Source organism: Pseudanabaenaceae cyanobacterium SKYG29, from assembly GCA_025055675.1.
In the GTDB taxonomy this organism is placed as follows: Bacteria; Cyanobacteriota; Cyanobacteriia; order Pseudanabaenales; family Pseudanabaenaceae; genus M5B4.
Map to the genome: position 1 here is coordinate 1 of JANWWT010000008.1, position 56,665 is coordinate 56,665.

Annotated in this window: 60 protein-coding genes, 2 tRNA genes and 1 riboswitch (1 of these 63 cut by a window edge); of the genes, 24 read left to right on the top strand and 38 right to left on the bottom strand. The window is 47.7% G+C overall.

The genetic code is table 11. The features are described from left to right. Positions 1-218 precede the first annotated feature (218 nt). Positions 219-656: a chemotaxis protein CheW gene (locus NZM01_11935; protein ID MCS6960743.1), complete on the bottom strand. Its 438-nt coding sequence runs from the start codon at positions 654-656 to the stop codon at positions 219-221. A 75-nt stretch (positions 657-731) separates the two neighbouring features. On the opposite strand from NZM01_11935, the gene NZM01_11940 reads away from it, so the two are divergent. Together NZM01_11940 and NZM01_11945 are read left to right on the top strand one after the other, a co-directional pair. Then, complete coding sequence (locus NZM01_11940; GenBank protein ID MCS6960744.1) at positions 732-2,063, top strand: YvcK family protein; 1,332 nt, start codon at positions 732-734, stop codon at positions 2,061-2,063. Between the two features lie 24 nt (positions 2,064-2,087). Beyond that, complete coding sequence (locus NZM01_11945; GenBank protein ID MCS6960745.1) at positions 2,088-2,525, top strand: ATP-binding protein; 438 nt, start codon at positions 2,088-2,090, stop codon at positions 2,523-2,525. Here NZM01_11945 and NZM01_11950 read toward each other — a convergent pair. From NZM01_11950 to rimP, 3 genes are read right to left on the bottom strand one after another with little or no spacing between them, the layout of a single operon-like run. Then, a complete protein-coding gene (locus NZM01_11950) occupies positions 2,455-2,763 on the bottom strand; it encodes a YlxR family protein (GenBank protein ID MCS6960746.1) in 309 nt (102 codons plus the stop codon). The genes NZM01_11945 and NZM01_11950 overlap by 71 nt on opposite strands. Continuing rightward, on the bottom strand, positions 2,763-3,890 hold the full coding sequence (gene nusA / locus NZM01_11955; GenBank protein MCS6960747.1) for a transcription termination factor NusA: 1,128 nt from the start codon (positions 3,888-3,890) through the stop codon (positions 2,763-2,765). Before nusA ends, NZM01_11950 begins: the two co-directional genes overlap by 1 nt. A 19-nt stretch (positions 3,891-3,909) precedes the next feature. Then, a complete protein-coding gene (rimP, locus tag NZM01_11960; GenBank protein MCS6960748.1) occupies positions 3,910-4,362 on the bottom strand; it encodes a ribosome maturation factor RimP in 453 nt (150 codons plus the stop codon). A 234-nt stretch (positions 4,363-4,596) separates the two neighbouring features. On the opposite strand from rimP, the gene NZM01_11965 reads away from it, so the two are divergent. Then, positions 4,597-6,108 carry a phospholipase D-like domain-containing protein gene (locus NZM01_11965; GenBank protein ID MCS6960749.1) on the top strand — a complete coding sequence of 504 codons (1,512 nt, stop codon included), beginning with the start codon at positions 4,597-4,599 and terminating at the stop codon, positions 6,106-6,108. Here the strand turns inward: NZM01_11965 and NZM01_11970 are convergent, their stop codons facing one another. After that, a complete protein-coding gene (locus tag NZM01_11970; GenBank protein ID MCS6960750.1) occupies positions 6,109-7,257 on the bottom strand; it encodes a lipid-A-disaccharide synthase in 1,149 nt (382 codons plus the stop codon). A 53-nt stretch (positions 7,258-7,310) separates the two neighbouring features. On the opposite strand from NZM01_11970, the gene NZM01_11975 reads away from it, so the two are divergent. The 3 genes from NZM01_11975 (at position 7,311) to nadB (ending at position 10,156) form a co-directional block, all read left to right on the top strand. Beyond that, a complete protein-coding gene (locus tag NZM01_11975; GenBank protein MCS6960751.1) occupies positions 7,311-8,150 on the top strand; it encodes a BtpA/SgcQ family protein in 840 nt (279 codons plus the stop codon). A gap of 65 nt (positions 8,151-8,215) precedes the next feature. Continuing rightward, positions 8,216-8,590 (top strand): photosystem II complex extrinsic protein PsbU, encoded by a 375-nt coding sequence (psbU, locus tag NZM01_11980; protein MCS6960752.1) that lies wholly within the window; start codon positions 8,216-8,218, stop codon positions 8,588-8,590. After that, positions 8,591-10,156 (top strand): L-aspartate oxidase, encoded by a 1,566-nt coding sequence (nadB, locus tag NZM01_11985; GenBank protein ID MCS6960753.1) that lies wholly within the window; start codon positions 8,591-8,593, stop codon positions 10,154-10,156. Here the strand turns inward: nadB and pyrE are convergent. Then, complete coding sequence (gene pyrE / locus NZM01_11990) at positions 10,122-10,679, bottom strand: orotate phosphoribosyltransferase (protein MCS6960754.1); 558 nt, start codon at positions 10,677-10,679, stop codon at positions 10,122-10,124. The genes nadB and pyrE overlap by 35 nt on opposite strands. Before the next feature lie 73 nt (positions 10,680-10,752). On the opposite strand from pyrE, the gene NZM01_11995 reads away from it, so the two are divergent. From NZM01_11995 to NZM01_12010, 4 genes are read left to right on the top strand one after another with little or no spacing between them, the layout of a single operon-like run. Beyond that, positions 10,753-11,256, top strand: coding sequence for a hypothetical protein (locus NZM01_11995; GenBank protein ID MCS6960755.1), 504 nt, complete (start codon positions 10,753-10,755; stop codon positions 11,254-11,256). Beyond that, entirely contained in the window at positions 11,257-11,829 is a 573-nt protein-coding gene (gene coaE, locus NZM01_12000; GenBank protein ID MCS6960756.1) for a dephospho-CoA kinase, read from the top strand. It begins immediately after the preceding gene. Between the two features lie 54 nt (positions 11,830-11,883). Then, a complete protein-coding gene (locus tag NZM01_12005) occupies positions 11,884-13,491 on the top strand; it encodes a DUF1957 domain-containing protein (GenBank protein ID MCS6960757.1) in 1,608 nt (535 codons plus the stop codon). Next, on the top strand, positions 13,492-14,379 hold the full coding sequence (locus tag NZM01_12010) for a glycosyltransferase (protein MCS6960758.1): 888 nt from the start codon (positions 13,492-13,494) through the stop codon (positions 14,377-14,379). 34 nt (positions 14,380-14,413) lie between these two features. Here NZM01_12010 and NZM01_12015 read toward each other — a convergent pair whose 3' ends face one another. From NZM01_12015 to NZM01_12055, 9 genes are all read right to left on the bottom strand, one after another. Further along, positions 14,414-15,481, bottom strand: a complete 1,068-nt coding sequence (locus NZM01_12015; GenBank protein MCS6960759.1) for a hypothetical protein — start codon at positions 15,479-15,481, stop codon at positions 14,414-14,416. Continuing rightward, the gene (locus tag NZM01_12020) at positions 15,478-17,877 is read right to left on the bottom strand and encodes a hypothetical protein (GenBank protein MCS6960760.1); all 2,400 of its coding nucleotides are present in this window, start codon (positions 17,875-17,877) and stop codon (positions 15,478-15,480) included. The genes NZM01_12015 and NZM01_12020 overlap by 4 nt, the downstream gene beginning before the upstream one ends. 86 nt (positions 17,878-17,963) lie before the next feature. Further along, positions 17,964-18,734 (bottom strand): hypothetical protein, encoded by a 771-nt coding sequence (locus NZM01_12025; GenBank protein ID MCS6960761.1) that lies wholly within the window; start codon positions 18,732-18,734, stop codon positions 17,964-17,966. 3 nt (positions 18,735-18,737) lie between these two features. Next, positions 18,738-19,106: a DUF4087 domain-containing protein gene (locus NZM01_12030; GenBank protein ID MCS6960762.1), complete on the bottom strand. Its 369-nt coding sequence runs from the start codon at positions 19,104-19,106 to the stop codon at positions 18,738-18,740. Continuing rightward, the gene (gene tal / locus NZM01_12035) at positions 19,103-20,227 is read right to left on the bottom strand and encodes a transaldolase (protein MCS6960763.1); all 1,125 of its coding nucleotides are present in this window, start codon (positions 20,225-20,227) and stop codon (positions 19,103-19,105) included. Before tal ends, NZM01_12030 begins: the two co-directional genes overlap by 4 nt. A 70-nt stretch (positions 20,228-20,297) precedes the next feature. After that, positions 20,298-21,479: a nitrite/sulfite reductase gene (locus NZM01_12040; GenBank protein ID MCS6960764.1), complete on the bottom strand. Its 1,182-nt coding sequence runs from the start codon at positions 21,477-21,479 to the stop codon at positions 20,298-20,300. Further along, complete coding sequence (gene cobW, locus NZM01_12045) at positions 21,476-22,516, bottom strand: cobalamin biosynthesis protein CobW (protein MCS6960765.1); 1,041 nt, start codon at positions 22,514-22,516, stop codon at positions 21,476-21,478. The genes NZM01_12040 and cobW overlap by 4 nt, the downstream gene beginning before the upstream one ends. A gap of 14 nt (positions 22,517-22,530) precedes the next feature. After that, entirely contained in the window at positions 22,531-23,145 is a 615-nt protein-coding gene (locus NZM01_12050; GenBank protein ID MCS6960766.1) for a HupE/UreJ family protein, read from the bottom strand. 14 nt (positions 23,146-23,159) lie between these two features. Further along, positions 23,160-23,316, bottom strand: a riboswitch (cobalamin riboswitch). A gap of 4 nt (positions 23,317-23,320) precedes the next feature. Continuing rightward, positions 23,321-24,097, bottom strand: a complete 777-nt coding sequence (locus tag NZM01_12055; protein MCS6960767.1) for a DUF2993 domain-containing protein — start codon at positions 24,095-24,097, stop codon at positions 23,321-23,323. Between the two features lie 106 nt (positions 24,098-24,203). Between NZM01_12055 and NZM01_12060 the strand changes: the two genes are divergently transcribed. Continuing rightward, a complete protein-coding gene (locus NZM01_12060) occupies positions 24,204-24,857 on the top strand; it encodes a DUF1997 domain-containing protein (protein ID MCS6960768.1) in 654 nt (217 codons plus the stop codon). Here the strand turns inward: NZM01_12060 and NZM01_12065 are convergent. From NZM01_12065 to NZM01_12075, 3 genes are read right to left on the bottom strand one after another with little or no spacing between them, the layout of a single operon-like run. Continuing rightward, on the bottom strand, positions 24,811-26,403 hold the full coding sequence (locus tag NZM01_12065; GenBank protein ID MCS6960769.1) for a serine/threonine-protein kinase: 1,593 nt from the start codon (positions 26,401-26,403) through the stop codon (positions 24,811-24,813). The two genes, NZM01_12060 and NZM01_12065, sit on opposite strands and share 47 nt — an antisense overlap. Positions 26,404-26,450: 47 nt before the next feature. After that, positions 26,451-27,188 carry a Ycf66 family protein gene (locus NZM01_12070; GenBank protein MCS6960770.1) on the bottom strand — a complete coding sequence of 246 codons (738 nt, stop codon included), beginning with the start codon at positions 27,186-27,188 and terminating at the stop codon, positions 26,451-26,453. A gap of 30 nt (positions 27,189-27,218) precedes the next feature. Continuing rightward, positions 27,219-27,341, bottom strand: coding sequence for a photosystem II reaction center X protein (locus tag NZM01_12075; protein ID MCS6960771.1), 123 nt, complete (start codon positions 27,339-27,341; stop codon positions 27,219-27,221). A gap of 115 nt (positions 27,342-27,456) precedes the next feature. On the opposite strand from NZM01_12075, the gene NZM01_12080 reads away from it, so the two are divergent. After that, a complete protein-coding gene (locus NZM01_12080; GenBank protein MCS6960772.1) occupies positions 27,457-28,917 on the top strand; it encodes a serine/threonine protein kinase in 1,461 nt (486 codons plus the stop codon). Between the two features lie 571 nt (positions 28,918-29,488). On the opposite strand, the gene NZM01_12085 is transcribed toward NZM01_12080, so the two are convergent. The 3 genes from NZM01_12085 to NZM01_12095 form a co-directional block, all read right to left on the bottom strand. Next, a tRNA-Pro gene (locus NZM01_12085) sits at positions 29,489-29,562 on the bottom strand. A 19-nt stretch (positions 29,563-29,581) separates the two neighbouring features. Continuing rightward, complete coding sequence (gene csaB / locus NZM01_12090; GenBank protein ID MCS6960773.1) at positions 29,582-30,604, bottom strand: polysaccharide pyruvyl transferase CsaB; 1,023 nt, start codon at positions 30,602-30,604, stop codon at positions 29,582-29,584. Beyond that, positions 30,597-31,052, bottom strand: a complete 456-nt coding sequence (locus NZM01_12095; protein ID MCS6960774.1) for a CRR6 family NdhI maturation factor — start codon at positions 31,050-31,052, stop codon at positions 30,597-30,599. The genes csaB and NZM01_12095 overlap by 8 nt, the downstream gene beginning before the upstream one ends. Positions 31,053-31,172: 120 nt before the next feature. Here NZM01_12095 and gap point away from each other — a divergent pair, with 120 nt between their 5' ends. Then, a complete protein-coding gene (gene gap, locus NZM01_12100) occupies positions 31,173-32,198 on the top strand; it encodes a type I glyceraldehyde-3-phosphate dehydrogenase (GenBank protein MCS6960775.1) in 1,026 nt (341 codons plus the stop codon). Here the strand turns inward: gap and NZM01_12105 are convergent, their stop codons facing one another. Then, positions 32,199-32,609 carry a DUF4168 domain-containing protein gene (locus tag NZM01_12105; GenBank protein ID MCS6960776.1) on the bottom strand — a complete coding sequence of 137 codons (411 nt, stop codon included), beginning with the start codon at positions 32,607-32,609 and terminating at the stop codon, positions 32,199-32,201. It abuts the gene before it with no gap. A gap of 96 nt (positions 32,610-32,705) precedes the next feature. On the opposite strand from NZM01_12105, the gene NZM01_12110 reads away from it, so the two are divergent. Together NZM01_12110 and NZM01_12115 are read left to right on the top strand one after the other, a co-directional pair. Then, positions 32,706-33,398: a PIN domain-containing protein gene (locus NZM01_12110; GenBank protein ID MCS6960777.1), complete on the top strand. Its 693-nt coding sequence runs from the start codon at positions 32,706-32,708 to the stop codon at positions 33,396-33,398. Beyond that, the gene (locus NZM01_12115) at positions 33,395-35,050 is read left to right on the top strand and encodes a GAF domain-containing protein (protein MCS6960778.1); all 1,656 of its coding nucleotides are present in this window, start codon (positions 33,395-33,397) and stop codon (positions 35,048-35,050) included. The genes NZM01_12110 and NZM01_12115 overlap by 4 nt, the downstream gene beginning before the upstream one ends. On the opposite strand, the gene NZM01_12120 is transcribed toward NZM01_12115, so the two are convergent. From NZM01_12120 to NZM01_12140, 5 genes are all read right to left on the bottom strand, one after another. Continuing rightward, positions 35,044-36,483 (bottom strand): phosphoglucomutase/phosphomannomutase family protein, encoded by a 1,440-nt coding sequence (locus NZM01_12120; GenBank protein MCS6960779.1) that lies wholly within the window; start codon positions 36,481-36,483, stop codon positions 35,044-35,046. The two genes, NZM01_12115 and NZM01_12120, sit on opposite strands and share 7 nt — an antisense overlap. Positions 36,484-37,026: 543 nt before the next feature. Further along, a complete protein-coding gene (locus NZM01_12125) occupies positions 37,027-37,449 on the bottom strand; it encodes a hypothetical protein (GenBank protein ID MCS6960780.1) in 423 nt (140 codons plus the stop codon). Positions 37,450-37,494: 45 nt separating this feature from the next. Beyond that, complete coding sequence (locus NZM01_12130; GenBank protein MCS6960781.1) at positions 37,495-37,884, bottom strand: hypothetical protein; 390 nt, start codon at positions 37,882-37,884, stop codon at positions 37,495-37,497. Between the two features lie 833 nt (positions 37,885-38,717). After that, on the bottom strand, positions 38,718-39,833 hold the full coding sequence (gene dnaJ / locus NZM01_12135) for a molecular chaperone DnaJ (protein ID MCS6960782.1): 1,116 nt from the start codon (positions 39,831-39,833) through the stop codon (positions 38,718-38,720). 66 nt (positions 39,834-39,899) lie between these two features. Further along, positions 39,900-40,199: a (2Fe-2S)-binding protein gene (locus tag NZM01_12140; GenBank protein ID MCS6960783.1), complete on the bottom strand. Its 300-nt coding sequence runs from the start codon at positions 40,197-40,199 to the stop codon at positions 39,900-39,902. An 80-nt stretch (positions 40,200-40,279) separates the two neighbouring features. On the opposite strand from NZM01_12140, the gene NZM01_12145 reads away from it, so the two are divergent. The 4 genes from NZM01_12145 to NZM01_12160 all read left to right on the top strand — a co-directional run bounded on the left by NZM01_12145 (position 40,280) and on the right by NZM01_12160 (position 44,049). After that, positions 40,280-42,463: a glycosyltransferase gene (locus tag NZM01_12145; protein ID MCS6960784.1), complete on the top strand. Its 2,184-nt coding sequence runs from the start codon at positions 40,280-40,282 to the stop codon at positions 42,461-42,463. Positions 42,464-42,588: 125 nt separating this feature from the next. Continuing rightward, positions 42,589-42,870 carry an RNA-binding protein gene (locus tag NZM01_12150; protein MCS6960785.1) on the top strand — a complete coding sequence of 94 codons (282 nt, stop codon included), beginning with the start codon at positions 42,589-42,591 and terminating at the stop codon, positions 42,868-42,870. A gap of 125 nt (positions 42,871-42,995) precedes the next feature. After that, entirely contained in the window at positions 42,996-43,265 is a 270-nt protein-coding gene (gene grxC / locus NZM01_12155) for a glutaredoxin 3 (GenBank protein ID MCS6960786.1), read from the top strand. Then, positions 43,249-44,049 (top strand): photosystem II S4 domain protein, encoded by an 801-nt coding sequence (locus tag NZM01_12160; protein MCS6960787.1) that lies wholly within the window; start codon positions 43,249-43,251, stop codon positions 44,047-44,049. The genes grxC and NZM01_12160 overlap by 17 nt, the downstream gene beginning before the upstream one ends. Here NZM01_12160 and NZM01_12165 read toward each other — a convergent pair. Beyond that, entirely contained in the window at positions 44,046-44,465 is a 420-nt protein-coding gene (locus NZM01_12165; protein ID MCS6960788.1) for an MAPEG family protein, read from the bottom strand. The genes NZM01_12160 and NZM01_12165 overlap by 4 nt on opposite strands. A gap of 135 nt (positions 44,466-44,600) precedes the next feature. Between NZM01_12165 and NZM01_12170 the strand changes: the two genes are divergently transcribed. Next, on the top strand, positions 44,601-46,205 hold the full coding sequence (locus NZM01_12170; GenBank protein ID MCS6960789.1) for a DNA polymerase III subunit gamma/tau: 1,605 nt from the start codon (positions 44,601-44,603) through the stop codon (positions 46,203-46,205). 55 nt (positions 46,206-46,260) lie between these two features. Here NZM01_12170 and psaJ read toward each other — a convergent pair whose 3' ends face one another. The 3 genes from psaJ to NZM01_12185 form a co-directional block, all read right to left on the bottom strand. Then, positions 46,261-46,386 (bottom strand): photosystem I reaction center subunit IX, encoded by a 126-nt coding sequence (gene psaJ, locus NZM01_12175; GenBank protein MCS6960790.1) that lies wholly within the window; start codon positions 46,384-46,386, stop codon positions 46,261-46,263. A 25-nt stretch (positions 46,387-46,411) separates the two neighbouring features. Beyond that, a complete protein-coding gene (locus NZM01_12180) occupies positions 46,412-46,972 on the bottom strand; it encodes a Photosystem I reaction center subunit III (GenBank protein ID MCS6960791.1) in 561 nt (186 codons plus the stop codon). 69 nt (positions 46,973-47,041) lie between these two features. After that, positions 47,042-47,818, bottom strand: coding sequence for a HEAT repeat domain-containing protein (locus NZM01_12185; GenBank protein MCS6960792.1), 777 nt, complete (start codon positions 47,816-47,818; stop codon positions 47,042-47,044). Positions 47,819-48,180: 362 nt separating this feature from the next. Here NZM01_12185 and NZM01_12190 point away from each other — a divergent pair, with 362 nt between their 5' ends. Further along, positions 48,181-48,327 (top strand): hypothetical protein, encoded by a 147-nt coding sequence (locus NZM01_12190; protein MCS6960793.1) that lies wholly within the window; start codon positions 48,181-48,183, stop codon positions 48,325-48,327. A gap of 479 nt (positions 48,328-48,806) precedes the next feature. Here NZM01_12190 and NZM01_12195 read toward each other — a convergent pair whose 3' ends face one another. From NZM01_12195 to NZM01_12210, 4 genes are all read right to left on the bottom strand, one after another. Then, positions 48,807-49,022: a FeoC-like transcriptional regulator gene (locus NZM01_12195; protein ID MCS6960794.1), complete on the bottom strand. Its 216-nt coding sequence runs from the start codon at positions 49,020-49,022 to the stop codon at positions 48,807-48,809. Continuing rightward, positions 49,015-51,273 carry a Fe(2+) transporter permease subunit FeoB gene (feoB, locus tag NZM01_12200; GenBank protein ID MCS6960795.1) on the bottom strand — a complete coding sequence of 753 codons (2,259 nt, stop codon included), beginning with the start codon at positions 51,271-51,273 and terminating at the stop codon, positions 49,015-49,017. Before feoB ends, NZM01_12195 begins: the two co-directional genes overlap by 8 nt. Then, positions 51,270-52,262, bottom strand: coding sequence for a ferrous iron transport protein A (locus NZM01_12205; GenBank protein MCS6960796.1), 993 nt, complete (start codon positions 52,260-52,262; stop codon positions 51,270-51,272). Before NZM01_12205 ends, feoB begins: the two co-directional genes overlap by 4 nt. Positions 52,263-52,386: 124 nt before the next feature. Further along, positions 52,387-52,896: a hypothetical protein gene (locus NZM01_12210; GenBank protein ID MCS6960797.1), complete on the bottom strand. Its 510-nt coding sequence runs from the start codon at positions 52,894-52,896 to the stop codon at positions 52,387-52,389. 458 nt (positions 52,897-53,354) lie between these two features. Between NZM01_12210 and NZM01_12215 the strand changes: the two genes are divergently transcribed. From NZM01_12215 to NZM01_12225, 3 genes are all read left to right on the top strand, one after another. Then, on the top strand, positions 53,355-53,516 hold the full coding sequence (locus NZM01_12215) for a hypothetical protein (GenBank protein MCS6960798.1): 162 nt from the start codon (positions 53,355-53,357) through the stop codon (positions 53,514-53,516). Between the two features lie 59 nt (positions 53,517-53,575). Then, on the top strand, positions 53,576-54,010 hold the full coding sequence (locus tag NZM01_12220; protein ID MCS6960799.1) for a tetratricopeptide repeat protein: 435 nt from the start codon (positions 53,576-53,578) through the stop codon (positions 54,008-54,010). A gap of 81 nt (positions 54,011-54,091) precedes the next feature. Next, entirely contained in the window at positions 54,092-54,535 is a 444-nt protein-coding gene (locus NZM01_12225; protein ID MCS6960800.1) for a DUF29 domain-containing protein, read from the top strand. A gap of 120 nt (positions 54,536-54,655) precedes the next feature. Here the strand turns inward: NZM01_12225 and NZM01_12230 are convergent. From NZM01_12230 to NZM01_12240, 3 genes are all read right to left on the bottom strand, one after another. After that, positions 54,656-54,727: transfer RNA gene (locus tag NZM01_12230), tRNA-Lys, on the bottom strand. 31 nt (positions 54,728-54,758) lie between these two features. Next, on the bottom strand, positions 54,759-55,634 hold the full coding sequence (era, locus tag NZM01_12235; protein MCS6960801.1) for a GTPase Era: 876 nt from the start codon (positions 55,632-55,634) through the stop codon (positions 54,759-54,761). Further along, a protein-coding gene (locus tag NZM01_12240) for a response regulator (GenBank protein MCS6960802.1) crosses the window boundary here: on the bottom strand, positions 55,631-56,665 show its 3' portion. Its footprint extends 771 nt past the window's final position; the window shows 1,035 of its 1,806 coding nt (coding positions 772-1,806); its start codon lies off the right edge, out of view; the stop codon is at positions 55,631-55,633. The genes era and NZM01_12240 overlap by 4 nt, the downstream gene beginning before the upstream one ends.

A 56,665-nucleotide genomic window follows, 5' to 3' on the forward strand; every position in this document is an offset into this window, starting at 1 on the left:
TTCTCGGTGGAGGTGATCCACTGGCAGAACTGCTCCCACAGCGAAAGACGCTCTTGGCTTCTTACTGCAGTGGTCATGTGTTTACCTTTAATTGCTAATGACTAAATGTATTTTGCAAAAAAAAATTTTTGCTCCTTTAGCGTAGCAAAATGTAAAGATTTGTCAAGGTAGATAGCGGGGGAGAATTGTTAAATCTTTATTAAGGATCAAGGCAGAGGTCAAACCAACTCCAGGAGACGGTTTTCGTCTAGGAGGAAGACAGGGACTGGTTTATCAGTCTGCAGGGGCAGTTGTACCACGTGACTAGCAATGTTGAGGGTATCCCGTTCGCGGTACTCAGGGGGCACAGGGTGGAATTGGTTGGCGGGAACATCTCGCATGAGGGGAAGACTGCCAACAGTTAGACCGTACCAACCCTTGGGAGATGCTAAAACGATTAGATAGGACTTGCCCTGGGGCGATACTTGGCCTAAAACCTTTTGGTAGAGATCAATAACAGTCACTTCCTGACCATCGAATACGCATAGACCTAGGTATTCCTGCTTCCCTTTGACAATTTCAGGTCGCGGAATTACTTTCTTGACTGACTGGAGGTTAAGAGAGAGCCATAGATTCCCAACAGGAAAAATCAGTATCTTAAGATTGGCTAGGGGCATGGGCGGGAGTTGATTAGCCTGGTCTGATTCTACCAGACTCAGACTGTAGTAGTATTAACACCGATCGTTTTGGATATGACCTTGGGCAAGCAAACTACGCGGAGATCGACGGGAATAAAGCGAAGGGTAGCGCGATTCTTCAAGTGGCTACGACCTGGTATTCTGGTGAAGCGATGGTTTTTGGTCAGTCTGCTGGGGATACTGCTGATCATTTTGGGTTTAGCAATTTCCGCTCGCCTTACCCCTATTCGAGTTCTACTAGCTGTTGCTAATAGAGTAGTAGAGACGCTGGTACAAATTTTACCGCGGCAGGTGAGTGGACCCCTGGCAATCACTTTGGGCTTAGTGCTGCTGTGGCTGGGACAACGGCGAGTGTTCATGGGACTGTTACAAGCTCTTATGCCCAGTCGCAATCCTAGAGAAGCGATCGTGGAAAAAGTTATCGCCCACTACACCCTCAATCGCGGGCCCAAATTGGTGGCGATCGGCGGGGGGACAGGTCTCTCGACGTTGTTACGGGGGTTAAAAAAATACAGTGCCAATATCACAGCGATCGTGACAGTGGCAGATGACGGGGGGTCATCGGGACGGTTGCGGCGGGAACAGGGGATGTTGCCACCAGGGGATATTCGCAACTGTCTGACGGCTTTGGCGGACGAAGAGAAACTACTGACGGAGTTGTTCCAGTACCGGTTTAGTACGGGGGAAGGATTAGCAGGGCACAGTTTTGGTAATTTGTTTCTAACGGCTATGACCCACATCACGGGGGATTTAGAACGGGCAATTAGGGCAAGTTCTGAAGTTTTGTCAGTGCGGGGGCGAGTCTTGCCAGCCACAGTCGAAGATATGGTGCTCTATGCCCACCTGGAGGATGGACGCTATGTGGAGGGCGAATCCCAAATTACGGCAGCTAGGGGTAAAATCCTGCGCATTGGCTGTAAACCCGATCGTCCCCGCGCCGTTCCCCAGACGGTAGCGGATATTTTTGCAGCGGATTTGATTATTTTGGGCCCAGGGAGCCTCTATACAAGTGTGATACCCAATCTCCTGGTGCCTGAAATTGCCGAAGCCATAGTCAGTTGTCAAGTCCCCCGCATCTACGTTTGCAACATTATGACCCAACCAGGGGAGACAGACGGCTTTACGGTGGCTGACCATGTGCGTACGATCGAGAAAGTAGTTGGGCAGGAGATGATTGACCTCGTGATTGCCCAAAAATCCCCTCCTTCCCCCCCCACCTTGGAAGCCTATCGCCGCAGTGGGGCTGATTTTGTCTACCTCGAGCGGGAGGGTCTTGAGTGTCCTGTATTGGTGGCAGAGGTAATGCTAGAACAGGATGGCAAGGTGCGCCATGATTCCGATAAACTAGCAGCTGTAATTATGGGCTGGTTTCATAGCAATTCCTGAAGCTGGTGATCGATTGGCGGATTTATGACTAAATGTTATCGCCTTGTTGTCAATAGCAATATCTACGAACTTGCCCAGGTACGTAGATGGTTCAAGCAAGTCCAAGAGTTGCCCCAGTCTATCTATCAGCAAGTGGAACTGGTTTTGACAGAAGCCTTCAGTAATGTTGTTTACCATGCTCACGAACATCTGCCGGAGGAAACGCCTGTAGAAATAGAATGTCAACTCTTCGATGACCATGTGGAGCTGCGGGTGTGGGATTATGGTCAGCCCTTTGATTTGTTTGGTAAGAAAGAGCTTTTAGCAAGAAGACATCAAGAGATTTTCGATGTAGATGACATGCCTACTGGGGGAAGGGGGCTACTGATTATGGAATCCATCGCTGACCACCTCAGTTATGACCGCACTGCTGATGGCAGGAATTGTCTATTGATAGTGAAGAATTTGCCTGCGCCGAACTAGCTGCCCTCTGCCGTAACTCAGCCACCACAATCGGGGGAAGGGGAGTACGGAGGGCTTTACTCAGGCGATTTTTTTTCAGGGCTTCCTGCAGACAAGACCCCTGGCGACAGACATAGACCGATCGTCCCATGCCCTGGTCTAGTTTGACTGTGTTGCCCTCTCGCACTATGCGCCAGAATTCATCACGGTGGGCTAACCTACGACAAATGACACAGCGCCGAAATAGGGGGGGAGCCATTACTCATGCCGTTTGATGTCGATTTTCCAGCCTGTTAGCCGCGCCGCTAGGCGGACATTTTGCCCTTCTTTGCCAATTGCCAAACTCAGCTGGTCTTCCGAGACGGTGACAAGGGCTTGCCGTTCACTGGCGTTGATGATCTGGACTTCCTTGACTTTAGCGGGACTGAGGGCATTGGCAATATAGGTGGCAGGGTCAGGGGACCAGCGAATTACATCTATTTTCTCTCCCTTCAGTTCATTGACCACCGCTTGAATACGTACACCCCTCGCCCCAATACAAGCTCCTACGGGGTCAACATCTCGCTCCAGGGTGTCTACAGCAATTTTAGTACGGGGTCCGACATGGGGAGTAGGGGGATTCGCCTCCCTAGCAACGGCAACAATCCGCACAATCTCATCTTCAATTTCGGGAACTTCGTTTTCAAACAGGCGCACCACTAAACCCGCATCTGCTCTGGAAACCAGTAACTGCGGCCCACGGCGGGGAGTGTCGTAGACCTGCTTGAGGTACACCTTGAGGCTGGAGTTGGGACGGTAGGGACGTTCATTGGGTAGTTGCTCATTTTTGGGCAGTTCCGCTTCTACCTCAGGCTGACCGACACTGCTGGTGACCGCCAAAATCACAGAGTTGTTTTCAAAGCGCAACACCCGCCCCTGGAGTACTTCCCCCTCCATATCCCGAAATTCCTCCTGGATGAGTTTGCGCTGTTGGTCCCGCAGCTTTTGTGCTAGTACCTGTTTAGTCTGCATGGCTGCCATGCGTCCAAAATCCTGTTGCTCAGGGGTGACATCAACTACTACCGTTCCCCCCGGTTGGGCTTCTGGGGCAACCTCCCGTACTTCTGCAAGGGCAATTTCCCGATCGGGATTGGTCACCTCTTCCACGATCGTTTTGGTGGCTAGGACGCGAAACCCTTCCCGTTCTAGGTCAATTTCCACCTCGAAGTTGTCAAAATAGCCATCCTCAAAGTGGGTGCCCTCTGTGCGGTAGGTTTTACGGAACTTCTCGTAGCCCTTCATCAAGGCTTCCCGCAGAGCAGTGTGGACTGAGGCAGGGGGCAAGTTGCGTTCTTTGCTAATCTCTTCTACTAAACGGCGCAAATTCGGCAAATTAACGATGGACATAGCATCTCCTCGCAGATATTCAATGTAGCTCAACCCGCTCCACCACCGATCGGGGAATGGCAATTACTTTCCCCCGCTGATTCAGTCTGATCACCTCTGCCGTCCGTTCAATTAGTTGCCCAATCCATTCCCGTTTGCCCCCGTAGGGCGTATGGGCATAAACCGCAATGGTAAAGCCGCGAAAGGCGCTAAAGTGACGGTCAGTGGTGAGAAATTGGTCAATTTCAGGGCTAGACACCTCTAAGTTGTAGGAAAAGGGGATGAGGTCTAAGCGATCGAGTTCTGCTTCCAAAGCCAGGCTCATCCGTTCGCAGTCATCGAGACCCACATCTTCCTGGGGCTTGGCAATGTCAACGCGTACGACGGCAGGGTTACAGTGGGTCTGTACATATACAGCCACTACCTCCAAGCCCAGGGCAGGGGCAAGGCTGCGGGCAAGATTCGCAATTGGCTCAATCAGGGGGTGAGTCATGGTACTTAAAAACAAAGAAAGCGGGTCAAGCCCACTTCTGTTTCCGATTATACAACATGGCGTCGGGGAGGGGGGATGTTCCTCCGGTAAAACTGCCCCCATAGGACAGACTGATACCACAGGGCGTTCCCTAACCTTTCCCAGATGGCAGTAATGCTAAGCTATACCCTCCTATTTTAGGAACTTCTGGGAGAACAACTTGCCCTATCTTAGAAATAAGCAAACAGCCGACCTATGCGCCCCGCTAAAACTGCTCCCGCTGATCAACGTGTCTGGCAGATTGGACTGCTGCTCCTAATTGTGCTTCTGCTTCTGGGGGGAGTTGCCTATCTGTTCCTGCGCCCCCAGGGCAAACGCAGTCAGTTGAAATCTCTCCTGGAACCCCTGCCCCAGCATCCCCTGATTAAGGTCTATATGAACCAACAACAGGCGAATAGTTTTGTCGACTTAAGGGGCATCGATCGCTACGGTGACGACCATGAAGGTTTGATCTTAGATTTCGTCAACAGCGCCCAGCAGACTTTAGATGTAGCAGTGCAGGAATTTCGGCTGCCTAGGGTAGCAAAGGCAGTGATTGCTAAACACCGATCGGGGGTAAAAGTGCGGGTGATTATTGAAAACACGTACAGCAAGGGTTGGTCAGAATTTACGGAAGCAGAAGCCAGCCGATTGGACTCCCATCGCCGTCCCCGCTATGAGGAATACAAAATCTTTGCCGATGAAAACAAAGACGGTGTGTTAACTACTGAAGAAGCCCGCCGGAATGATGCGGTTTACCTCATGAAGCAAGCCGGGATACCCCTAATTGATGATACGGCAGATGGCTCCAGGGGGCCAGGTTTAATGCACCACAAATACGTGGTTGTGGATGGACAAAAAGTGTTATTGACTTCTACCAATTTCACCTGGAGTGATGCCTACGGTGACTACGACAACCTAGAAACTAGGGGCAACGCCAACAACATGATGATCATCAACAGTCCAGAAGTAGCTAACTTATTTTTGGAGGAATTTAACATCATGTGGGGAGACGGTCCTGGCGGCAAATTAGATAGCAAATTTGCTGTTAAAAAGCCCCATCGACCAGTACGCAAGGTACAGGTAGGGGATGCCGAAGTGTGGGTGAAATTTTCCCCTGACAGCAAATCGCGGGTACCATGGCAAGAGTCGACCAACGGCGTAATTGCTACTAATTTGGGCAAGGCGCGTAAATCCATCGATATGGCATTGTTTGTCTTTGCTGAACCGCGCATCGGCAATTTGTTGGAAGAAAAACAAAAACAGGGAGTGCAAATTGCTGCCCTAGTTGACCCCAGTTTTGCCTATCGCGAATATGCCACCACCTTGGATATGTGGGGTTATGTTTCTACTCAGGACTGTCGGGTGGGGAATCGTCGCCCTTGGAGTAAACCCATTCCTGGTAAAGTAGGCATTCCTGATCTGGTCAAGGGAGATAAACTGCACCATAAATACGGTCTCGTGGATGATGAACTAGTGATTACAGGTTCCCACAACTGGTCTGCCTCTGCCAATCATCTCAACGATGAAACCTTAGTAGTAGTTAAGCATCCCACGGTGGCTGCCCATTATCGCCGCGAATTCGATCGTTTATTTGAAAATGCGCGGCTAGGACCTTCCCGCAAAATTGTGGAAACGGGACAAAAAGTATGTGCACCCAATGGCAGCAGGAAGAGAGTTGTACGTAGAAGACCCCCATCAGATGACAACAATTTGGAGCAGGAATAATTAGGTCTCTACTACAGACTCGATCACTTGCAGTAATTTTGCCCCCGATCGCTGTCTAGGGAAAACTGCCTGTAGCTCCTGGCGCATGTGGGCTAACTTAGCAGGGTTATCCAATAAATCACAAATATAGTTAGTCACTGAGTCGGGAGTTAAATAGTCAATATATTCAGGCACGATCGGTTTTTGGGCATAGATATTCCCCCAGCTCAGGAATTTACCGCGCCGTTTGATGTGACTGACGACGAGGCGATTGATGCCGCTACTGATCAATTTGCCCACACCAGGTAGGTGACTGAGAAGGCCTGGCAAACCATCCCATGCCCGCATCCCATCCCATTGATTGGTAGGCACTAAAACAATCATCGGCACGGCTAGAGCCGCTAACTGGGCAGTATTTGCCCCCACCGTTGTGACACAGAGTTTTGCCCCTAGAAATAACTCCGTAGCGGGAAACTGCTCATAAATTTCCACTGCGGTTCCCTGGGCTGAAATTAAATGCTTGCCTGCCAATTTGCCCCCATACTTAGCTAATTCCTGGGGAGTTAGAGTTGGTGCCAGAGCAATGTAATATTCCAAGTCGGGATAGATAGACTTTAACCGATCGGCAACTGCCAACACCAGGGGTACACCTATACGCAGTTTCATGGGCTTAGAACCAGGGAGAAACACAATATAGTTGCCTGGCTGGGGTGAACAGGGAGCTATGTCTGCCATCAAATCCCCAATCACTGTCCCCTTTGTCCCTGCCCAAATCCCAGGGTGACGGAGAGCAAAGCGATCAATAAAGTCCACCCACCTTGCCTGCCACTCCGCATAAACCACGGTTTTGTAGCCCAAGCGTTTCCCCACCACCACCGTATAAAACTGGTCTCCCCCCAGAAATACCACTACCCCTTGTTTATGCCAATCCCACCCTGGCGTTTTCCCCCATAATACAAAGTCCCAAAAACGATCGGGGGGCAAGACCCGTGTCACAGCGGGATAAGTTTGCACAATTTCTGTTTCCCTGCCACTGGCATGGCTACAGGGGGCAAGGAGGACAGACACCCGCCATAACAAATCTTTACGCTCCGCTATTGCCCGCACCAGCGGGTAAACCCAGGTCGTCACCTCCCCCACACCATTGCTTAAAATAACTAAATCCATCATTTCTGCTCCAGTTCGCGTTAAAGTAAGGGCAAGTAATCACTGTGTCTGGCGGCGTGTTGTTACAACAACTGTTTGATTCCCCTAAACCAATTATTGGCGTTATCCATCTTTTGCCCCTCCCCACTTCCCCGCGCTGGGGCGGCAGTCTCAAGGAAGTAATTGAGCGGGCAGAACAGGAAGCCACAGCCCTAGCCTCGGGAGGAGTAGATGGTATTTTAGTGGAAAACTTTTTCGATGCCCCTTTTACCAAGGGTACCGTTGACCCCGCTGTAGTTAGCGCCATGAGTCTGATCGTGCAGCGGATTATGCAAATGGTGCCCCAGCCAGTGGGAATCAATGTCCTGCGCAATGACAGCCGCAGTGCTATGGCGATCGCCGCCTGTACAGGTGCAGCTTTTATCCGCGTCAATGTCCTCACGGGAGTGGTGGCAACAGACCAGGGCATTATTGAGGGCACAGCCTACGAGTTAATGCGCTATCGCCGTGAACTGGGTACCAATACCAAGGTGTTTGCTGATGTCCTAGTGAAGCACTCCCAGCCCCTCTCCTCTGCCAATCTCACCTTAGCTATCCAGGACACCATTCATCGGGGTTTAGCGGATGCCATCATTGTCTCCGGTTGGGCAACAGGACAGCCTCCCACCCTGGCAGATATGCAGGAAGCCCGCCAAGCCTGTGCCGATACTCCCCTATTTATCGGTTCGGGGGCTAGGTGGGACAACATAGGGGAAATTCTCCCCCTAGCGGACGGCGTGATTGTCTGCAGTTCCCTCAAGCGCCATGGACAAATCCACCAGCCTGTTGACCCAATCCGTGTCCATCAATTTGTGGAAGCAGTCCACCACTACAGTGCCCCCAAAGCCCTTGTCTCCTCCCTGGAAATGAAAAACTAAGACCTTCCCCCTCTCCGATCAGCGTTAAAATTATGTCTAAAGATTTAGATGAGGGTTTATTATAGATGAGAACTTTAGTACGCATTTTCTTGGTAGCAGTGCTTGCGGTTGCCCTATGGTTAGGGGCAGGGCGACCAGTAGTAGCCAAGTCTTTTGATCACCTCCCTGATACCAACTTTGTGAAGGTAGATAACAGCAAGATTGACCTCAACAATGCCAACGTTCTGGCTTTCCGTCGCCTGCCGGGCATGTATCCTACCTTAGCGAAAATAATTATCCAGAATGCCCCCTACGCTAGCCTAGATGAGGTACTACAAATTGAAGGGTTGACCGAGCGGCAAAAGGAGCGCATTAAGCAGTACATGGACCAATTTACCCTCTACAGACCTGATAATTCCATGCAGCGGGAACGCATCAACAACGCTAACTATCGCCTCTAGGTGAACAACGCCTTTGACACGATCGTTGTCGGAACGGGAGCCGCGGGACTATACACGGCTCTTTGTTTTACGGAGCGATTGGGACGGGGGGGTAAGGTGGGGCTGATAACTAAGGGGAATCTGCAGACCTCCGCCAGTTGTTGGGCCCAGGGGGGGATTGCCGCTGTCCTAGATACTGCTGATAGCTTTGCATTGCATTATCAGGATACCTTGCGGGCGGGAGCAGGTCTGTGTGATGGAGAAGCCGTAGCGATTTTGGTGCGAGAAGCCCCTCGGCGTATTCAGCATCTGCTAGAGCTGGGGGTAAATTTTGACCGCAACCCCGATGGTACCTTGGCTCTCACCCTGGAAGCTGCCCACAGCCGTCATCGCGTCCTCCATAGTGCTGATGCCACAGGAAAAGCCCTCGTGGAAACTCTGACCGATCGGGTTTTGGCGCATCCCCAGATTGAGGTTTTGGCCGCAACCCAGGTAGTGGATTTAGTTGTTGTAGGGGGAGAGTGCCGCGGGGTATGGGTCCTTCGGCAAGGCTCAGGAGCCGAGGTAGTGCCCCTTTTAGCTAGAGCGACAGTCCTGGCGACAGGGGGAGGAGCCTACGTCTACAGTCAGACCACCAATCCGCCCAGCAGTACGGGAGAAGGGGTAGTCATAGCGTGGCGTAGGGGAGTTCGGTTGCGGGATATGGAGTTTGTGCAGTTTCACCCTACTGCTCTCTTTTTTCCCGGTGCTCCTCGCTTTTTAATCAGCGAAGCCGTTAGGGGGGAGGGAGCCCATCTCATCGATAGCCGTGGTCAGCGGTTTTTATGGCAATACCACCCCCAGGGGGAACTAGCCCCCAGAGATATTGTCAGCCGATCGGTGTGGCACTACCTACAACAGACAGGGGAAAGTTGTGTGTTTCTTGACTTAAGTCCCATTCCCCTGGAGACAATCCGCCGTCGCTTTCCCACGATCGCCCGCTTTTGTCAGGAATATCAGATTGACATTGAAACCCAACCCATCCCCGTTACCCCCGCTGCCCACTACTGCATTGGTGGTATTGCTACCGATACGATCGGTGCCACTTCTTTACCAGGGCTATACGCGGTTGGGGAAGTCGCCAATACAGGGGTCCATGGGGCAAATCGCCTAGCCAGTAATTCCCTCCTGGAGTGCTTTGTGTTTGGGGAACGCCTAGCCCGTTATGCCCCTTTGTTGGATTTGCGGGAAAAGGCAGTGGGACAGCCCCTAGAGCTAGAATTAGGCGATCTAGACTGTCAGGCAGAGATAAGGGAAATTTGTTGGCGAGCAGCGGGGATTGTGCGCAGCCAAGCCAGTTTGGCAGCGGGGATAGACAGACTGGACGAACTAGCTAAGCAAAGACCGAACCGCCGCAGCCTCAATCTCCTCAGTTATGGGAAACTAATCATGCAAGCTGCCTTATACCGCCAGGAGAGTCGCGGCACCCACTACCGCCAGGATTTTCCTACGGCTGACCCCAACTGGCAACAGCACACTACAATTGTAGGAGACCAACTTGACCTCGCCCCCCTCAAGGGAACAGAGCTTGAATTTCCTCAATTGTAAATAGAGCATGTAGTTGCAAACCCTCTTGGGCAAACCGCTCTGCCGCTCCCTCCTGCCGATCGACTATGGCAAAGACATCTTCCACCCGATAGCCCGCCCCCCGCAATTGGTGCACTGCCCACAAAGCAGAAGCCCCCGTCGTCACTACATCTTCTACCACCACTACCCTAGAGCCAGGGGGAAGAGAACAACCCTCGATCGTTTGCCCCGTGCCGTGTTCCTTTGCCTGTTTACGCACAATCAGACCATAGACAGGACGATCGGTATAGGCAGAAACTACAGTAATAGCAGACACGATCGGGTCCGCACCCAGGGTTAAGCCCCCTACCGCCACTGTGTCTGGGGGCAGTAGAGCGTGCATAATTTCACCGATATAGCGCGCCCCTTGGGGATGGAGAGTGACTAACTTGCCATTGATGTAATAGGAACTTTTCTGCCCTGAAGACAGGACAAAATCACCCTTTTTATAGGCAAGTTTGCCGATTAATTCTAGTAACTGGGCACGGTTTTCGTCTAATGTCATAGGATTTCCTAGAGTCAGCCAAAATTGATGGAATCTGCTAGATTAGTGGCAAGTAATTGTGAGGAGTTACCCCATGCGATCGATGTTAGCGAAAATCTTAACGGGTGTGGTCTCTGCCGCTTTGGTAAGTGGTGTTGCCTGTGCTGACCCCCGCCCCACTGATCAGGATGCTTACCCTGGCAATTTCCCCCCCGACTTCGCCAACAATTTCCCTGCCACCTACGGGGAGGTGTACACTAAGGTACTTGATCTTACCTCCGATTTGAACATTCAAACTCCCTTTTTTGAAATTGAATTCGGTGATCAAAAATTTCAGCGTCAGTTTAACGCCTTCCGTTCGATTGTGCGAGAGATGCTGGAACTACAAAACAATAGCGACCCCCTGATCCGCACCCGCGACTTGGCTAACCCCTACACTACTGCCCTATCTTCCTACTGCAGTTACTATCAACAACTCAACATTGAACAACCAGGGTGCATTAAAGAAGAACCGATCGTTTTAACTCCGTCCGAACCCGTTTTGCCTCCTCCTGCCATTCGTCCTGCCCCTCCTCCCCCTGTACCTGCTCTGTGGTAAGTGCGTATAGGTTTAACAGGTGGTATTGCCTGCGGTAAATCCACCGTTGCCCACTATCTGCAAAAAAAATATGGTGTGCCGGTCCTCAGTGCCGATCGGTACGCCCACTCTATTTTGGAAACAGTCATCAAAGAGGCAGTGATCGATCGTTATGGTGCGGGCATTCTCCAGGGAGGGAAAATCGATCGACAACGTCTAGGGCAAATTGTGTTTCAGGCTGAGCAGGAACGGCGGTGGCTAGAACAGCAGATACACCCTCTAGTGAGGACAAGGATGTTACAGGATGCCCAGCAGTACCAAGGCACAGTTGTCTTAGAAATTCCCCTTTTATTTGAAGCCCAGATGACTGACCTTGTAGATCGGATTTGGGTAGTTGCCTGTAGCGAAGCCACTGCCCTTGCCAGATTACAGCAAAGAAATCACCTCACTCTCCTAGAATGTCAACAGCGACTGCAGGCACAAATACCTATAGCAGCAAAAATTCGCCAAGCTGATGTCGTGTTATACAACGAAGGGACCCTAGAGGAGCTATATCAACAGGTAGACCGCACCTGGCAGAGTTTGGTGAGCTAGTCGAGCCAAGCCCGCCCAAATACACTACAATTGCACCATCGGTAAACAACAGACATGACCAGCGGATACCTAGCCTTGGTGTTACACGCCCATCTCCCCTATGTGCGCCACCCTGAGAGTGAGTATGTTTTAGAAGAGGAGTGGCTGTTTGAAGCAGTCATAGAAACCTACGTGCCCCTGATCAGGATGATGGAGAGCTTCCAGCGAGACGGCATGGACTTCCGCTTGACCATGACTTTGACTCCCCCCCTCGTGGCAATGCTGCGGGATGAGCTACTACAAAAACGGTTTGATGTGCACCTTGCCCGCCTAGAGGAACTAATTGCCAAAGAAATTGCCCGCTATGACCACAACCCCCACCTGCGCTATCTCGCTGAATTTTATCAACAGCAGTTTGCCCAAGTGCGTGAGACTTGGGAGCAATACAATGGCGATTTGATCAGCGCCTTTAAGCAATTTGCTGACAGCAATAACCTGGACATTATCACCTGTGGTGCCACCCATGCCTACTTCCCCCTCATGCAAATGTACCCTGAAGCGGTGTGGGCACAGATCAAAGTGGGGGTAGACTATCACAAAGAAATATTCGGCAGAGAACCAAAGGGGATTTGGATACCAGAGTGCGGCTACTACAATGGCTTGGAGCGCATGCTAGCAGATGCAGGACTGCGATACTTTTTAATTGATGGTCATGGCATTCTTTACGGACAACCCCGCCCCCGCTTTGGTACCTATGCCCCTGTCTACACAGAATCGGGGGTAGCTGCCTTTGGACGAGATCACGAATCCTCCCATCAAGTGTGGTCTTCCCAGGTGGGCTATCCAGGGGACGGTGTATATCGAGAATTCTACAAAGACCTGGGTTGGGAAGCCGACTACGAATACATAAAGCCCTACATCATGCCCAACGGTCAGCGCAAAAATGTCGGCATCAAATACTACCGTATCACCCAGAAAGGTTGCGATCTGGGGGCGAAAGAACTTTATGATCCCTACTGGGCGCGGGAGAAAGCAGCTGAACATGCGGGTAACTTCGTCTTCAATCGCGTAGCGCAAATCAAACACCTCTACAGTGTGATGGGCAGACCCCCGATCGTAGTCGCTCCCTATGATGCTGAATTGTTTGGACACTGGTGGTATGAGGGACCTTGGTTTATTGACTACGTGATGCGCAAAGCCTACTATGACCAGGACACCTACAGAGTCACCCATTTGTCGGAGTATTTACAGGAAAATCCGCAACAGCAGGTAGTCAGACCCGCCCAGTCCAGTTGGGGTTACAAAGGCTTCCATGAATACTGGTTAAATGATACCAATCGTTGGATTTATCCCCATCTACATAAGGCAACTGAGCGCATGATCCAATTATCTTTACGGGAACCAGAGACAGAATTAGAGAAACAAGCCCTCAATCAAGCTGCTAGAGAACTTTTGTTAGCCCAATCCTCTGACTGGGCATTTATTATGACCACAGGCACGATGGTACCCTATGCTGTGCGGCGGACAAAATCTCACCTCCTGCGCTTTAACAAACTGTATGAAGACATCAACAAGGGAGAGATAGACAGCAAATGGCTCAGCAAAATCAGCTATCTGGATAATATTTTTCCCAATTTGGATTACCGTGTTTATCGTCCCCTCATGGCACAGGTGAAAAAGTAAATGTGGTCTGTCATTATTCCCACCTACAACCGTTTACCAATTCTTACCAAGTGTCTACGGGCATTGGAGCAACAGGACTTTCAGGAAGACTATGAGGTGGTGGTAGTAGATGACGGTTCCACGGATGACACAGTTAAATTTCTACAAGACCATCAAACCGAATTTCCCCATGTTCGTCTAATCCTACAAGACCACCAAGGAGCAGCGATCGCTCGCAATACAGGTATAGATGCAGCTAGAGGGGAAACGATCGTTTTCATTGATAGCGATTTGATTGTTACATCTTCTTTTTTGTCGGCTCATGCTAAAAAACTCCCTCAAGATGGTAAGTATTTCACCTATGGGCGGGTAATTAACACTGCTAATTTCGACAACCCCACAGCAGAACCCTTCAAACTGACCGATTTCTCCGCTGCTTTTTTCGCCACAGGCAATGTTGCTATTGCCAGAGAATGGTTACTTTTGGCAGGTAAATTTGACCCCATGTTCTCCCAATACGGCTGGGAAGATTTAGAACTGGGAGTAAGACTGAAAAAACTGGGCTTAAAACTAATCCCCTGTCCAGAAGCCGTCGGTTATCACTGGCATCCCCCCTTTGATCTCAGTCAAATACCCCAGATGATCGAGCGAGAGAAACAAAGAGGCAGAATGGGGGTTTTATTTTATCGTAAGCATCCTAATTGGGAAGTGCGTATGATGATTCAAATGACACCCCTACATCTCCTGTTGTGGGGACTGCTATCCCTGGGCGGTCTGGTTAATGAAAAAACTATGGCTCCCCTTTTGCAGTTTCTGATTGATAAAGGGAAATCTCAATGGGCATTGGAATTAGCACGGATTTTTCTCAATTGGTACAATGTTAGAGCGGTTTATGAAGCCAATCGCTAAACAGCAGAGGGCAATAACCACAAGTGCTACTACCTCATCTCTTCTTTGTGAGTAGATGAAGAAAATAAAGTAATGTGCCCAACCATCCCAATTCTTTTTGTAAGTATTGCCTGAGACTGGGACGATGGCGATAATCTTGGAAGTCTTTAATATATTCCTCTAAACTTCTCACTCCCACTAAATTTGCTCTAGCTTCATGTAATAGCGCTCTAGTCTGCCTCGCTTCCTCTAACAAATTTTTAATATCAGTGATGGTTGCTTTTCCGCCCAACTCTTCCGCAATTTGTCTTAAATCCTGGAGTATTGATACTACTTCCTGTTGTACGCGTTTAACATTGCTAACTACTTCATCGGAAATCTGTAAGATAGCTAATTTTTTGTTCTCCAGCTCCTCGCGTATTAATTCTGCTTGTTCAATACCATTTACCAAACCAGAGAACGCTGAATCTATTGATAATTTTAACGCCCTAGCATCTACTAATAGTGACTCTACGGAGTCCAACATCGATAACTGTAAAAGGCAATTGCTAACTCGATCTTGTACATTGGCGATCGTGCCTGCCAAATCATTGACCTGCCCTATATCTTGGGCTAATTTGTCTGCCATCTGATTGAAATGATACACCTGTTCTCTTATACTACTAATGCTTGCTGCCAATTGTGATTGTTTTTCCTGAAACCCCTGGTACCAGAGTTGATATTGTTCCTGCAGAGCATTGAGAGACTGCTTTGTGTAATCAAATGATTGATTAAATTCCTTCAATTTCTTTTCACTCTCAATTGCTTGCTGACTGTGAAACAAAGTTCGCTGAAGTATGTCATTCAATCTATCTAATAATTCCTCGCTTATGTCAAGCCTCTGCAGGTACTCTATCATCTCTTGAAATTTACCTAGCTCCCTGGTCACATCGGCATAGAAGTTTTTAAACTCTTGCATTTGGGATTGACATTGGTGCATCTGAGTCAGCAGTTCTCTCACAGTCTCAAAACTTTTTGCTTCTGCTATCATCCTTTGAGCAGAATCCATCATCTGATGAACTTTATCAACTAATAAATTCAACTCCTCTGCAATATTGTAATCAGAGGGATAATGGTTGCTCATTTGACTACCTCCAGTTTAGACATTGCCAATTTAATTAGCAGAGACGGAAGGGGGGAAAAATCATTAACGATTAGGTCACTAAGTTCACCAAAGGGATAGGATTTGGGAAATTGACCTGTCACCCTAGACCTAATACATTGTGCTCTGTACGGAAATCCTTTCTTCTCTAATTGTTTAGCAATCATATTCACCATACGACCGTATTCTTGACTGTACTGTAGCCTAATTGGTGTCAGTACAGCGAAAGCTTCCTCTGACCTGTGCATAGCTAATAGTAGCAGGTAACTAAGGGCTGTTTTGCTATAGGTTGTTATATCATCAACTTGCTCCAATAACTTTAACTCCTTTTCTAAAAATTGAGTAGGTTGGCTTCTCAGTCTGTCAATCAGGTATTCTTCCAAATCATCCATCTGATTGGTTTCTGGTTTGGCAATTAATAGTGTTTCATACATGTCCCAATAGAGCAAAGGATGCCTCTGATCTAAGCCTTTTTTGATGGTTGATGCTACTGCCCTAAAGTCTTTAAGTACATCCTCAGAATTACCTAACTCTGATACCCAAGTGGCTAACATATCTAAATCGGTTTCTTCTAGCCGCTTCACTTCGCAGGCTGAGAAAGTTTCTCTACCCACTCTCTCAATTTCTGCTGTGGTAGCTATTATTAATAATCTGTTCCTTGCCCTTGTTGCTAATGTGTACCATTGGTTGGCTTCAATTAGAGAGGGATTGCCATTACCAGTAAAGATGCCCCAGCCAATACAAGTATCAAACTCTCTGCCTTTGGCATCTAGGATACTGAGAAAATCAATTCCTAATAACTGCCCTAATTCACTGGGTATATTATCACCATGGGTATAAATGACTGAGATAGTGCTGAGTAAGTGTACTCTGAGATATCGATCGCGGTTTGTTTCACTGCTAGTGAATGTTTTTACTTTTTGGCTCACCTGTGCTAAGAATTGATGACAATCTGCGAGAGAATGTACTTCTAAGACACGTACTTTTTCACCTTCTTCTACTGCAGAGTCAGGGTCAGCTGGGGGAGGAAGGTGCCGATCATTGTTTCTTCTAACCTGTCGATCGGCAAATGCATGTAGTGCCTTAGCAAACTCAAGGATTCTTTTTGTATTGCGGTGATTGTACTGTAATGACAAAGTTTTGCACAGATGCAGTGCTCCCCAATCAAAGTCAACTGGTATGACACGCTGGTTAATATCTCCTAGTAAGAGCAGTACTACGTATCTGTAAGCGGATACTCTTTTCAACATGTTAATGATACATTTTAGCTCAAATATCAAGTAATCCTGTGCCTCATCAATTATGAATAATAGGGGTCTGTCGCCTACTAAATTTACTTCCGCACAAATTGCTTGTAACCCTTCTACCCATGACTTCTTTCCCTGTAGGTAGTTGGGGTCATTAAAAGCAATTAGTCTAAGCAATTCAATTCTTCGAGCATAGTTAGCATAAACTGTATCAAACAGATTACATTGCGCTTCATCTCTAGTTTGAATGAAGGCACGATAAAGTAGCAAGTCTTCCAGGGAAAGTGGTACGAGTTCCTGGAAATGTTGGCGATAAGCAAGTTTTTCCAGTCCCTGTCTTTCTTCTTCATCTGTTGCTATTTGAGCCATTTTTGAGGGGGACACAGTACCTAGCCAATCTCTTAGTGTACCGATAAAGAAATTAGGATCATTAGGGGAAAGTATTGCTTTAATCGTCTTGATGCAGTCATAGTTATTGATTTCCTCTACTAGCGATTGGGGCACAATAAATATGACCTCCCACCCCCGCTCCCAAAATCCAGCTGCTGTGAGGGTACCACCTACTGTTTTACCTCCTCCAGGGGAACTTTGTAATAATAAAACTTTGAATTTATCTCCTGGAGTAAAGCTAGATTTTAGTATCTGTGTACCAATAGCTTGTTGTTCAGGAGTAAGTACAGGATTGTATAGATATTCACCTAATATAAACCTCTGCCATACATCAACATCTTCATTGATACTGATACCTTCGTAAGTAGCTAGATTATCTATTCTCTTTGGTAAATCCCTCGCATCTTCATCACTAGCTTCCTCTAGGCTTAGAACCTCCCCATCCTCTGCACTATAGCCATCATAAATACCAACATAGGTCTGTTCGTTCCTGAGTCGAACATCTAACCACAGAATTTTGGTATTTTCTTTTACGTCTATTAAGTGAAAAAATAACCTTAGTCTCCCTTTCCGTAATCGATAGAGCTTGGTATAGTTAGCTAGGAGTCGTGTGTTTGACCATAATCTTTGTTTATCTCTACTATCCATTTTCAACTGCTTCAGTAACTCGAATACAGTTGCTTGGTATTCTCTAGTTAATCTTTGTAGTGCCCTAATAAAATGTCTAGTAAATCTAAACATGGGTGCTTACAATCCTAGCTGATTAATGTCGATTATAGTGAAGCATTACCTACTAGTGTGTCCGTTTAATAACTTTTAATAGAACTTTACGCAGACTTAAAGAACCTAATAATTTCTCTTACATGTTCCAAAAATTGACTGTCTACTGTCAGTTGGGATATGGCTTGCTTTGATTCTTGCCGCACTCGATCGATTTCTTGGGTATGTAAAATTTCCATGCGTTCTAATTTGTCGTTGATCAGAATCAGTTGGCGGCGAGTTTCTTCCATGAATTCCTGTTGTTTGACTACCCAAGCATCAGGATTTTCCTGATTAAATTCTCTTTGTAATCCCCCCACAATCTGTTCTAATTGACTCAGGCGATAACGCAGCTCAACTACATCCTCTCTGGGATAGCGCACCCGCTGACCAATTTCTGTTAAACGCTGAGTAAGATATTCGTAGGCACTCACGATCGGTCGCAAAAATGTCAGCAACAATGCCCCACCTGCTCCCCAGTAACCAAGTTGACCACCGCCATAACGGGCAATCAAATAAAAAAACAGAGCTGAGATGAAGTGCAAAGACAGAGCGATCGCTAGAGAACGACCTACCCAAGCGCGAGCAAACTCTAGTTGTTGACTGTCTAAATAGATACCCCTTTGACGGGAACCTTCTGCATCATTGACAATCTGTTTGGCGAGGAAATGAATATTCCAGGGTACAGTTACTACTAACAATAGCCAGCCAAAGATTGCTCCCCCTGTTAACCAGTCCTGCACCGACCCGATCGGTATATGTAACCATTGGGTAACAGCGACAATAAGCAGGGCAACCAGAGCAATTGTTAGACCAATCGATAATAAGTTATTCACCATAAACTAAAGGGGTCGTGGTAAATCAGGGTCTTCCAGGCATTGTTTGAGAGATTGTTGTCGAAAGTTACGGATAGAGGTGATCCGCCATGTGGTGTCAAATCTCGTAGTTGTGACATCCATACAGGCACAGGTGTAGCCATAGTTGCGCTTAGTGTAGACAAAATCCCTCTCGCTAGTAATGCGTATATTCTCTACTCCTCTGGCGTTGAAACCATTGGGACGGGCAATTTCCCAGGTGGCTAAACGATCGGTTAAGTACCACTCCCCCAGACTGGGGTTTTCCAGCCAGCCGCAGCGCCGCTCGATCGGTTGGGCAAAAAGGGGGGCAATCCCCCCCACCAGCAAAACGGTAACTAGGAGTTGAACTTTCACGCTGCTACTTGTAGTTGATTAACTTTTTCTGTCAGGGAGTTCATGAGGGAGGTGAAAGGTTGGACAAATTTGTCAATCCCCTCTACCTGTAACTCGTACATGACTTGATCAAGATTGATGCCCAGGTCTGTTAGCTCTTGTAACACTTTTTGGGCTTCATCTAACCCCATCTCAATCCGAGTTTCCACATCACAGTGGTCAATGCAAGCAGCAATTGTTTCAGGAGGCATTGTGTTAACAGTGTTCTCTCCGACCAAGTTGTCAACGTACATGACATCACTATAGGCAGGGTTTTTGGTGCTGGTGCTTGCCCACAGCAGCCGTTGTTCCTGTGCTCCCTTAGCCTTGAGCGCTTGCCAACGATCCGTGGCGTAGAGTTGTTTGTACTTCTGATAAGCCATCTTGGCATTGGCAATAGCCGCCTTACCCTTGAGGGATTGTATCTTTTGTGGGTCAACATTGGTCAGCTTGTCCAACATGGCATCAATTTTGGTGTCAATGCGACTGAGAAAGAAGCTGGCAACAGAGGCAATGCGATCGATTGGCTCTCCTTTCTCCACTCTCTTCTCCAGACCTGCCATGTAAGCTAGAGCAGTCTCTTCATAGTCTTTCACAGAAAATAGAAGAGTCACATTGACGGGAACACCTGTGGCAATGACCTCCGTGGTGGCTTTCAAGCCTGCGGCTGTGCCAGGAATTTTGATCATCACATTGGGACGATCGATCGTTTGCCAAAATCTTACTGCTTCGGCGATTGTCCCTTCCGTGTCGTGGGCGAGATGGGGGGAAACTTCAATGGAAACATAACCATCCTTGCCATTGGTTGCCTCATAAACGGGACGGAGAATGTCAGCAGCATCGCGGATGTCCTGGAATGCTAGGGTTTCATAGATTTCCGTTACTGTCTTTCCTGCTTTGATAGCAGCAAGGATAGCATCATCATAGATGGCGTTCCCCGCAATGGCTTTCTGAAAGATGGCAGGATTAGAAGTAATGCCTCTAATTCCCTGATTCTGCACCATGTCTGCTAAAGCTCCAGACTGAATGATGTTGCGGCTGAGGTTATCCATCCACACACTTTGACCATGTTCCTCAATTTCAAGGAGATGATTTTTTGCCATAGTTCTTTCCCACCCAACAATTGCTTATGTTAAATCTAGCCCCCTTCTCTAGGGTGATTCTTTAGACTCTCTACAGAAACTTTTTAATATTTGTTAACAACTCCCCCGCTGGACATTCCCCCACAAGTTGGTTTTGGTAGTACAGATGGTAATAGTCAGGTTTATAACCGATCGCCAACCAATCACAGGAACTGTCATAGGCACAGAGTTTAGAACAACCGCTCAAATGAATTCTGAGGGAGTGATCTGATAGAGCCTCTTGTAGTTCTTGGGCATCCTTTTGGGTGTCTGTAAAACTAACGCTACAGTATTTACCAGCACAGACAGTAATCTGTAGGGGTGGGGGAGAGAGGGAAAAATGTAAATGACTGAGAGTTTGACAACAGGCAGTGGCACAACTGTGATGGACGAAAGGCAAAATGAGATTGCGCCAGGGAGTGAAACGCACTTCGGGAATCTGATAGTGATTACAGACTGTAATTAACTGCTCTAGTTGTACTGCTGATAAACGACCAAAGGGCAGAAAGATACCAATGTAGTAATAATCTTTGTCTTTCTGGGGATAAATACCGATGTGTTGAGTAGGCAGGGGTAAATGGTTGCGAGAAACTGGCATTGTTTGCTGCCATATACCAGCGATACTTTGAGTTTTCATCATCTCTAGGAAGCGGGGTTGTTTGCCTGTAAGATGGGTAAATTCTAAATACAGTGAGGTCAATTGGTCTAGTAAGTTAATCACTTCCCCATAACTGACTGTCAATCCTTGATTGCCGTTGATGATTATCTGACAGTAATTCCCATCGATCGCGCTAACGAGAATGTCATTGGTCAGAGATTTGATAGATAAAGCCTCTCCCCCGTCAAATCCAATACTAAATTTAGCAGAGAGTTTTTGCCATTCTCTTCTCTTACTCAAATACTCCTCCCATTCTTTAGCTAGCGGTGAAAGGTCAATTACTGCCTGCCGATCAATGCCACAAGTGGGGCTTAACATAATATTACGGAGATGATCTGTGTCTTGGTCACCAATGAGACCGACAGCTTGTAGTTCTTCGATGACAGTAATAGCAGTGAGAGAAGCCGATCGGTATTGCAGATTCCCCCGTCTGGAAATTTCTATCTCTCCCTCCTGCACCCAGGTTCTTATCTTGCGCAATTGATCAAGTGTAACTCTACCGCCCACCAACCGTAGACGATAGAGCCAACCCCCTTTAGTGGGGATCGGTTGCCACATGGAAGGACAGGCACTCATGCTTCTAAGTAGGTTTTGATATTTCCCAAAGTCAGATTCCTACCAATGAAAACTAAACGGGTCAGACGCTTTTCCCCCTCTTGCCATAAACGATCGTAAGTCAGTTCAATCCGATCGGCTACCCCCTGAATCACACCCCGCATGGGCTTGCTGGTGACATGGACAAATCCCTTGATACGATAGACTTCTAGTTGTTTGTTAATCTCTTTTAGTTTAGGGACTATCTCTGTTGGCAGGAAAGACCGATCGGATTCATAGTAAACGGAGTTGATGTCTTCATCGTGTTCGTGGTCTTCGTCGTTGTCATGATGACTGGGGCGGTTAGCGAGGTCTTCTTCTACGGCACTATTGAATCCTAAAATAATTTCTGGGTCAATTTTGCCCTGCTGACAAGGCAGTACCCTTACCCCGGGACGTAATTCTGTCTTTAACCAGTCTGCTACCTTCTGTTGTTGAACACGATCGATTAAATCTGTCTTTGTCATCAGCACCAAGTCAGCGCAGGCTAGCTGGTCTTCTAGTAGTTCTTCCAGGGGAGTTTCATGGCTAATACTGGGGTCATTATCCCTTTGGGCTTGCAGAGCTGCTAAATCCCCAACAAACTTGCCCTGGGCAAGGGCTTCCCCGTCTACAACTGTGACAACGCCATCCACGGTAAAACTATGACGAATTTCCTGCCAGCGGAACGCCTGTACCAAAGGTTTGGGCAGAGCTAATCCTGATGTTTCAATTAAAATGTGATCAATTTGTTCTCTTCTTTTTGCTAGTTCCTGCATGGTGGGCAAAAACTCTTCCTGTACTGTGCAGCACAGACAACCGTTGGTCAACTCTACAATGTTGGGTGTAACTTCTTTGCCCTCTTCATCACAAACACGACAGGACTGTAATAGCTCTCCATCAATACCAACTTCACCAAATTCGTTCACCAGAACAGCAATCCTACGACCACGATTGTTTTGCAGTTGTTCACGGATTAAAGTGGTTTTGCCACTGCCCAAAAAACCAGTAATAACAGTCACTGGAATCTTCGCTCCCATAATCTATTCTCCTACTAGAAATTGGGTAATAAGTTCTCAATAATTTGCTCAAACAAAAAGGTAATACCAATACCAATGAGGACAAACCCGATCGGTCTGTATTGATCTTTCAACAATCCCCTAGTCAAACCGAACGCTGTCCCACTCACCACAAGCTGAATTGTAGTAAAACCCAGGAGATAGAAAACTAAGGGACTAGTTTCTGCGCCTACAATTGATTCACCGTAGGCATAGCCATGACAAATCCCCGCCACAAATGCCAGGACAGAAAGCAGATATAAATGGGGTTGATGCTTGCTGATAACCGAACTGCTGAATAACAGCAAAAAAATGGTAATTCCTAACTCTAACAGTGGTAATTCTAGCTGCAGTAAATGCAAACCAGTGCCTAGACCCGCTGACAGCAGGAAAACGATCGGTATAACTATTCCCCTGGGCTGCAATGCCCCTAAAATACCCAGGGCAACTACACTGGCAAAGTGATCCAAACCAATAATTGGGTGTACTAGACCAGAAAGAAAACCATCGAAGGCAGTTTGGGGTAAATTCCCCCCTGTCATGTGGTGTGCCCCTGCTGGCAAAATAACTAATGACAAAAGTAGGAAAGACAATAAAAGTCTTAACATCATCTGTACCTCGCAGATTGTTTGTATTTGTTCTTGGCGGGCATCCTGACTGAGAAAGGTGAACTTTCATCACAGTTGCGGGACAGTGCTGGACTCACACCAGGCTTTCCCCGATCGGTAACTCCCGACCTTTAACGGCTGACCCCCGTCAAAACCAAGAATTGTTATCTATATTAGTCTAAGGTAAACGATCGAGTTGAGTAAAGCCGATAAACTGTATCTGTCCCTGGGAAATTTCAAATTTGAGTACCCTAGCCTTGATACCCTGAGCTTCCAACTGCGTTAAATCCAACAAACGGTTAACCCCTCGCACCAGCGTATTGATTAAAATATCGGGAATTTTCATGCCCTCAACATACAGGTCAACGCGGCTGAGTTTAATATTACCGTTGGGTAAAACCTCGATGGCAAGATCAGCAGTAACATCTAAAGGTTTAATCTCTTTTCGGCGGGGACTGAGACTAGCTGTTAATCTGATTCGTCGATCGGACAGGAAGAAAATTTGGGGATTAGTGACATCAATTTCTTCTACACCCAGGCTAGGATTAAAGCTAGAGAAATCCGCCCGAATGCTTTGAAACAATGACCTAATTTGATCTGCTTCTAGGGCCCGATTTATATCCTCTTCCCTGAGTACAACTTTCACTACTGCCCGTAATGGCTCTAACAGTTTGACTTGATTATTACCTAGGTTGATATTAACCCGATCGGTTTCTAGTTCCAACACATCCACCCGCAAAAAAGGAAAGAAATAAACCCCTCGGCTGGCTAGGCGTACCCGATCGATCTTCCCCTGCAAAATTTGATAATTGGGACTACTATCAACCCGCACAGCTAATTCTTCTATGCGCGGCACTTGTTGGCGGATAGCCCCCTCCACTGCCTGGTTCACTAATATTCCAAAGCCACCCCCTAATCCCAACAGGCTAGTGAGGATAATTGCCAATGTTTCCACCGTTAATTGCCTTTACCTAGCCTCATTACTTTAACAAAAAATCTCCCCTCTCCTACTAAATTTTTATGGTAACCTCTTACAGGAGTTTCTGTAATATTTTCCCTCGGTGACCAACCCTGCCAGCCCAACTGAACTAACTCCCCTCACAGTATTTCGCCATGAATTCGTGGGGCAAATGGATTTATTCGCCGATCGTCAGACAGTCATGGACTACCTAGACCGCCATCAGGGTTGGTTTCGCCGCTGTGCCCATCCCTTCAAAGCTGACCCGATCGGAGACAACGGCTATGCGATCGGAGTGGGTAAAATTGGTGCCTTTGGCTTCAAAGTTGACCCTAGGGTGGGGCTACATCTATTGCCCCAAGACCAGGGGGTATATCGCATTTGCACCATTCCCATTCCTGACCAAGAACCCCAGGGCTATGAAGTAGATTTCAAAGCAGAAATGTACCTTAGGGAAGATGTTGTTCCGCCAGAGTATGAAACCGACATTAAAATTATGACTAAGGTGGAATGGCATCTTGTTCTCACTGTCTCCCTGCGCTTTCCCCCCTTTATTCATCGACTACCCCAGGAAACTATCCAATCCACAGGAGATGCCATACTAGCTATGATTGTACGCCGCGTCTCCAACAGCTTAACAAAAAAGGTGCAAGCTGACTTTCACCACAGCCATGACATTAAACTGCCCAAGAAATACAGGTACGACCCCGCTAAAACAGTCGCTTCGATCCGTCCGGGCGAATCGTCGCCCAGTTAGTCTTTGCCATTGCCAGTTGCTCATCCGTCACCCTAGCCGCCTTCAGGTCTGCCCCCTGTAAATTTGCTCCCTTCAAATTGGCATTGGTGAGAAATGCCCCCTTGAGGTTAGCCCCGCTGAGATTTGCCCCACTCAAATTTGCTTTGCCCATGTAAGCGTATTGCAGGTTGGCTTCCCGCAGGTCAGCATTGACGAGATTCGCTCCGCCCAAATCCGCCTTGGTAAGAATAGCCCGCTGCAACTTCGCATGACTGAGGTTTGCCCCCGACAGTTTAGCTTGGGTCATGATGCTCCCTTGAAAACTAGCTCCCGTCAAGTCGGAATGGGAAAAGTCCGTCTCCATCAGCTTGGCGCGACTCATAACAATCCCCTGCAAATTGGCACTAGCAAGGGAAGCCTTAGATAGATCTTGGTTAGCAAAGTTGCGCTTACCATGATTGTATTCCACTATTACCTTGCGCCCGCCCTTCAAATCCTTAGCGGGATTACGCTCCGGTGCCCGCGTGAGCATTCCCTGCCCCCCCAAATCCTGTTGCCGCGTATTTTCTACTGGACTACGAGTAATTCTACCCCGCCCAGGGATAGGCGGACGAGCGGCAGGACTAGTAGTTGGACTACGGGAAATGGAAGGACTGATAGTGGAGGCAGGGGCACTAGCTAGGTCTTTGATTACTTCATCTGCCGTGCGGTAGCGCTGGCTCAGGGACTGCTGCAACATCTTGTCGAAAATTGCCATCATGTCCTCACTCATCTTGACCTGCGCCCGCCAGTTAATTTCCCCTGTGCGGGGATCATGCCCATAGTCCTTTGGTGAACGCCCCGTCATCAGGTATAAACAAGTCATTGCCATGGCATAGATGTCACTGGAATACACCGGCCGCATTGCCATCTGTTCTGGCGGCGCAAACCCTGGCGTGCCAATGGCAAAATTAGTCAGTAAGGCACTGGGGTCTTGTTCCGCCAACTGGGGATTAAGCTGGGTGGAAACCGCGCCAAAGTCAATCAGCACTAGTTTGCCGTCCTGTTTGCGGCGAATAATGTTGGCAGGCTTAATATCGCGGTGAATCACACCGTTTTCATGGATAAATGACAGCGCCGGCAGAATTTCCAGTAATAACTTGCGGATTTCCTCTTGACTGAAGACACCATTGCGCTCCAGTTCCTGCTTAAGGGTTTCTCCCTCTATGTACTCTTGAACTAGGTAGAAATAACCATTTTCCTCAAAGTAGTCCAATAGGCGGGGAATTTGGGGATGATTGCCAATTTTACCAAGGGTGTAGGCTTCCCGTTCGAACAGTTCCCGCGCCATCTTTATCACACTGGGGGACTGGGTACTAGGACGCAATTGCTTTACTACACAGACAGGCTTACCAGGTAGTCCGTAGTCATTGGCTAGAAATGTGGCTCCAAATCCCCCTTTACCCAATGGGCGGCTTGCTACATATCTGCCCCGCAGCCTCAAACTGGCGCCACAGGAGGCACACACATCATCCCGCTCAGGAGGGTTCTGGGGAGAGCTACAGTTGGGATTAACGCAATAACTCACGGTTCTGACTCAATTAACCATAGTCCAAGTCTATTCTAAACCCCAAATTAGTAATCTTCGCGCTCACTTGGATCAATGTCAGGGTAGTCAGTAGACTCAGAGTTGGTAGGACGGGGTCGACGGCGACGGGAAGCACTAGCTTCTATATCTTCATTGTTACTGCTGCGACCAGGCTTAGAACGAGGACGACGGGGAGTAACAGGCTTAATATCCTCATCTAACACGTCAATTATTGAGTTATCATTGCTAGAGCGGGGACGGGCACGGCGACTGCGGCGCGGTTTGGGCGGTTCTACGTCTCCCTCCAGTTCAGAAGGACGGTAGGGACGCATCTGGGGCGGCTGCTTGGTCAGAGGACGGTCGGGAATCTCGTGGGCATAATCGTACTCCTGGTACTCGTAGGGAGGAGCAATAGGCGGTTCCTCTTCCTCGATCGGTTGGTTGATCGCTGCCCGTCGGGCTTGCATAGAAACTGTCTGGCGTAAACTCAAGGTTTCCAGTCCAAACCACCAGCCAAATCCCACCAATAGCATCTGGGCAAACTGGGTTGTTTGGTCCATCTTAAAGTTATAGAACAGAAGCACCAACCCGTAGATAAAGGCTACTGCTGCCAGGAAGATGTCATGGTCGCGGGAGAGTTCCGGTCGCCAGTTACGGATGAAATACAACCCCACTCCGCCCAAAATAGCAGAGATGGCGAGGAAAAGGATCAGCGGATTCCCACCTATGGCGATACCAAATTGCCCACCTGCACCTTGGGCAATTAGGGGAATGTAGTGTAACATGGCAACCTCTCTAGTTATATGTATGGACAACTACTGACTACGGCGCTTGATCTTGTCGTTTTGGCTGACAACAATCAGTGCACCAAAGAGGGTGACTAGTACTACTGCCCCCCAGAATAATCCCCAAAAAAAGTTGATAAGTGAAGGTGTCATAGTTTTTTGTTAAATCCATCTAGGACTATATTATCATCCCCAGATTGTCTTCGCTATATTTTAGCCCCTTCCCCCCTACAGTAAAATGAGGGTAGTGCTGTAATAGCTCCCCCCAATGGATATTTACTGCTCCCGCCCTGGCTGTACGCAACCCCACAATCACTTCCCTGATGTGGACACTACCAGTATAAGGACTACATCTGTAGGTCAGTTATTTTGCCGAACCTGTGATATGCCCCTAATTTTAGATGGGCGCTATGTAATTGAGAAACCTTTGGCCCAGGGGGGCTTTAGTATTACCTATCTGGCCCGGGACCGCCGCACACCAGGAATGAAGCGTTGTGTGGTTAAACAGTTGATTTTACATGGCTACAATGAGGAACAGAAGCGCAAAGCTAAGGAACTATTTGCCAGGGAAGGTGCCATTTTAGAGGAATTGGGTGAACATCCCCAAATACCCGACCTACTAGCTTTTTTTGAATTGGAGGTAGACGGGGAAAGTTTCTTCTACCTGGTGCAGGAATACATAGATGGTGTGACCTTGGAAAGTTTAATCAATGACTTTGGTCCCCTACCTACTAGTGATGTCCTAGATGTCTTGCGCAAATTATTACCAGTGGTGCAGTTCGTCCACGATCGGGGGGCAATCCACCGTGATATTAAACCCGCTAACATAATGGTGCACCGTCAGACGCAGGAATATTATTTGTTAGATTTCGGGGCAGTAAAGCAAATTCGCTCCATCACTGATAGAGGGTTGCACCGATCGACAGCAATTTACACCCCTGGTTATGCCGCACCAGAGCAGATGAGCGGCAGCAGAATTTGTCCCGCTACTGATATTTATGGTTTGGGGGCAACTTGTGTGTTCCTACTAACGGGGAAACATCCGGACGAAATGCTAGATACCGTCACTCAGCGCATACAGTGGCGTGCCCATGCCAGGCGACTAAATACTGGCTTTGCCGATATCATCGATCGGATGGTTGCCCCTAGTTTAGGGGAGCGTTATAGCAGTGCTAATGAAGTTTTGACTGATTTAGAGAAGTTAAATACGCCCAGTGTGTCCCCCCCGGCAGCGGAGTCAATTCCTGCACCAGCACCACAAGGGCCCCAATTCCAACCTGCCGACGATATAGAAATAGAAATACCACCGCCCAAAATTAAAAGCATACCCGCTGAGACTGGTATAAACAAGTTAGCTAAGTCTATCAATCAAATTCCTCTAAGCTCTTTTATTCTCAGTGGATTTAGCTTTGGCTTTCAAATTGGGGCTTGGGGAATTTTACTACTGGCTAAGGGCAGTCAGATTATGGGACCTTTTACGATGTTCCTGTTGGCTGGCATTCTCCTAGGGTTGTTATTTCTGCGAGTGGTAAATATCCTGGATAACAAAGATATGCTAGCTTCTACAGTGGTTACATCTGTCCTGTTCTTGATCCTCAAAGGTATTTTCCGTTTTGCTCAGCCCAAGATCGGCGAATTTCTCGCTGTGTGCCTAATTTGTGGCTTTGGTCTGGTGGCAGCTTTAACTTTGTTTCGCCTGCTGAACCAGATTCTGCGCCGCCTCCTCTAGCTCTCCCCTGGGTCATCCTGCAGGAGCTTGTTGTTTGTGAGGAATGACCACTCAAGGGGATGGGTACAAAATACTCGCCAACCTCGGTTGCAATCTATAGCTATTTCAAATAGGTTTGAGACAGTAGCTTGTGTAATAGTTGCGGACTATCTCATAAAGAAAAGCCATGCTCAATATCATTAATATCTGGTAGATCATCCGTGTTGAGTCTATGAAGAAAACTGACAATAGGCTAGCCCGTTTTAATGCCTTGGAGAACGTGCTGATTCTGGGTTAATACTACTGAACTTTAGATTAGGAATAGGTCAGCCATGGTGTTTATACTTCTGTCGCAATTAGAGTATTCATCTGTAGGCAAACGACGTAAGAAGGAGTTCACAACCTTGGGCATCTGATTTACCACAAGCCATGATTTACATCTTTTTTCCTCTTTTCCAACTATGGTTCAACACTTGTTGAAGAATAAGAATACAGAGGCATCTTATACATGCTTTGCTCAGCCCTGTCTATCAGCACGGCGAATCCTCCTGAGGGCTCAGATGTTGATAGGGGAGTTGACAGACTTTCTCAATCGGGATGACAGGATTTGAACCTGCGACTCCCTCGTCCCGAACGAGGTGCGCTACCAAGCTGCGCTACATCCCGTGCCTTCAATCATACCAGATCACAGACCTTCTAGGAGATGGGAATGAATTAGGGCCCGATCGCTAACTGCTGCAATTTGCGTGGGACTGAGGGCTTCTCCGTTAGCAAAGTGTTCCAGCCAGGCTTGACAGAGATATTGGGGGTCAGTGATTGCCGCAACTGGGCAACCGGGCAACCCAAATTCCTGCATCAGTTGTCTCACCTTGGGGTCATAGTCAATTGCCCAGCATCGATTTGCCTGGGAAAGGGCCATAATTAAACTGTGGAAACGCATACCGATCGTCATCTCCACTCCCGCAAATAGCCCTTTGAGGCTCTGGGGCTTAGCAACAGTCAGGATCGTGCTCTGGGGTATATGCAAGAACTCAGCGATCGCTCTATCCTGGGAGGGCTGGAAAGGAACAAGGAGAATATGGGTATCAGTAGCTTGCTGAAAGTACGTGAGGGCGGTTTTGAGAATGGCTAAACGTTGCTGATTAAGGTCACGGTGGGGACGCACCACCACAGCCACTCGGGGAGCGGGCAATTGCCAGATGGCAGCCGATCGGTCAATGTCTAACGCCCAGACAGGGTCAGGGGCAACCAAAACCTCATAACCCCAACTCCGTAACAATTCAGCGGAGAGATTGTCCCGTACACTAATCCGATCGATGGCTGGGAATACTTGTTGCGTAAACCATCTAGTCAGAGAGTGTTTGAGAGGTCCTAGCCCCTGCGCCCAGGCAATTGTGGTCAAACCCAACTTTTTTGCTAACCACAGCAAGCCACCATAGTAGAAAGGACTGCGCCAACTGCTGACATCTTGCAGGAGACTGCCACCACCCCAGATAAAGACATCCGATCGTTTTAATGTTTGGAAAATTAATCCCCAGTTATAACAGTCAATAGCTTCCACCTGATGCAGTTTTGCTGTAGCCAGGGGAGCAGCAGTAAGCACAATTGGTTCCACATGGGCAGGCAAAAGTTGGAGTAAAGTAGCCAGAAGCGCCTCATCACCCCCATTGCCCCTGCCGTAGTAACCGCAGATAACTGCTCTAGTCATTTAGCAACTGGAAAAATGCTGCATCAATCTCGTAGCCTAGGACTTGTACCATCTGTTGTAGTTTCGTTGTTGCCACTATTCCCCTACCCTTGAGCCAGCGATCGATCGTGCACAACTTGGACATGACGAAAATCTCCAAAGCTTCTGGATAGAATTCAATCCCTTCTGCCTGGGAAAAACGATGGGGAACAAGCATAGCCGTATAGCGCCCTAACTCCTCGCGCCAATCCAAAATATAGGGCAACCAGGGGTAATAGCTATCCAGGCGAATGAACCACAGCCGTACCTCTGGAATTTCGGAGAGTTCACGGGGGTCAGCGGGGTCACGATCGTAGAGCACCTGAAAGCGCAAGGACTGTTGCAATTCCCCTTGGATAAGGGAAGCAATTGTAGAATGGGCACAAGCAAGGTTGAGTTTGACAATGCTAGCGTGGTCAACGGTAATCAAGCCCAGTCCCTACCTTGAACAACAGCACCATCATAACTCTATAACTGGAATAAATTGTAAACGAATGGGGAAATAGGTAGTTTTCTCCTCTATACTCCAGTCAAAATTGGCGAAACAACTATGGCAAAACTCAGAGTGGCAATCAACGGTTTTGGGCGCATCGGCAGACTGGTGATGAGGGCTGGTATTCACAATGACCAGTTAGAATTTGTGGGGATCAATGACTTGGTACCCGCTGACAACCTGGCTTACCTGTTCAAGTACGACTCTACCCACGGTACCTTCAACGGTGCAGTCAGCGCCGAGGGCGAAAATTTAGTCGTTAACGGCACCAAGATTCCCTGCTACGCACTACGCAACCCCAGCGAACTGCCCTGGAAAGATTTGGGGGTAGACTACGTAGTGGAATCGACGGGTTTATTCACAGGCTACGAAGGGGCAAGTCAACATCTACAGGCAGGGGCAAAACGGGTAGTCATTTCAGCCCCCACTAAAGACCCAGACCTGGTACCTACTCTTTTGATGGGAGTAAATCACCAAAAGTTCAATCCTGAAAAAGACACGATCGTCTCTAACGCTAGTTGCACAACCAACTGTTTGGCACCTGTTGCCAAGGTGATTGACGATAATTTTGGCTTGGTAGAGGGGTTAATGACCACTGTCCATGCTATGACTGCTACCCAACCCACGGTAGATGGACCCAGTAAAAAAGACTGGCGGGGTGGCAGAGGTGCTAGCCAAAATATCATTCCTTCTTCCACAGGGGCGGCGAAAGCAGTAGGGCTAGTTCTACCCCACCTCAAGGGTAAATTGACAGGTATGGCTTTCCGCGTCCCCACTCCCGACGTATCTGTGGTTGATTTAACCTTCCGCACGGACAAGGCTACTTCCTACAAGGAAATTTGCCAAAAGATGGCAGAGGCAGCGGCGGGGGAAATGGCTGGCATTCTCGGCTATACCGAGGATGAAGTTGTATCAATGGATTTTCGAGGGGACAGCCGATCGAGTATTTTCGATGCCAAAGCCGGGATTGAACTGAACGCCCACTTCTTCAAAGTAGTTGCCTGGTACGACAATGAGTGGGGCTATTCCCACCGTGTGCTAGACTTGCTCCTGTACATGGCAAAAACTGAGGGGATACTCTAGTCACCGCCGACTTTGCCCTGCCCGCAGTTCCGCTACCTTCTGTTGCAGGCGCTTTTGTAATTCCTTGTCCGTTTGCTGGGAACGAGTAATTAGGTTAAACTCCTGGTTGTCAAAACCGTAGCGCTCGATCGTTTCTTTGGCATGGCGGAACATCTCCTGGCATAGGGCTTGCAATTGTGGCTCTGGGGGCTTGAGGTCACAGATACCTACCCCCTGTTTATCCGCCTGTTGTACAGCACTTTCCCACACAGGCAGTTGTTTTGCCCGCTTGAGAACTTCTTCCCGCTTTTGTTCAATCAGCAGCACCGCCCTGGCATAGTTATCCAACTGGGCTTCTGTAAAAGCCGACCGAACTTGAGCAAATCCTGGCAATGCCAATATCCAGACAATGGAAGACAGCCACCTATTCATGTTTCTGCAGTTACCCTTACCCTTCTTGTACTTTAGACTGCCAGCCCAGGTTTTTGTGCCTTAAAATTGAGGGGAGGGACGCAGTGATTGCTAGTTATGGCACCCCACATACTCATTTTTGACCAAGGCCCGATTACCTCTGGTAACCTGCACTACTGGCAAGCAGTGACGAGACTAGGCACCTGCTACATCCCCCAGGTAGTACTAGACGAATTAAAACGGATGGCAGAGGAAGCCCCTCTAGGGCGAGAGACTACTGCCGAAGCGGCGGCTAAAGAATTCTTGCGCTACTACGAGGGGGGGGGTTGGCAAGTAACGCGGGTAACTAAATCCCACAGTGACCTAACTCCTACCCCAGGGCACAATCTCAGTCGCAAAGCACGCCTGTCCTACACCGTTGCCCAATGTGCCTACGGGATGGCAGAGCAGAATCCTAATGCAGTAGTTATTCTAGTAACAGAAGACCAGGCTTTGATTCGCCGCGTGGGGGCAATTGGTTTACCCAGGCTGGGGGGAACGACGGGCATAGCGGTACGGGAATGGACAAAGAACAACCAGGTACCCGCTTCCCTGGAAAAAATTTTTGCGGGGCTAGAAGTTAAGAAGAGAGCAGCTAGGCCCACACTCTGGTTGAGTAAACTGATAAGTGCTGTTAGCGGAGCCATCCTCTTTTTAGCCCTATTCAGCTACGCTTGGTATTTGCTCAATCCCCGCCAATTTGAGCAGTGGCGTAAAAGTTTAGGTTTACCACCCCTCCCCTTCGCCGAATCACTGAGGAAAATCAAATGACTGACAAAATTGATACTCAGTGCACAGAGATTGCCGCAACCGTAGAGAAGCTGGAAAAGCTCAACGCGATCGGTATTGCCCTCTCTGCTGAACGTCACATTCCCACTCTATTAGAGATGATTTTGCGGGAGCTAAAACAAATGCTGGGGGCAGATGGGGGCACCATCTACATGTTGAAAGATAACCATTTGCATTTCAACACTGTTCTCAACACTTCTCTCAACATCTACCTGGGGGGTGTGAAAGGCAAACCAGTAACCCTACCCCCAATTCCCCTCTATCAAGCCAACGGTGAACCTAATTACACTACAGTAGCTGCTTGTTGCGCTCTTAAAGGGGAGACTATCAATATCCCTGATGCCTACCGCACTGAGGGGTTTGATTTTGCTGGTATGCGGGAATTCGATCGCCTAAACGGCTATCACTCCCAGTCTTTTTTAACTGTGCCGATGAAAAACCACGAAGAAGAAGTAATTGGTGTTGTGCAGTTGATCAATGCCAAAGATGATAGCGGTCAGATCATCCCTTTCTCGCCCTTTGCCCAAAGAATAGCGGAGTCTTTAGCTTCCCAGGCAGCAATTGCTATTACTAATCAACAATTGATTAATGAATTCCGCGAGCTATTTGAGGCATTTATCAAAGTGATTGCAGAGGCGATCGATGAAAAGTCAGAACATACAGGGCAACATTGCCGCCGCGTCCCAGTTTTAACCATGATGTTAGCAGAAGCTGCTTGTAATACGAAAAGCGGTGTCTTCAAAGATTTTACAATGACGGAGGAGGAGTTATACGAATTAAAAATCGCTGGTCTCCTGCATGACTGTGGCAAGGTTACTACTCCCGTCCATGTGATTGAAAAGGCTACAAAGCTACAGACAATCTATGACCGCATTGGCTTAATTGATACCAGATTTGCCGCCCTGAAAAAGGACCTGGAAATAGAACTACTACAAAAAAAGATAGCTGTCCTAGAAGGAAAGGCTGACTATTCTATTGCTGATTTAGAAAAAGAGTATGCAGCAAAGGTAGCACAGTTAGAATCCGATCGGCAATTCCTGCGCCACTGCAACATTGGTAGTGAGTATATGTCAGATGACTTGAAAGAGAGAGTAAAAGCGATCGGTCAATATCAGTGGTGGGACTTTGATGGCAATCAACAGAACTTCCTCACGGAGGATGAAATCTACAATCTCAACATCACCAAAGGGACTCTGACAAAGGAGGAACGAGAGATTATCAACCGTCACATTGTCGTCACAATCAAGATGTTGGAATCTTTACCCTATCCCAAGAATCTGCGGCGGGTACCGGAGTATGCAGGGGGTCACCACGAACGGATGGATGGTAAGGGTTATCCTAGGGGTTTAACGCGGGAACAGATGTCTATTCCCGCCCGCATGATGGGGATTGCTGATATTTTTGAGGCATTGAGCGCCAGCGATCGCCCCTACAAGCCAGGTAAGAAACTATCAGAGTGTTTGCACATTTTGGGTAAGATGAAGTTAGATAATCACATTGACCCTGACTTGTTTGACCTGTTCATTCGTGAAAAGGTTTATCTGAAATATGCCCAGATGTTTCTGCCCCCTGAACAAATTGACGAGGTGGATGAAAGTAAGATACCAGGCTACAATCCCACTATTATTCAGTAATCCACTTTTTCCACCCACTCCCTAATCCACTGGAGAATCTGACGCACTTCTTCTATAGTAGGAGCTTCAGAATAGAGACGCAATAGGGGTTCTGTACCACTAAACCGAATCAAAAGCCAACTATCTCCCTCTAGGCGGAGTTTGAACCCATCGATCGTTTGCACACTCAATACCGATCGGTCGGCTACGCGGTCAGGGCAATGTTTAGCCAAGGTATCAATTAATGTCTGAGGTTGTTTGACTGTGATGTCAATTCGATCATAGGCGCTGTAAAAATTGGCTTTCTCTTGCAGGGCACGGTATAGGCTGGGAATGTCTTTCTCCCTTGTTACAACTGCTTCTAAAACGTATAGGGCAGACAGGAGAGCGTCCCGTTCTGGAATATGATTGCCGTAGCCAATGCCCCCTGACTCCTCACCCCCCAAAAGAGTCAAACCGCCTTTTAGCATCTCTGTCGCAATATACTTAAACCCGATCGCTGTTTCCACCACTGGTAAGTTGTATAACTGGGCAACGCGGGGAATCAAATCCGAACCACTGATAGTCTTGACCACCTGACCCAGTAGCCCATGCTGGCAATGTAAATGCTCGATTAAAACGGGAATCAGAACTTGGGAGCTAAGATAATTTCCCTCTCCATCCACGGCAGCGATGCGGTCACCGTCCCCATCAAAAGCCAGACCAAACACAATCCTATCAGGGTTTTCCCCTTGTAGTTGTTGCACTTGCTGACAAAAATCCCCTAAATACTTGGCGATCGGTTCTGGTGGTACACCGCCAAACAAAGGGTCATGTCTGTTGTTAATTTCTCCTAAACCTGGTAACTCCCCTAAAATTTTGCCCAAACCACCACTTGCCGCACCGTACATGGGATTGACTAACACTTTTACTTTGCCCGATCGAAAGCTCTCTTTGATCTTTTCTAAATCTACCTTTTTCTGCAAGACTGCTGCATAATCTGACCACGGGTCAAAAGTGGTAATAGAGCCACCCGATCGTTTTTCTATCTCTTCTGCTAGGGTTTTCTCCACTTGCTCTGTTACAGATTTAGGTACTGACCCTCCGAAGGCACCCTTGATTTTGAAACCGTTGTACTCTGGCGGATTGTGACTGGCGGTAATTACTACTGCCCCCAGTGCCCGCTGACTGAAAGCCGCCCAACTCATGGCAGGGGTAGAACAATAGTTCTGGGCAAGATAAACTTCATACCCCTGTTCTGCTATTGCCTCTGCCGCACAACGAGCAAACCGATCGGATAAAAACCTACGGTCGTACCCCACCATGATCCGTCTTGTCTCTAGGTGTCCAAAGTTGGCTGCCAGGACTTGTGCTGCTGCCCGCGCTACCCGATCGACATTGGCAAAAGTAAACCGATCGGCGATAATACCCCGCCAGCCATCTGTACCAAACCTGATCCCTTGCTGCTGTACCAATGCCCGAGACTCCTTAACCCCCAGGCTATGATATAACAATCCAGACTAAAATGAGACCCAAAAAATAATCTATCAGTTCTTGCTACCTCCACTTTTAGCTTTGCTACATTTCCATCAAGCGCAACCAGCTGCGATTTACTGATATATCTGTTTGTGGGAAATACATATCTCGATCAGAACTAAAAGCAGCAACAGTCAATGGGATAAGTGCCATTGTCATAATGGAAGTGATCAGTCGGCGTACCACAGATTTACCCTCAACTGTGAACAGTTCCATTGTCAGACCATAATTAACCAACGATCGTTGCTGTAGGACAGAATCTGAACTGACACACAAGAGAGGTCAAGGTAGGAGCGGCAAGTAACTTTTGTCTATCGGAGAGTCTCAAGCGAGTAATGACAAGCGTAAATCAACTAAGTTGACTCTGAATTTCGCAAAAGCTCCCTTGTTGTATCCACCATTTCTATACCCTCTTTCTCCTGAACTGGGCCAGGCGATTCCGATCGTCAGCGTCATCTGCACCTATACCTGGTTGCCTTTCTCTAAACCGTTTTGATACTAGGAATGACACCCAAGACTTTCAAGACTAGACCGACAAAACCAGTTAGGAAAGCCACCAGACCACCACGAACAATGAATTCAAGATTTTCCAGGCGTTTGTCAATACCTTTGACCTTTTCATCTAAACCACTGACATTGGCAGACAGGTCTGATACTCTCTGACTCAGCTCTTTGATTTCTTGCTTAAGCTCGGCATATTGCCTATCCATTTTTTGATCGAGCTTGGCAACGTCCTGCTTGACCTCGGCTCTGAGGTTGGAGATTTCTTGCTTGACTTCAGCTCTGAGGTTAGCAATGTCTTGCTTCAGTTCTAGCTTCAGCTCCGCAAACTGCCGATCGATTTTCTGGTCAAACCGCATCAAAAACTCTTCCAGGGTGTAGGTGATAGTGGGTGACGTGGTCATAGTTTTTCCCTCTCGACTGTGTTATTATAACCGAGACCTCTCTCTCTAAACCGTTTTGATGTTAGGGATGACACCCAAGACTTTCAAAACTAGACCGACAAAGCCAGTCAGGAAGGCTACCAGACCACCACGTACAATGAATTCAAGATTTTCCAGGCGTTTGTCGATACCTTTGACTTTCTCATCCAAACCCTTGACATCAGCTGATAAGCTGGAGACTTTCTGATTCAACTCCTTGATTTCTTGCCTGAGGTCGGAGATTTCCTGCTTGACCTCGGCTCTGAGGTTGGAGATTTCTTGCTTGACTTCAGCCCTGAGGACAGCAATGTCTTGCTTCAGTTCTAACTTCAGCTCCGCAAACTGCCGATCGATTTTCTGGTCAAACCGCATCAAAAACTCTTCCAGGGTGTAGGTGATGGTGGGGGACGTGGTCATAGCTTAGAACCTGAAAATATGCCTAAATTCTGTACTATTTTACCCCGATCGATTTAGACTAGCCAAGGAACTTTTACAATGTAAAGAGCAGATGGTGAATGGTACAGCTATGCAGCTTTTACTTAATTCTCTTTATAAAACAGATTCCCATGATAATTTGATAGAGGAGCTTGAGAGTTTGGCAGGTAGGGATAGGCGAAAACTACGCAGTAGTTTGGTAACATCATATGAACTCTTACTGAAACACAAGTTTGTTGATATGCCAGAGTGTAGGGAGTGAGAGGGCAGGATCGTTCGATTGAAAATTGAGCTAAAAGCTTTGTTAGAGCAGTTCCCTAGTTTGCGTAATTATTTGATCACGCGGCAAAAGAATGCTATAGTGATGTCCTCAAAATTGTCAGGACAGAATACAGGAAATTATTTCCAGATGAAATTCCCCTTGATATGAATAGTCAGTAATTGACTTGCTGGGGGATGACCCCTAAAAATGGCAGTCATAATGATTGAGTTGAGGCTTGTTTTTTCAAACCAGGCAAATACCAAAGTTTGTGTAGTTCCATGACAACCACTTGAGTTAGGCCGGTTCTCTCATGGTGTCGTTAGACAAAATTTTTATTCCATTGAGCAGAGGTTTGCGGACAACAGCATCCATGGGGGTGAGCAAAGCAGTACTGAGCCACATTACAAGTTCTGCATTTGATCAGACAAATCCTTTTTCGACGGGGTAGAAGAGATCACAAAAAAGACAGTAAACTAACTCACTGCCCGAAAAGCAGGCAATGACAATTATAAATATAAAGTTAGTAATTCTCTAGGTTAGAGATTCGGAGTAATCAATGGTTATGGAAAAAGCTGCCTAGGAATCCTTTGTTACTACTACCCTTCTGTCGCTCTAATAACTTCTCAAGTACTTCCCGTTCTTCTTGGGAAATCTTGGTAGGAATTTCTACTTTTACCCGCACCAGGTGATCCCCCCGCGCTACAGGGTTACCCAACTTGGGTACGCCCAGTCCTTCTAGGGTTAAAACTGTGTCTGGTTGAATGCCAGCGGGAATTGTGAGGGGTTTTTTGCCGTCGACGGTATCGATCGTGATTTTATCCCCCAAGATTGCCTGCAGGTAGCTGATTTTAATCTCTGAAATGATGTTAATACCTTCCCTAGTAAAGTGGGGGTCTGATTGCACGAATAGATAGACGTAGAGGTCACCGGGCGGTCCACCCCGTTGTCCGGCATCCCCTTCCCCTGAAACCCGCAGGCGCGTACCGTTGTCTACCCCAGGGGGAATAGTAATTTTTAACTTCTTGGAGACTTGGGTCATCCCTGCTCCATTACAAGCCTCACATTTGTCTTCAATAACCTGCCCCGTACCCCCACAGGTGGGACAGGTAGAAACTTGGGTGAAACTACCAAAGGGAGTACGCGTTGCCCGACGAATTTGCCCCGATCCACCACAGGTAGGACAGGTACGCGGCCTCGTCCCCGGTTTGGCTCCCGTGCCGCCACAGGTGGTACAGGTCTCTAAATGGGTAATGCGAATTTGCTTTTCCCCACCAAAAATGGCTTCGCGGAACTCTAACTTCAGGTCGAAACGTAAGTCATCCCCCCGTGTTGGTCCAGTGCGGCGGCGAGTTTGAGTAGTCCCTGTAGCAAATCCCCCGAAGAAACTCTCAAATATATCGGCGAAACCACCGAGGTCTTCAAAATTGACCCCTACTCCAGCACCTGCTCCCGATACCCCTGCTTCCCCAAACCGATCGTAGCGAGCACGTTTTTCGGGGTCAGAGAGCACTTCGTAGGCATTGTTAATTTCTTGCAGTTTCTCCTTTGCCCCCTCTTCTTTGTTCACGTCGGGGTGATACTTGCGCGCTAACCGCCGATATGCTCTTTTAATTTCCTCCTGGTCAGCGTTGCGGGGAACGTTCAAAATTTCGTAGTAGTCTCGCGCCATAGGAATCTCGCTACATGATGGAATATCGTAAATCCTTGTTAACCATATTAACAGGTAGGGCTTTCCCTACTGGGGTTTGGTGTTGACACTGAGGTCGCCATGGACAATCGTTTGACAAGCTAGCCGATAGGAGGGGGGTTTGCGTTTCAGTTTGCGCTGTTCTGATTCTGTGCGTTCATTAGTATTTTCCATGCCTTCGGTAATTTCCACCAGGCAGGTACCACATTGTCCATAGCCGCCACAGTTAGTCATCTTCCCCCAAAGGGTGTAGAGGTCAATCCCGTTCTCCATCGCCTTAATACGCAAATTTGCCCCGTCTACTGCAAATACCAACTTGTCTTCTTTGATAAACTTAATGTTAGCCATAACAAAATTTAACAATTGTTAAAGATATTGTGCCATTTCTCTGCCTGCTGCGGATGACCTCTTAGTGAGAGAGCTAAACCATGCACACCAAACGATCGTTACAGCCCACGGTTCGGTCCGCCCCCTGGTGGATGGTGGGGGTGTTGCTAGTAGGAGGTATTACTGTTTTATTGTGGTTTGGGGAGGCAAATTACGCCCCCCTCCTCTGGCAGAGACTTGTCTGGCTATGGCAACACCCGCCACAGTGGCAAGCCCAGAAATGGCCCCTTTTACCCACGATCGTTCTTTTCTTAGTTGCCTGGTTAGTGACTAAAATTTCTCCCCAACCCTCTCCCTGGTCGCGGGCAGTGGTGGTCAGTATTCTGATTGTTTTAGGGGGGCGTTATGTCTGGTGGCGGACTTTTAGCACTCTCAACTGGCAAAACTGGCTACAGGGCTTTTTCAGCCTCAGCCTATACATTTTGGAAATGCTCACGATCGTTGCGGGTGCACTCCAGTTACTTTTATTGCTGATGGAGAGAGATAGGCGGGAGGAAGCCGATCGCTACAGTGAAGCGGTAGTGGCAGGGAAGTTTGTGCCAACGGTAGACGTGCTAGTGCCCACCTACAACGAGGAGACATATATCCTCAAGCGCACAATCATTGGCTGTCAAGCCTTAGACTATCCTCCTGATAAACTCAACATCTATCTTTTAGATGACACTCGCCGTCCTGAGATGCGAGCACTGGCAGCGGAGTTAGGCTGTCACTACATCACGCGCCCCGACAACCGTCATGCTAAGGCGGGCAATCTCAATAATGCTATCCGCCAAACCCAGGGGGAATTGATAGTCTGTTTTGATGCCGATTTTGTCCCTACTACTAACTTTCTCCAGCGTACCGTGGGTTTTTTTCAGGACGAGCGGGTGGCTTTGGTGCAAACGCCCCAGAGTTTTTATACCCCTGACCCCATTGCCCGTAACCTAGGTTTGGAAAATATCCTTGCCCCAGAACAGGAATCCTTCTATCGCCAAATCCAGCCCGTCAGAGATGGCACGGATAGCGTAGTGTGTGCAGGAACTTCCTTCGTTGTAAGGCGATCGGCATTGGCAGAAATTGGGGGGGGATTTGTCACGAGTTCCCTCAGCGAAGACTACTTTACGGGTGTGAAACTCTCCAGCCGCGGTTATCGTCTGGTCTACCTCAACGAAAAGCTGAGTGCAGGGGAAGCTCCCCCCGATATGGCTGCCCAGGCCACCCAAAGACTGCGGTGGGCAAGGGGTACACTCCAAGCCTTCTTTATCCAAGAGAACCCACTGCTGATCCCTGGGTTGAATTTGCTGCAGCGTCTCTCCCATCTGACGGGCATTTTGCACTGGCTGACTAGTCTTTCCCGTGTGGGGTTTCTCACTATTCCCATTTTGTCTGCTTTCTTGGGGGTATTGCCCGTTGTTGCTACCCAGGAGGAGATTCTGACTTACTTTTTGCCTAACTATTTGGTCAATTTAACAGTTTTTGCCTGGCTGAGTCAGCGCAGTCGCTCTTTGATTATTTCGGAAATCTACGATGTTGTTCTCTGTTTTCCCCTCGCTCTCACTGTCATCCAAACTTTCTGGCGACCCTTTAGTAAGGGCTTTAAGGTCACGCCCAAGGGGGGGCAACGGGAAGGATTAATGTTTCACTGGCGGCTAGCTCTCCCCCTTATCATTGTGTTTGTGGCAACAGTAGTCAGCTTTTGGCTCAACCTGGGCAATTGTCTAATCCACATGGGCGGCTATTACCCCAAGGGATTGGGACTGCCCTGGATTTGGAGCCTCTATAACCTCTTTCTGGTGAGTATTGCTCTCCTAGTCATGCTGGATGTGCCCAAACCCGATCGCTACGAATGGTTTACCCTCACCCGCACAGTCAAATTAGAACTGCCCACAGGACAAACCCTCTGGGGACAGACCAGCATCATCGCGGAAGTAGGGTTGATGTTTCATCCCACCCAGCCGCCCCCTATTTCTAGCAAAAGCCCCGTGCAACTGACTATCCTGGAGGAAAATCTACCTTTAGAGGGAATTTATGACCCCCAATCGGGGCGGGTGGACTTTACAAATCTTAACTTAACCCAGGAGCGGCAACTAATAAGATTACTATTCTGTCGACCTGGGCAGTGGCGGCATCAGCATTCCCCTGGCGAGTTAGAGAGTTTATGGCTACTTTTGGTCAATTTATTCCGGCCGCGGGCAATTTTTGGCAACAGGCACGAAATCACCCCCCTAGCAGTGCAACAAACCTGAACAATGTGATTTGCCACACTTACAAATTGTGGTAACTAGGTTATACTGAAGCCATCTGAATACGGTCCAGAAGTCGTCAAAGATTCCTGCCGTATTCTGGAGTTACGATTCAATGCGGAGGAATTATGACGATTTACGTAGGTAACCTATCCTACAAGGCAACGGAGGAGGACTTAAAGGAGGTATTTTCTGACTACGGCACAGTGAAACGGGTGCAGTTGCCCATCGATCGGGAGTCGGGACGAGTACGGGGCTTTGCCTTTGTGGACATGGCAGAGGAGGCGCAGGAGGATGCCGCGATCGATGCCTTAGATGGGGCTAAGTGGATGGGCAGAGATTTGCGGGTCAATAAGGCACGCCCCAAAGAAACATCTAGTCGCCGTCCCAGCAATCGCGATCGGCAGTAATCTGACCTAGGTAGGTTGCCCCCACGGTGCCTACCGCCGGTGTGCTGCTGGCAGGTAGGAGACTTAGCCTGACTAGTTTTTGCCAGGATGTTACACTTTAATTAGAAAATTTAAGCTGTGTTGCGATGGCAAAGGTAGAAATCTATACCTGGCAGTTCTGTCCCTTCTGTCTGCGGGCAAAGGCACTGCTCGACAGTAAGGGGGTGCAGTATATTGAGTACAAAATAGACGGGGATGAAGTGGCGAGGGATGCCATGGCGCGTCGGGGGAAAGATGGCAAGCGATCGGTGCCCCAAATTTTTATCAATGACGAGCACATTGGCGGTTGTGATGACCTGTACGCTTTGGAGAGGGAAGGGAAATTAGACATTTTGCTGAATGCTGCCCCGCGATAGTTTGAGCAAGCTGAAATTTCGGGATGTCGGCGAGCTCCATCGAACCGAAGAGATAGCCCGCCTATTGGACTTAGGAGACCGAGCACTACAACGCTGGGAGGTAGTGTACAGCGATTTTTTACCACCACCTATCCTGGCGGAGGCAGAGGCTCTATTCCAGAAATTTACGGAAGTACAGGTTTTAGCCTGGGGGGGGTATGACCAGGCGGAACGGCAGCGCTTAGCAATTGCCAGAGTAGAACAATCCCTCAGTCCTACTGACTTTCCCCTTTTGCCTATAGAAATTGTCGGCAATTTTTTGTTTGACCCTGCCCATCACCGCGACTTCTTGGGAGCGATCTTAGCTACAGGCATCGATCGGGGCAAGGTAGGCGATATTATTGTCCTGGGGGAGCGTGGAGCACAAGCGATCGTTGATCCCACCCTAGGAGACTACCTGGTGCTGAATTTACAGCAGGTGCGTACTGTACCTGTCAAAGTGCGAGGGATCGAGTGGTCAGAGTTGCGCGTCCGTCCCCCCCAAACCAAGGAGGTTGTCAGTGTAGAAGCCTCTTTACGCCTGGATGCTGTTGCTTCAGCAGGGTTTGGCATGTCCAGGAGCAAGATGGCAGAGCTAATCCAGCAAGCGGAAGTACGGGTAAATTGGAAAACCATTGAACAGCCCAGCTATCAACTCAAACCTGGTGACCTCGTCAGTATCAGAGGCAAGGGCAGACTGAGAATTGATGATGTGCTGGTGACTAAAAAGAACCGCTACCGCGTGCAGATGACCCGATCGGTTTAAGCTTGCCTGAAGACAGTTAAACTGGTACCCATGAGGCTGGCGACGCAGCCAATACTGACAATCCAGGCTAAGCCCCGCAGGGGAGGGATATTGGCAATGTAAAAGATGGTGTGGAGTAGACGGGAGACCAGGAAAACGATCGTGACTATGGAAGTATAATTAGAAGCCTTACCCGTGGCGTAGACCATCAGAGCAGCGGCAGCAAACAAGCTAAACACTTCAAAGGAATTTTGGTGGGCAGCATTAGCTCTTTGGGCATAGGGAGGGAGTTTATCCAGAGCAACCCGAGGATTACCAAGGTCAACTTTGGCGCTAACTCGGGCAGCTGCCACGACAAAATAAGGCAGGTAGATCAAGATAGTAGCAATGACAATACCTGTGAGCAAGACCTGTTCAGGGGGAAAAGGCAGAGACATAGGAACATAGATGAAACTGCGCCAATATTTTAACCGAATTTTACGGATGTTGTTACAATTGTTTTTTACGAGTAGTTCTCAATTTCCTACTAGTAAATATGGCCATAAGCCGCACGCACATCTAGGCATGACACTATGGGCTATGAACCCCTTCATCACAAATATCGTCCCCAAACATTTGCCGATTTAGTAGGACAAGAAGGGATTGCTCGTACTCTAACTAATGCCATTTTGCAACAGAGAATTGCCCCTGCCTATCTATTTACAGGTGCGCGGGGAACAGGTAAAACTTCTACCGCCCGCATCATGGCAAAGTCTTTGAATTGTTTGGCATCCGATCGACCAACACCTAATCCCTGCGGTCAATGTACCCTGTGTCTATCGATTAGTAAAGGCACAGCCTTAGATGTAACAGAAATTGATGCTGCCAGTAATACAGGTGTGGATAACATCAGAGAAATTATTGAACGGGCTCAGTTTGCTCCTGTCCAAGCTCGTTACAAAGTCTATGTCATTGACGAATGTCATATGCTTAGTAATGCCGCCTTTAATGCTCTCTTGAAAACTTTAGAAGAACCCCCCGATCGGGTGGTTTTTATTCTAGCAACTACTGACCCTCAAAGGGTTTTACCGACTATCATTTCCCGTTGTCAGCGTTTTGATTTTCGTCGTATACCCCTAGAGGCGATGGTTAACCACCTTACCCAAATTGCTAGAGCCGAAAACATCAGAATTGAACCAGAGGCGATTAGATTGATTGCTCAATTGTCCCAGGGAGGATTGCGGGATAGTGAATCTTTGTTAGACCAGGTCAGCCTCCTGGATGGCACTGTTACAGCAGGGATGATTTGGGATTTAGTGGGAGCAATTTCTGAGGACAATTTATTAACTCTGACAGCAGCAATCCTGCAGGGGCACTCTATACAATTACTAGAAATTACACGCCAGATTTTAGACAGAGGTAGGGAACCCCTAGTTATTCTGCAGAGTGTTGCCGCTCTCTATCGGGATTTATTGATTGCTAAAACTGCCCCCGATCGGTTAGATTTAGTTAGCTGGACAGGTGATAATTGGCACAAATTAGTGGAGTTAGCCTCTAGGATCACCACTGAGCGAATTTTGCAGGGGCAACAACAGTTAAGGCAGGGAGAATTACAGTTAAAAAATACCACCCAGCCGCGCCTGTGGTTAGAAATTATTTTGCTGGGCTTACTGGACTCAACTCCAGCGGAAATTACTACTGTTGCACCAGCAGCAGTCACTCCTAGCCCAGAAGTACTCAAAGTATCTGGAGTAAAACCCCTTGCTACCCAACAACAGCCAAGTAAAACTACTGACTCCTACCTACCCAGTCAGGATGTCAATAAATTTTGGGAACAAATCCTAAATAATCTACCAATGGCGACAAGGGCACTTGTATCCCAACACGGTCGTTGCACAGAAATTAGATTGGACAAGGTAATAATCGAAGTAAAGAGTAAGCAGTTTGTGCAGAAATTTTTTGCTCCCAAACAACAACAAATAGCCGATGCCTGTCAAAAAATTCTCCAACGCCCTGTGGCAGTAGAGTTTATCATTGCCAGTAGCTCCCCATCTCCAAGTCCTGCAGTTCTCCCCTCCCCCGCGGCAGTCCCCATAGCAGCCCCAGAGCCAACTGAAACAAGAAGAAACGATCGATCGGTAGACGAATTACAAAATATAGTGACTATTTTTGGTGGTGAAATTGTCGACCTACCTTAATGAAAAAAGAGGGGCACTTCCCCTCTCCAGTTTTTTCATCAAACCTAATTCCTAATTACAGTGGAAAAGTTAACAAATCAGGGAAAAAGCGATTTAACTCAATCAAGATACCAGCTGTGATAAACATCCACAAAGCCGCGAGGACAGGGGCAGTAGAAAGATACTTAACAAAGTCTTGCATAATTTACTCACTCCAAATAAATAAATTAACGAGGGGAAACAGGCACTTCATTATCGGGAGCAGTCAGCTCGCCAGAAGCGAATTGTTGCAAAGCTGCCAGAGGCCAGATAAACCCAGTGAGCATACACTGCAATGCCAAGGGTACATCGATAATAATTTCTTTTCCGTAGGCTTCGTCGGTATTTTTCTTAATGGTGCGGATATAGCTCCTGCCCACCCAGCCAATCCAGCCAGCAATGTATAGAAATAGCAAGCTAGGAATAATGAATTCCCCTGCATGGTCCCATCTACCGTCGGAGATCAGGTGAGGTAAGCCATCTTCGCCGCAGAGTAAGCCCGCGTATTTGCTAAAACGCGCTTTGGTCGTCTCCACCTTGTGAAGCAGGTATTGATGTTGGGGGGTGCCGGGTTGGAAGTTGCTTAACCGTTCCTCGAAACCGCTGATCTCGTCATTTAGACGCTTCTGGAAGGCTTCTGATTGCCCACAGGGGGTAAGGATGTCAAAGCCGAGGTCAGCTCGGACAGGCTGGATACCAATCCCTACCCAAACTATTACCGCCAGTACAACAGCTAATAATCTACGCATACCCATTTTGCTAAGTTACAAACTAAAACAAAATCCTAAGTGGAATTTGTTACATCCGTAAAGCAATCTTCACAAGTCTTGACACACGATCGTTTTTGCCAACTGACGGTAGTTACCTGGGTCACTGGGAGTCAGTCGCTCCTGGCGTTTACGTTCACTGAGGCGGGCGAGAATTTCTTGCCAATCGATCGTGGCAGTTAGCGGTTCAGGAGTGATAGGGGGAGGAGTCAGGAGATTTTTCTGGGCATAGGCAATGCGGGCACGCACAGCGGGAACAGGGTCATGGTGTAGGAGATATTGCCAACAGGCTTGCACCCGATCGGTGGCAGGGGGATAACTGGGTAGAAAGGCTTCCAACCCCGTCACAGCGCTGTAGCGGACAACCCATTCCTCATCCTGCTCCAACACAAATAGCAGAGCTTCCAGGACTTCTGCTTGGGCAATTTCCCGCAGTTCGGGAGGGAACCAATACCACTTCATCAGACCTAAACCCCTAGCACTTGCCCGCCGCACACTGACGGAGAAATCTGCTGTTGCCGCCCCCAACAAAGTCACTAAGCCCCTGGGGTCACCAATCCCCGCTAGAGCACGGATAGCCCACGATCGGGCTGTGTAGTTGTGGCGATCCAGTTGTTGTAACAGGTGGGGTACTGCTTCTACCCCAATAGCAATCAGACCATCTACTGCTGCTACCGCCGCCCCAGGATTATTGAAACTCAGCACCCGAATTAGATGGGGAATAGCCCTTACCGATCGAGTCTTTGCCAAGGCTTTAACAACTTCCGTGAGACTGTCTGCGGAATCTGCCCGATCGAGTGCCCTAATTAAATAATCCACACCTGCCATAGCGTGATCATACTACAAATTCAGGAAATTGGGGAATCATGATTGAAGTCGGCAAGTAGGTACAAAAGTTGAGTGTAAACCGCTAAGTATTTTGTACATGATATGAAATCCTAAGGAAAAACATTATAATAAGGCATAAAAATTTGACAAGTCCTTCCTGTGTGTAATAAGCCCAAATGAATATCCAAGTAATAATAGTTGCCCTAGCAATTTTGTGAGTCTAGTTAATTATCCCTTAAACTAATCTAGCTCCAACCTATTGACCAGACTGATAATCCTTGAGACAGTTCCTCTGAGAATTCTTTCCCCTCAAGTAGGTGGCAGGGTAACTTATGAGTTAATTCCAGATTGAGAAATCTTCTATGGCAATGTTCTACAGGGTGATGGGGTATTTGAGGTCATGGCAACCATTTCCCAGTTACAGGGGCTGGTGGCAATGTGCACCGCTCTCTAAATTTTTCGTTTGCCTGCCGATCCCGATCGGTCTATCTTTTAACTCTATCCAGTAGAAATCAATCTGGTAATGTTTGACAAATATTACTCCCCTAGTTTTCCCTGCCACTCTGGAGGAGCTATTTTTACCTCACTCCAAAAGAAGATTAGCACAATCACAAGTACTTCTATTACTCTATGACATCCCTTTAATGGTGTAGTATTTCCTCAGTGGGGACAGTCAATACTCACTATCTCCATCTTTCTCGTGCTAGTTACACTGCAGTTACTTACTCATTGGCTCTATCTATCCCTCCACAGTCATCCATTCGCTAACTTATGTAGTCTGAATTTTGTTTTTAGGTGCCAGAGGAGTCTTGCTCCATATCCTGGTTACTAATAGTGTCCTATGATAATTGAAACCCAAAAGAAAAAAGGAATAAAACTTACTTCAGCGGTAAACAAACGTATATAGCAAATAGTTTTCCTAGGGGTAACTAGCAACCAAACTGAACATTTCTCTATCCCTTGAAACCGAGCTAATGACCGTATTAAACTACTGCCTGACCCACTGGTAAAACTCCAAGGTCTCAGGGGCACAGCTGTGACAGCCGCCACACTCTTTTCCCTTCACTGCCTTTACTCTACCTTTGCGAACTAGTAGTTGTATCATTTCCCGCACAACTGCCTGGTCTACTTGCAATGCTTGGGCTAGTTCTCCTAAAGATACAACCGATCGGGTCTGCAGATACTGCTGTACTGCATTAAGCATGATGAATTTCCTCCTTTCTCTTCAGACCTACTCGGCGTAAAGCTAGGATTGTCACAGTCATTACCCCAACCAATACTATTAGCCAGACCAGAGAACTAAGGGGATGGTCAACCCAAGTCATAAGTTGATAGTAGAAAACTGCTGTCCAATAGCCCAAACCCGTTGTCCAACCTGCCACAAATACTGTCCAACCTAAGTTAGTCTCTCGATAAACTGCTGCTGTTGCCGACACACAGGGGAAATACATTAAGACAAATAGAAGAAAGGCGATCGCAGCAGTAGAGCTACCAAAGCGTTTTGCCATCTCTCCGAAAGTTGTGGCACTGACACCTTGTTTTTCAGCGGCAACTTCTGCGTTATCTGCGCCTTCTAAAATGCCCAAGCCGATCGGGTCAAGGAAAGTGTTAGCTACTTCCTTGAGATTGTGGGGAATACTCATCACTGCTTCTTGTAAACCACCCCATAGGCTGTAGGGTTGCTCTGCTTCTTCCTGGGGCTGGTCTGCTAGTTGGGTGTAGAGGGCATTCATTGTTCCCACCATCACTTCTTTGGCAAATACACCTGTAAAAATACCAACTGTAGCTGGCCAATTCTCTTGCCTTACTCCCATTGGGGTAAAAATTGGCGTAATTGTACGACTGAAGCTACTTAAAATAGAATCTTGACTATCTTTCTTGCCAAATGAACCATCAACACCAACGGAATTCATCAAGCCCAGAATAACAACTAGACAGATAATGATCACCCCTGCTCTAGTGATAAAGGATTTCAGTCTGTCCCAAGCCCTCAATAAAACTGTGCTGGCTGTGGGTATATGATAGGGGGGTAATTCCATGACAAAGGGAGCAGCCTCTCCCCGAAAAAGAGTGTTTTTCATCACAAATCCTGTAAAGATAGCCGCCAGAATGCCTAAAATGTAAAGAATGAAAACCACATTTTGTCCATTCCTAGGGAAAAAAGCACTACAGAATAAAGCGTAGACAGGCAGACGGGCACCACAGGACATAAAGGGATTCATAATAATTGTCATTAACCGATCGCGTCTGTTTTCCAACGTCCTTGTGGACATGATACTGGGAATGTTACAGCCAAACCCCACCAGCATGGGAACAAAAGACTTACCTGGCAAACCAACAAAGCGCATCAGGCGATCCATAACAAAAGCTGCCCGCGCCATATAACCAGAGTCTTCCAGAATAGCTAGGAAAATAAATAACAAACCGATCTGGGGAATGAAAGTAGAGGTTGTCTGAATGCCGCCTCCCACCCCTTCTGCCAAAAGACCAATTAACCAGCCAGGAGCACTTACTTTCTCCAATAGGTAGGCAACCCCATCGACAGCGATCGTGCCGACCCCAATATCAAAGAAATCAATAAACGCGCCCCCCACATTAATGGCGATAAAAAACATGAGATACATCACCACCAAAAAGATAGGAATGCCCAACCAACGATTGACCACAACCCGATCGATGCGATCGGACACAGTTTTATCAACTACACCCCTTCTGTGACGAACTCCCTCTAGTTGCTCATGAATCCAGGTATAGCGGCTATCAGCAATGACTAAATCAATGTCTTCTTGCAGCACGTCTACAACTCTCTGTCTTTCTGCTTGTAATTCTGGGTCAGTTCCGTATTGCAGTAGATATAGAGCCTCCCAGCGTTTGTCTAAGTCTCTTGTATGGATTAGCTTTTGCAGGGCTGTTTCTAAAGCAGGGGGATAGATGACATGGGCATCAGACACTTTGCGGTTGTAGCTATTGATTGCCTCTTTTAATTGTTTGATACCCCTACCATTGCGGGCAGACATGGGAATTACAGGACAACCCAAACGTTGAGACAAAACTTCATGATCTATGTCAATTTCTCGCCTTGCCGCCACATCAATCATATTCAAAGCCACAATTAGCAGTTGCCCCGTCTCTAGAATTTGGGTGGTCAGATAGAGATTCCGTTCCAAATTCGAGGCATCAACAATGTTGATAATTACATCTGCCTCCGATCGGAGGAGAAATTCCCTAGCAATTTGTTCATCTAAACCTGCTGCTCCTTCCCCTCCATCTAAAGAGTAAATCCCTGGTAGGTCAACAACAATTATCTGTTGGTTTTGCCAAGTATACCTTCCTTCTTTTTTCTCCACCGTGACCCCAGGCCAGTTTCCTACTCGTTGATTTGCCCCCGTAAGAGCATTGAACAAAGTTGTTTTGCCACAGTTGGGATTACCTACTAGACCTATTTTTATTGTCATGGTTCTCCTCCTTGTATGAGTACAACTCGCAGTGCTGCTGCTTCATCTTTGCGTAAACTTAAGGCAAAACCTCTAACTTCAATTTCTGTGGGGTCGCCCAACGGTGCATGACGTTTTACCACGATTTCCACTCCTGGTGTCAACCCCATAGCTAACAACTTCTGCTTGTACTCCCGTCCAGTGGCTGCGTAGCCGACTACCCGTAATCGACTGCCGATGGGAGCTTGTCCTAATTTCACTTCTTGTGGATTCATCATTGACCTTATTTTTTGCCAGTCCTCTGCTTTGATAACTAGAACCTGCCCTGCTACTTCTGCTCCTATACCCACTCTTTCTTCCCTTAGACCAACTATCACACCACCGTCAGGCAGAGTATTGATTACCAGCATTTCCACTCCTGGTGTAAAACCCATGCCCAATAATTTTGCATTTTGATCAGAAGTTTGCAGCCGATAGAGATAAACCCGATCGTTTACTTTCCCCTGGATGACTGGGAAACAGACTAAGTCTGCTAAGGTCAATTCTTTATCTGTCTTTGCGGCAAGAGGTGATGACATACCAGGCAATTGTTCTGTACTGACTAAACGATCGAGTAAATGACGGATGGGAATTCCCCAGTCCATGTCAATAAATACGTCATGGCATAAATCCACTCGGAACTGCTGGGATAAAAACTCAGACAACTGGGTAAGCAAATAGCGGGTTAAATGGGCATCAAATTCTTCCCTGGTAAAAGCTTTAGACTCTAAGCCCTTTGCTAAAAATTGCCGTGGTGATAAAGCCTGGAAGTTAGACTGCCCTGTAATTGCTACTAACTCTCTAACTACCTGCTCATTTTGGGGAGTGTACTGGCAAATGAATCCTACCTGCCTGTTGTTAGTAAATACTAGATAAATCACCCTCCCTGCTCCACTCTCTAACCGCACAACTCCGTGATAGGAGCTGTCAGAGAACACACCCAGGATATCAAATAGAGGGTAGAAGGTCACTACTCTAGTACAACTACTTCCTAATAATTATATTAACTCATATGCAAAATTTTAGCAACTAGCCTAGCTAAGGGACTAAGTCCAGGAAAATTATTAAACCTAGAAGCAGGGGGTGTTTAGAGACCTAGCGGCAGTGACAAAATCTGCCTAGGTAACGGCACTGGGAGCTATTCCCTTTAAGACAGCGAGGACTGCGTTGTTGGCAGTGAGTGAAAACAGTTTCGGTATTGTTGCCGCCACCCCGAATGGTCAGGTTGGCAAAGGTCAAGCCTAGGTAGAAAGATAACCGATTGGTGCGCAACTGCTCTGGACGAATGACAGCTCTGATGAGAGCTTGGATTTGGTAGGTGTTGGGCAGGGGGACACCACTATCTCCTCCTGGAACCGCTGGGGAATGACAGCACAGTGACTCAGAAAAATGGATGATGTCCTGAGTGCGGGGGGTGTGATTTGCAGGAGGAGTTCTTTGACCTACGGTTCTTGAGGTAGCTAGTTTACTGTCATAAGAAACATATGTGAATTTACTAGCAGAGTTAGTGGGTGAGAATTGATAAGCATTTGGAAGAATATCTCCCTGAAAGTTAGTATTCAGGATATTGCAAATGGTGACTTGCCTAAGAGAGGTTTGCTTCATACTGTTATGTCCTTTCTTGTGGGCTGGTGCAGTTCGTGACTTTTAGTAATCAGCACTCAGTATTCATTACCCTCCAGGCTATGTATCGCATCTTCCATTCGGAGCCATTCTTCATCCTCCCTGTCAGTAATTCCACTGTTTCTTGCCCATGCTGTAGTGCTTGGTCCAAGACTCGTATTCTTGAAAGTTTGTCTCCACTTTGGAGGACATTCCTCAGGAATTGTACATACTTAAGCACGTGATTACTGGATTGACATGAGAATACGCTATATTTATAAACGATCGGGTCTCAACCAGTTTAGACCAACGACTAAGATACCAAGCAGAAGGACTGCAATTCATCTCAGCTCTGAAATTTTCTCGCCCTTTTAGCTCACTTTCATGGTCCGATTGTTTGTAGAAATGACTAGCCCCCTTCCATCCTCTGAAATTAGGGACACCGGTCTTACCTAGAGCATATGCAGAAACCTCTGGAGGTCGTCAAAACCATTGCCTATGTAGCAAATTCCCTCTCTCCCTACCTGCAAGTATGGAATCAAAGGCGTCATGCTGCCGTGCTCTCCAAAAGACACGAACTAGCTCAGAAACAGGATAAAGCCAGCACGCAAGCACTTTACTGAGGTGGAAACCTGTTCCAAGCTGTGTTAGTGTATTCAACTATGGTACTGGGAGATCTCACATGTCCAAGGGCGAGAACAAAGGAGAGATTGGGGACTACACGCGGGCAATACAAATCGATCCCAACGATGCAGAAGCCTACCTCAATCGCGGGAATGCCAAGGCTGATTTGGGAGACTACCAGGGAGCGATCGAGGACTTCAGTCGAGCCATTCAAATTGATCCCAACGATGCAGCAGCATACCTCAATCGCGGGAATGCCAAGTCTGCTTTGGGAGACTACCAAGGAGCGATCGAGGACTACAGTCGAGCCATTCAAATTAATCCCAACGATGCCCAAGCCTATGTCTTGCGAGGGATAGCTAAATCTGTTTTGGGGAACAAGCAAGGAGGATTATCTGATTTACAGAAGGGAGCGGAGTTGTGCAAAGCACAAGGCAACCGAGAGTTTTACGAATCAGTTCAGCAGATTATTCAGGACTTGTCCCTTCGTTAACAGGGCGATGGGAGAAAATACTGTCAAACTTGTGGAAGATTTGTCTCATTTTTGCTAGTACTAAAGACAAAGGCTAAAGTCATGAACCAATCTTTACACGATCGGGATTTCCTATTGTGGGTTGAGGACACTGTTGCTCGACTGAAGAAGCGGGACTTTGACAATTTAGACCTAGAGCACTTGATTGAGGAGGTCGAGGGTTTGGGGATTGCACAAAGACATGAGCTTAGCAGTCGACTATTGATCTTGTTGGAACATCTACTCAAACGGATGTTTGTGCCATCACCTAATGATTATCGAGGCTGGGAAGTTACTATCAACAACCAGCGCAGCAGTATCGATTTGCTCCTAGAGGAAGTGCCTAGCCTGAAAACCCTGTGGCCAGAAATTTTTGAGAAAGCCTGGACAAAAGCCTTGAAGAAGGTATCGAGAGAGTACAAGCAGATTGCCTTTCCCGATCGGTGGCTCTACGCTGCAGATATTGAGTCTATTTTGAACATTGATTTCTGGGAGGAGCAATCATGAGGAGAGGGGCAGACTATGTTGCCTAGAATTGGACTGTCAACCACGTCGGAGAATCGCTCAGATTAACCAATCATTGCCATCCTAGCCCCGCCTGCTTTCCGTGTAGCTCGGTGTTGAGGATGGGTGACCTGGGATTCGAACCCAGAACCAGCGGATTAAGAGTCCGTTGCGCTACCGTTGCGCTAGTCACCCAAAGATTATATATTACAATACTTTTAGCAATCTACTCCCTACTATGGTAGCCGAACTCTTTGAGATAGAGACGAGACGAACGCCATTTGGGCTGGACTTTGACAAACAACTCCAAGTAAACCTTTCCCATAATTAGCTTTTGGATTTGCTGGCGGGCAAGGCTCCCGATCGTTTTCAGCTTTTGTCCTTTCTCTCCAATGATGATGGCTTTCTGCGAAGGTCTTTCTACATAAATCGTTGCCAGAATCGCCGTGAGCTCTGGTCTTTCTTCGAGTCGATCGATGGTTACCGCCACGGAATGGGGTACTTCTTCTCTGGTGTGGAGTAAGATTTGTTCTCGAATCAGCTCTGCCATGATGAAGCGCTCTGGTTGATCGGTGACCATGTCGGCGGGATAATATAGAGGACCAGGGGGCAAGCGCTCCCAGATAGCTGTTTGCAACCGATCGAGGTATTGTTTTTGGAGAGCAGAAAAGGTCACCCAATCCCCCAGGGTTTGGTAAGTAGCAATTGTGGAAGAGTCTGCTGCTTGGTCGATTTTATTGATACCGATGAGATAGGGTACCTGGGCTTTTTGAATTAGATCAAACACATACTGATCTCCCCTGCCCAGTGCTACTGAGCCATCGACAACTAAAACTACTACATCGACAGATTTGATGGCTTTAGTGGCATTCTCTACCAGCACGGTGCCGAGAAGATGGTGGGGTTTATGGATACCGGGGGTATCGACAAAGATGATTTGGGCCTGGGGTAGGGTAAGGATACCCCGCAAACGATGGCGAGTGGTTTGGGCAACGGGGGAGGTAATGGCAATCTTTTGCCCTACTAAAGCATTGAGGAGTGTGGACTTACCCACATTCGGTCTTCCCACTAGGGCGACAAAACCCGATCGAAAGTTTGTCATTTCATCCCTTCTAGCCAAAATGTCCCCATCAGCCCGTGTCCCTTGATTAGCATCTCCCCCCGATAGGTCAGTTGAAACTCACGCTGTAATCGGCGATATACTGTTTCTGTCACTTGAATTTTTCCGGGCAGACCCTGGGACTGCATACGACTGGCAAGATTAACTGTCTCCCCCCATAGGTCATAAGCAAATTTTTTCGTGCCGATTACCCCTGCTACTACAGGTCCTGTGTGTAAGCCAATCCGCAAAGTCATAGTCTGGTCTTCTTCGCCGCGAAATTCTCTGATCACTTCCAGCATTTCTAAAGCCAGGAGAGCCGCTGACCGCAAATGGTCTGGCTGCTGCCCTATCAGCCCCCCTACTGCCATGTACTCATCCCCGATCGTTTTAATTTTTTCCAATTGGTACTTCTCCACCAAGGTATCAAAGCGGGAAAAAACGGAATTGAGTAGAGAGACAACCTCCTGGGGGCTTCTGTGATAGGCGACTTGGGAAAACCCCACAATATCAGCAAACAAAACACTCACGTCGGGATGGGAATCAGCAATGGTGGTAGCTCCCTCCTTCAGTTTGGCGGCAATCTTAAACGGCAAAATATTCAACAACAACCTCTCGGATTTCTCTTTCTCAACCCGCAGGGCAACCTCTGCCTGTACTCGCTCGGTAATGTCACGAAAAAACCAACACACACCATAGAACTGTCCCGTGGGAGAATAGACAGAGCGAGCATAACAATCAAAAATGCGCCCGCTAAATTCCGTCTGTAATCTGAGGGTCTCCTCTGGTTGCTGGTACATTGCCTCGATCGCTTCCACCAGGGGGTCAGGCATTTCCGAGTTATGCAACAGGGGGGTAATCAAGCGGTGTTCACTGCTTGAAAGTAATGTTTCATCCACCTGCCACATTTCCTTGAACAATTGGTTATAGGCAATGATGCGACCTTGGTCATCCACCATCAATACCCCGTCTTGCTCTACCTCCTTTTGGGCGTTGAGGAAGGCATTGCTGCGCGTGAGATTGGATTCAATCAA

What these genes read in the sequence shown, in the direction of transcription:
- NZM01_11935 (MCS6960743.1), bottom strand. Translation starts at nt 656, where the DNA reads ATGCCCCTAGCCAATCTTAAGATACTGATTTTTCCTGTTGGGAATCTA.
- NZM01_11940 (MCS6960744.1), top strand. Translation starts at nt 732, where the DNA reads ATGACCTTGGGCAAGCAAACTACGCGGAGATCGACGGGAATAAAGCGA.
- NZM01_11945 (MCS6960745.1), top strand. Translation starts at nt 2,088, where the DNA reads ATGACTAAATGTTATCGCCTTGTTGTCAATAGCAATATCTACGAACTT.
- NZM01_11950 (MCS6960746.1), bottom strand. Translation starts at nt 2,763, where the DNA reads ATGGCTCCCCCCCTATTTCGGCGCTGTGTCATTTGTCGTAGGTTAGCC.
- nusA (MCS6960747.1), bottom strand. Translation starts at nt 3,890, where the DNA reads ATGTCCATCGTTAATTTGCCGAATTTGCGCCGTTTAGTAGAAGAGATT.
- rimP (MCS6960748.1), bottom strand. Translation starts at nt 4,362, where the DNA reads ATGACTCACCCCCTGATTGAGCCAATTGCGAATCTTGCCCGCAGCCTT.
- NZM01_11965 (MCS6960749.1), top strand. Translation starts at nt 4,597, where the DNA reads ATGCGCCCCGCTAAAACTGCTCCCGCTGATCAACGTGTCTGGCAGATT.
- NZM01_11970 (MCS6960750.1), bottom strand. Translation starts at nt 7,257, where the DNA reads ATGATGGATTTAGTTATTTTAAGCAATGGTGTGGGGGAGGTGACGACC.
- psbU (MCS6960752.1), top strand. Translation starts at nt 8,216, where the DNA reads ATGAGAACTTTAGTACGCATTTTCTTGGTAGCAGTGCTTGCGGTTGCC.
- pyrE (MCS6960754.1), bottom strand. Translation starts at nt 10,679, where the DNA reads ATGACATTAGACGAAAACCGTGCCCAGTTACTAGAATTAATCGGCAAA.
- NZM01_11995 (MCS6960755.1), top strand. Translation starts at nt 10,753, where the DNA reads ATGCGATCGATGTTAGCGAAAATCTTAACGGGTGTGGTCTCTGCCGCT.
- NZM01_12005 (MCS6960757.1), top strand. Translation starts at nt 11,884, where the DNA reads ATGACCAGCGGATACCTAGCCTTGGTGTTACACGCCCATCTCCCCTAT.
- NZM01_12010 (MCS6960758.1), top strand. Translation starts at nt 13,492, where the DNA reads ATGTGGTCTGTCATTATTCCCACCTACAACCGTTTACCAATTCTTACC.
- NZM01_12015 (MCS6960759.1), bottom strand. Translation starts at nt 15,481, where the DNA reads ATGAGCAACCATTATCCCTCTGATTACAATATTGCAGAGGAGTTGAAT.
- NZM01_12020 (MCS6960760.1), bottom strand. Translation starts at nt 17,877, where the DNA reads ATGTTTAGATTTACTAGACATTTTATTAGGGCACTACAAAGATTAACT.
- NZM01_12025 (MCS6960761.1), bottom strand. Translation starts at nt 18,734, where the DNA reads ATGGTGAATAACTTATTATCGATTGGTCTAACAATTGCTCTGGTTGCC.
- tal (MCS6960763.1), bottom strand. Translation starts at nt 20,227, where the DNA reads ATGGCAAAAAATCATCTCCTTGAAATTGAGGAACATGGTCAAAGTGTG.
- NZM01_12040 (MCS6960764.1), bottom strand. Translation starts at nt 21,479, where the DNA reads ATGAGTGCCTGTCCTTCCATGTGGCAACCGATCCCCACTAAAGGGGGT.
- cobW (MCS6960765.1), bottom strand. Translation starts at nt 22,516, where the DNA reads ATGGGAGCGAAGATTCCAGTGACTGTTATTACTGGTTTTTTGGGCAGT.
- NZM01_12050 (MCS6960766.1), bottom strand. Translation starts at nt 23,145, where the DNA reads ATGATGTTAAGACTTTTATTGTCTTTCCTACTTTTGTCATTAGTTATT.
- NZM01_12070 (MCS6960770.1), bottom strand. Translation starts at nt 27,188, where the DNA reads ATGTTACACTACATTCCCCTAATTGCCCAAGGTGCAGGTGGGCAATTT.
- NZM01_12075 (MCS6960771.1), bottom strand. Translation starts at nt 27,341, where the DNA reads ATGACACCTTCACTTATCAACTTTTTTTGGGGATTATTCTGGGGGGCA.
- NZM01_12080 (MCS6960772.1), top strand. Translation starts at nt 27,457, where the DNA reads ATGGATATTTACTGCTCCCGCCCTGGCTGTACGCAACCCCACAATCAC.
- csaB (MCS6960773.1), bottom strand. Translation starts at nt 30,604, where the DNA reads ATGACTAGAGCAGTTATCTGCGGTTACTACGGCAGGGGCAATGGGGGT.
- gap (MCS6960775.1), top strand. Translation starts at nt 31,173, where the DNA reads ATGGCAAAACTCAGAGTGGCAATCAACGGTTTTGGGCGCATCGGCAGA.
- NZM01_12105 (MCS6960776.1), bottom strand. Translation starts at nt 32,609, where the DNA reads ATGAATAGGTGGCTGTCTTCCATTGTCTGGATATTGGCATTGCCAGGA.
- NZM01_12110 (MCS6960777.1), top strand. Translation starts at nt 32,706, where the DNA reads ATGGCACCCCACATACTCATTTTTGACCAAGGCCCGATTACCTCTGGT.
- NZM01_12115 (MCS6960778.1), top strand. Translation starts at nt 33,395, where the DNA reads ATGACTGACAAAATTGATACTCAGTGCACAGAGATTGCCGCAACCGTA.
- NZM01_12125 (MCS6960780.1), bottom strand. Translation starts at nt 37,449, where the DNA reads ATGACCACGTCACCCACTATCACCTACACCCTGGAAGAGTTTTTGATG.
- NZM01_12130 (MCS6960781.1), bottom strand. Translation starts at nt 37,884, where the DNA reads ATGACCACGTCCCCCACCATCACCTACACCCTGGAAGAGTTTTTGATG.
- dnaJ (MCS6960782.1), bottom strand. Translation starts at nt 39,833, where the DNA reads ATGGCGCGAGACTACTACGAAATTTTGAACGTTCCCCGCAACGCTGAC.
- NZM01_12140 (MCS6960783.1), bottom strand. Translation starts at nt 40,199, where the DNA reads ATGGCTAACATTAAGTTTATCAAAGAAGACAAGTTGGTATTTGCAGTA.
- NZM01_12145 (MCS6960784.1), top strand. Translation starts at nt 40,280, where the DNA reads ATGCACACCAAACGATCGTTACAGCCCACGGTTCGGTCCGCCCCCTGG.
- NZM01_12150 (MCS6960785.1), top strand. Translation starts at nt 42,589, where the DNA reads ATGACGATTTACGTAGGTAACCTATCCTACAAGGCAACGGAGGAGGAC.
- grxC (MCS6960786.1), top strand. Translation starts at nt 42,996, where the DNA reads ATGGCAAAGGTAGAAATCTATACCTGGCAGTTCTGTCCCTTCTGTCTG.
- NZM01_12160 (MCS6960787.1), top strand. Translation starts at nt 43,249, where the DNA reads ATGCTGCCCCGCGATAGTTTGAGCAAGCTGAAATTTCGGGATGTCGGC.
- NZM01_12165 (MCS6960788.1), bottom strand. Translation starts at nt 44,465, where the DNA reads ATGTCTCTGCCTTTTCCCCCTGAACAGGTCTTGCTCACAGGTATTGTC.
- NZM01_12170 (MCS6960789.1), top strand. Translation starts at nt 44,601, where the DNA reads ATGGGCTATGAACCCCTTCATCACAAATATCGTCCCCAAACATTTGCC.
- psaJ (MCS6960790.1), bottom strand. Translation starts at nt 46,386, where the DNA reads ATGCAAGACTTTGTTAAGTATCTTTCTACTGCCCCTGTCCTCGCGGCT.
- NZM01_12180 (MCS6960791.1), bottom strand. Translation starts at nt 46,972, where the DNA reads ATGCGTAGATTATTAGCTGTTGTACTGGCGGTAATAGTTTGGGTAGGG.
- NZM01_12185 (MCS6960792.1), bottom strand. Translation starts at nt 47,818, where the DNA reads ATGGCAGGTGTGGATTATTTAATTAGGGCACTCGATCGGGCAGATTCC.
- NZM01_12190 (MCS6960793.1), top strand. Translation starts at nt 48,181, where the DNA reads ATGGCAATGTTCTACAGGGTGATGGGGTATTTGAGGTCATGGCAACCA.
- NZM01_12195 (MCS6960794.1), bottom strand. Translation starts at nt 49,022, where the DNA reads ATGCTTAATGCAGTACAGCAGTATCTGCAGACCCGATCGGTTGTATCT.
- feoB (MCS6960795.1), bottom strand. Translation starts at nt 51,273, where the DNA reads ATGACAATAAAAATAGGTCTAGTAGGTAATCCCAACTGTGGCAAAACA.
- NZM01_12210 (MCS6960797.1), bottom strand. Translation starts at nt 52,896, where the DNA reads ATGAAGCAAACCTCTCTTAGGCAAGTCACCATTTGCAATATCCTGAAT.
- NZM01_12215 (MCS6960798.1), top strand. Translation starts at nt 53,355, where the DNA reads ATGCAGAAACCTCTGGAGGTCGTCAAAACCATTGCCTATGTAGCAAAT.
- NZM01_12220 (MCS6960799.1), top strand. Translation starts at nt 53,576, where the DNA reads ATGTCCAAGGGCGAGAACAAAGGAGAGATTGGGGACTACACGCGGGCA.
- NZM01_12225 (MCS6960800.1), top strand. Translation starts at nt 54,092, where the DNA reads ATGAACCAATCTTTACACGATCGGGATTTCCTATTGTGGGTTGAGGAC.
- era (MCS6960801.1), bottom strand. Translation starts at nt 55,634, where the DNA reads ATGACAAACTTTCGATCGGGTTTTGTCGCCCTAGTGGGAAGACCGAAT.